Source organism: Bacillus sp. CGMCC 1.16541, assembly GCF_003184905.1.
Lineage (GTDB): Bacteria > Bacillota > Bacilli > Bacillales > Bacillaceae_H > Priestia.
Window position 1 is genome coordinate 1 of sequence record NZ_KZ821210.1, and the last position, 48,826, is coordinate 48,826.

Below are 48,826 nucleotides of genomic sequence, written 5' to 3' on the forward strand. Positions count from 1 at the left end.
AGGATAAAACGGTTTAAGCATAGGAAGTTGGAAATGTTAATCATTTATATATAGTTCATCTAGTTTACGGCAATACCACTGGGTGAAATGGTTAACTCTATCAGCACCATAAAATGTAATCCATTCGTAAAACAGATGAGTAGAATCAGGGTTGATTTCTTTGATTAAACGTTGACCAATCTCTAAATAGGTCCATGGACAAGGAAATAAAAAAGCAATAATATCTAAGGGTGTTCTAGTTAGTCAATAGAGAGCGATTAATATTTTAAATGAAGTTGTTTAAAAATCTTTATAGAACATCTTGATGTCAGTGTTTATAAGGTCTGAGCCGTTATTTTGATTGTAAATAAGTATTACGGATTTATTACGATTCGTGTCGAAATGTGCAAAAGTATGAAAAAGTGTGTATAATGTGAGATAGTTGAATTAGAAATATCCTATTCTAAAAAAACATTTTATAAGTTAAAATTTGAAAAATTCTATTTAGACAATTTGTTTTTATAGGTCATTCAAGCACAAAATATTGTCCTTAAATATGATTTTTCAATTTTTTCAATTTAATAGACCACTAAACCGATGAGGATACTATGAATTAGAACAAATTAGGAGGTTGATTAGATGAATTTGTCAGCATGGGATATGTTTATTGATGTAGGATTCATCGCGTTACTACTTTTAGTAGGAACGATTATTCGAGCAAAGGTCAGGTGGGTGCAAAATTTATTTTTACCAGCGAGTATTATAGCAGGGATTTTAGCTTTGGCACTTGGACCTAATGGGATAGGAATTATACCATTTACAGATCAAATAGGGACGTACCCGGGGATTTTAATTGCCGTTATTTTTGGTGCGTTACCGATTGCGACGCAAAATGTTAAATGGAAAGAGATTGCAGGGCGAGTAGGAAGCATGTGGTCTTATTCTCAAATGATTATGTTAGCCATGTGGGGAATCGGATTATTATTCGGACTGCTAATTTTAAATAACGTTTGGGGAGACTTAAACTTAGGCTTCGGCTTGTTACTAGCGGCAGGCTTTGTAGGTGGTCACGGTACTGCAGCGGCAGTTGGTGATGCGTTTGCGAAGCAAGGTTGGGATGATGCATTATCATTAGCAATGACATCAGCAACAGTTGGAGTTATTTGCTCTATTGTGGTCGGTTTAGCGTTTATTAAGTATTATTCAAAAAAAGGTCAAACAAACTATATTACAAGATTTGAAGATTTACCATCAGAACTACGAACTGGATTAGTTCCAGAAGCTAAGCGTAAAAGCAGTAAACCTGATACCGTATCTTCAATTGCAATTGACCCGCTTGTGTTACACTTATCACTAGTTGTAGCTATCGCGTTAGGTGGTTACTATTTAAGCGAATTAGGACAATCATTTTTACCAGATGTAACAATTCCAGCATTCTCACTAGCATTTTTAGTAGGTTTAGCTGTGAAATCAATTATGGTTAAGACAAAAAGTGATCAATACATTGATAAAGATACAGTAAATCGTATTAGTGGTAGCTCAACGGATTTACTTGTTGCGTTTGGAATTGCATCTATTAGTTTATCTGCCGTAGCGAGTTATCTTGTACCATTACTTCTTTTATTAGTATTTGGTTTACTATTTGCTTGGTTTGTATTCCGTGTACTGTCAGGTAAGTTCTTCGGTAACATTTGGTTTGAGCGAGGAATCTTTACTTGGGGTTGGATCACCGGTACGATGGCGATGGGAATTGCGCTACTTCGTATTGCCGATCCTGAAGGGGAAAGTAAGACTCTTGATGATTATGCACTTGCCTACATTCCGGTTGCACCTGTTGAAATTGCGATTGTTACATTTGCACCGGTGATGATTGCTACAGGACAACATTGGTTGTTCGTTGTTATCACATTAGGTATTAGCATTGGACTGTATCTACTTGCTGTAGCAAAAGGATGGGTTCAACCTAAAAGTGGTAAAGTAGGAAGTTCATCTACAGAAGAAATAGGTTCCAAATAGAAGGAAGGCTCACTGTCATTAGACAGTGGGCTTTTTTGTGTACATTCCTCCTACTTTGTCCCTTAATTTTGTAAAACTTGCATAACAAATTCACATACGAGGTATGTATAAACGAAAAGCTAAAAATCTAAAGTTGTGAAAGGAGAGAACATCCGTGAGCCGTTTTCGTATCTTTACGATCTTAAACATCATTGGTCTAGTAATTGTGTTAACGGTCAATTATTTAGCAAATGCATTGCCTATAGGTGGTCAAACAACAGGAGAAGTGTCTGATAAAGTGTCCACGTTATTTACTCCAGCAGGTTATGCGTTTGCAATTTGGGGATTCATTTATTTATTGCTAACAATCTGGGTAGCTCGTCAATTTTTCACACGTGATGATCAAAAAGAAGTTTATCGAAAGATTGGTGGTTGGTTCTTTTTAAATGCGTTATTAAATAGTATATGGGTCATTATTTTTCAGTATGAGTATTTTAATGCCTCTATTTTTGTTATGCTGGGTATTTTGCTTACACTTATCATCATCTATACAATTATTCAACGCTCCACTTATTCAACATGGTTTATGAGGTTTCCTATCTCTGTGTACATTGGGTGGATTTCAGTAGCAACGATTGTAAATGTATTTGTTATTTTTGAAGCGAATGGTATCGAGTCCTTGTTTGGGTTAAGCGAACAAATATGGGCAGTCATCATGCTCATCATTGGAGCCATTTTAGGTGTTGTTTTCACACTTAAGCAACAAGATAATGCTTACTCACTTGTGTTTGTATGGGCGTTTGTTGCCATTTTGACGAAACAAAGTGATAATCAACTAATTGTCACAACGAGTATCATCGCAATTGTTTTACTTGTACTTGGTGTGCTAGTTCAATTAGTCAGAAAGTTTCGGACAACATAATCGTCTAGTCTTGCTTAATAAAAGTAGATGTAAAACCAATTAAGCAAATGAGAATACCAATAGGAGCAATAACCGGGATAAACGACAGGATATTCATAGACAGCCTCCTCTCTTTTTTTATGAAGTCTTTTCTTATGTTTAGAGCAATCGAACAAAGGCTATAGACCTTTAAAGATCAAAAGTGGAGGTGGTAGCAGTGACATATGTAGTCGCATATACAGACCGAGATCATTTAGAGTATAAACAAGTTACATGTCCTAACTGTGAAACCGCAGAACGAGTGAAATTACAGATTGAAAAAGAAGGACATGACCACATTGAAATTTTATCAGAAAAAGAAGCACGTGGAGATGGTGAGTCTACATTTCTTTAAGGTATGAGGCTGAGTTAAAAGGACTAAGTTCACTTAGCTCAGTTTTTTACTTTTGTTTGAAATAGTCTTCTAATAAATGAATGGCGTCTGTCATTCGTTCAACGGTTACATCAGCACTCGTTTCGTTGCCGATATGAAAAGGGTCAATATAGATTGTGGAGCACCCTAATTCTTTTGCAGGAGCAATTTCGTTTACTAAATTATCTCCTATGCTTAATAGGTTTGGATAGCTCACATTGAATTCACGACAAATTTCTTTAAAGCGTTCTCCAGTCATCATTGGCTTCTTTCCCATAAAGATTTTTTTATGAAAAACATGCGCTAGCCCTAATTTAGATAAAATGACTTCACTATCACGTTCTGGACTGTTTGTTAATAGAACCAGTTTACACTTTGAGGAAATGGTTTCGAGCAATTCTTTTAATCCTTGTATTCGGTTTAATTGAAATTGTTCACTCATCATGTAGTCTCTCGTATTTAAAAAAGCTTCATATGATTCATCGTTTGATACACCGTAATGACGAGCAATAGAAGAGGGAACCCACCACAAATCTCCGATACTTAACATGTCATCTAAATTAATTATGATAGAAGTAGGATATAATTTCTGGAGGCTTTGTTGAGATAAACGACTGCCGTTCCAACGATACACACGGTCTACTTTCTTATTTTGAATAAAAAGAATAAGATCATTCTTTACATCATAAACACATCCGATGCGTAACGTGTGTTTGCTAGAAAGCACGTCTTCGTAATCTTTTCGATACATAAATCGATAGCGAGATGGCACTTTTTCTTCTAATTGAGCTGCATAGTAATCAAAGTGGTGTGTGTCTTCATACAGAGTACCATCTAAATCAAATACAATGACTTGAATATCATTCGTAAACATAGAATTCATCCTTTCTTGTAAGTGGATGTCCTATATATATGATTCGTTTACAAAAATAATAGCAAACCTCATAATTTCAGAAAAATGGAATGCTTTCGTAGTGGAAAGAGAAGGAATCCATGAAAATAGTGTGGAATTAAACCAAAAATCATATAAAAATAACAGAATACATGATTTTTTTGTCGAATTGTGGTACATTACTAAACATGTCGTGAAAGAGAAAGGGGACGTTATATGAATCATTCAAACCAATGGTCCTCGCGATTTGGTTTTATTTTAGCATCAGCCGGAGCTGCAATCGGTCTAGGTGCAATTTGGAAGTTTCCGTATGTAACAGGAACGAGTGGTGGTGGAGCATTCTTTTTCTTATTTATTTTGTTTACTTTATTCATTGGAATGCCACTTTTACTTGCTGAATTTGTAATTGGTCGAAGTACAGGAAAAGAAGCGATTAGTGCGTACAAAAGCATTGCTCCTAATTCGAATTGGGTATGGATTGGACGAATCGGGGTTGTAAGCTGTTTAGTACTCTTATCCTTTTATAGTGTTGTCGGTGGCTGGGTACTCGTTTACGCGTTGATGAGCTTAAGTGGTCAATTAATGGGTCAATCATATGGGCCACTCTTTGATACCGTGATTGGAAATCCTCTGATTGTGTTAAGTGCACAGGCTCTTTTTTTACTGATGACTGTATTGGTTGTCTCAAAAGGGATACAAAATGGAATTGAACGTGCTAATAAATATATGATGCCACTTTTATTTATTTCATTTTTAATTATTGTAGGCCGATCACTAACATTAGAAAATGCAACGGAAGGGTTGTTGTTTTTCTTAAAGCCGGACTTTTCAGAAGTGACAGCATCGTCTATCTTATATGCATTAGGTCAATCGTTCTTTGCATTATGTGTTGGACTTTCATGTATGGTCACATACAGCTCTTACTTAGGCAAAGAAGTTAGCTTAACAAAGTCTGCTAGTTCTATTGCATTTTTGAACTTATTTGTTTCGTTATTGGCAGGACTTGCGATTTTTCCAGCTGTGTTTTCGCTTGGATTAGAGCCAACAGAAGGACCTGGATTATTATTTGTTGTATTACCAGCGGTATTTGAGCAAATACCATTTGGAACGTTTTTTTTATCACTGTTTTTAGTCTTGTTTTTATTCGCAACTTTAACGTCTGCTTTTTCGCTTCTTGAAATTATTGTCGCGTCATTAGCGAAAGATCAACAACATAAGCGTGTTCGTTATTCATGGTTATCAGGTGTAATGGTCTTTATTGTTGGTATTCCATCTGCATTATCATTTGGTGTGTTAGGAGACGTTTCACTTGGAGGGCGAAATCTATTTGATGTGGCAGACTTTTTTGTAAGTAATGTGATGTTGCCACTTGGAAGTTTAGCGATTGCCATCTTTTTATCGTTTAAAATGAAAAGAGAAGTGCTTCACAACGAATTTATGGCAGGTGGAGCAATCTCAAATAAATGGTTTGAATTATGGTTACTTTTAGTGAAGTATGTTCTTCCTATTATTATTGTGATCGTCTTTATTAATTTGTTACGCTCTTATTAAAACACTTGGATTTTCACCCCAAGTGTTTTTTTTTAGAAAAGACTTGTTCTAAATGGACAAGTTTCTTTATACTAATTATACTAATTATAATCAGAATTTTCATTTATTTATTAAGGGAGAGAGTATATGGCTGCTACCTATATAAAAGAAGAGTATCATATCTTCAGGAAATCGTTACGCAAGTTTCTAGAAAAAGAAGCAGCGCCTTATTATGACGAGTGGGAAGAGAACCGAATGATTCCAAAAAGCTTTTGGTTGAAATTAGGAAAAGAAGGGTTTCTTTGCCCGTGGATAGATGAACGATACGGTGGTTTCAATGCCGATTTTGCTTATTCAGTTGTACTAAACGAAGAATTAGAAAGGGTAGGTTCGAGTTTAGTAGGGGTAGGGTTACATAATGACATTGTTGTTCCATATTTAGCTTCATACGGAACAGAAGAACAAAAACAAAAGTGGTTACCTAATTTTGTAAGCGGTAACATAATTACGGCGATTGCGATGACAGAACCAGGAACAGGATCAGATCTAGCCAATTTAAAAACGACAGCAGTTAAAGACGGCGACCATTATATTATAAACGGAGAAAATATGTAGATGTAAGTATGACAGATGCAACGTATACGTTTAACGTAGAAGTTTAAACAGAACAAGAGGGTGGCTAATTTGTCACTCTTTTAATAAAAAATAAGGGGATGACAAAATGAGAGAAGTTGTGATTGTTGAAGCAGTACGAACACCAATGGGGAGAAAAGGTGGAGCATTAAGTAGTGTTCGACCAGATGATTTAGCTGCAGAAGTATTACGTGAAGTCGTGAAGCGTGCCAGTATTGACCCTATCCATATTGATGACGTCATTATGGGGTGTGTCTCACAAGTAGGTGAGCAAGCTGGAGACATCGCGCGAGTGGCAGCTTTGCTAGCAGGCTATCCAATTGAAGTGCCAGGTACAACCATTGATCGTCAATGTGGATCGAGTCAACAAGCCGTTCATTTCGCAGCTCAAGCTATTTTAAGTGGAGATATGGATGTTGTTGTCGCAGCTGGTGTTGAGAGTATGTCTCGAGTTCCGATGTTTTCAAACTTAAAAGGAGCAACGTGGAATGAAAAGCTAACAAAACGCTTTGGTGTGTTTAATCAAGGGATATCAGCAGAAAAAATTGCTGAAAAATGGGGGTTTACGCGAGAAAAACTGGATGAGTATTCATTCATTAGCCATATGAGAGCGATACAAGCACAAGAAGAAGGTCGATTTGAGCGTGAGATTATGCCTTTAGAAATTACATTGCCGGATGGGTCAAAAACGGTATTGAAAGTAGATGAAGGTCCTCATAAACAGACATCAATCGAAAAATTAAACTCGTTACAACCAGTTTTTTTAGAAGACGGTAAAATTCACCCAGGGAATGCGAGTCAAATTAGTGATGGAGCCGCTGCTTTATTATTAATGTCAAAAGAAAAAGCAGAAGAGCTAGGAGTAAAGCCGCGCTTTAAAATTGTTACGCGAACGGTTGTAGGTTCGGATCCAGAACTTATGTTAACGGGACCTATTCCAGCGACTGAAAAAGCGTTAAAAAAAGCGGGCTTAACCATTGATGACATCGATTTATATGAAGTAAACGAAGCGTTTGCTCCTGTACCACTATCGTGGCTAGAAGAGTTAAAGGCCAATCCAGAGAAATTGAATGTCAACGGAGGTGCAATTGCACTTGGTCATCCGTTAGGAGCGAGTGGAGCACGCGTGATGGTTACTCTGCTTCATGAATTAGAACGAACAGGTGGAACGTATGGATTACAAGCGATTTGTGAAGGACATGGGATGGCAAATGCAACAATTATTCAACGACTAGATTAAAGGGGAAGAGAAAAATGGACATAAACAAATGTATAGCGATTGTTACAGGTGGTAGTTCAGGTTTAGGAGAAGGAACGATTAGGAAACTTGTAGGTAGCGGAGCCAAAGCAGCTATTTTCGACTTGTCGGAAGAACGAGGAAAAAAGCTTGTCGAGGAGTTAGGTAGTGATCACGTTCTGTTTGTGAAAGTCGACGTAACGAACGAAGAAGATGTAAAAAAAGGGTTAGAAAAAGTAAAAGAGCGGTTTGATTATGTTAATGTTTTGGTTAATTGCGCAGGTGTCGCTGTTGCAAAGAAAGTAGTAAATAAAGATGAGCCCCATGACTTATCTCTTTTTAATAAAGTGATTCAAGTTAATTTAGTTGGAACCTTTAATGTGATTCGTCTCGCTTCAGATATGATGAGTCACAATGAATTAAATGAATATGGTGAGCGGGGCGTTATCATCAATACAGCATCCGTTGCAGCATATGAAGGGCAAATTGGACAAGCTGCATATAGTGCTTCAAAAGGCGGAGTGGTTGGAATGACGTTACCAATTGCAAGAGAACTTGCCTGCTTTGGTATTCGCAATATGTCCATTGCGCCGGGACTATTTGAAACGCCGATGTTTGCCACATTATCAGAAAAAGCACGAGCAGCTCTTGGTGAAATGGTCCCATTTCCATCTCGTTTAGGTCAGCCTAATGAGTACGCAATGCTTGTTGAAAGCATTATTGAAAATCCGATGTTAAATGGAGAAGTTATCCGTCTTGATGGAGCAGTTCGTTTTCAACCGAAATAATAAGAAGAAGGCTACCTTTTCAGGCAGCCTTCTTCTTTGTTTAGCTTTTTATTTTGCAAATACGTGATCACCAATTGTGGTCGTTACTTCTTTTTGACGTAACCATTGATCGCCTGTTTTATTAGGATTAAAGAAGAATAATGAACCGTTACCTAATCCTTTAAATGCAAGTGCTTCATCGACAGCTTTCTTTGCTTCTTCACTTGCTGGTTTATTAATTTGACCATTTGCTACAGGTGTAAATTGAATACCACCATCTTGATGAATAACAGAATGAATGGAATTAGGGAATTGATCACTTTCGACACGATTTAAAACAACAGAAGCAACGGCTACTTTACCTGCGTATGATTCGCCTTCAGCTTCGGCTTGTACTAAGCGTGCTAATAAGTCTTTTTCATTATCACTAATTGTTGTTGGAATTGTTAATGTCTCATTGACTGAAACGGCATTTCCATCTTTATCGTTAGCCTCTTTTAACTCCGTTACAGATACGCCATATTCCATACCAATCTTGTAAAGAGACTCGCCTTCTTTTACAACGTGTGTAGTACCTTCTGCACTAGCTGTTTGTTGCATTCCAACCATTGGAACTACAAGTGCACCTACCATTAACATTTTCTTAAGCATCTAGAAAAACCTCCTATAGCTTTTAAGCTGTTTTGTTGAGCGCATGAATACAGGTTAACAGCTGTAAAGTAGGATGTCATTGCTTAAAATGTGGAACGATAGGATATGATTTCCTCACGCAAAACAGATGTAACTAGAGAATGGGAGATAACAACCTTGATATCGATTCTTTGAAACGAATCAGCAATCGACGCTGCTCATACGCTTCCTGTGTTAAAAGTGTTGAATTCTTCATGTCGTCTTCAAAAATAGTTGTAAGGTTTTTAGTCACAGTTGAGTCGTAAAGAAATGCATTGACTTCAAAATTCAAGCGAAAACTTCTCATATCAATGTTAGCTGTTCCGACAGATGCAATTTGGCCATCGACTACAATCGTTTTAGCATGCATAAATCCTTTTTCGTAAATATAAACTTTCGCCCCAACCTTTAGTAATTCTCCAATGTGTGAATAAGTTGCCCAATACACAAACGGATGATCAGGTTTGTTCGGAATCATAATTCGAACGTCAACACCAGAAAGTGCCGCAATCTTTAGGACATCTAATAAACTATCATCAGGAATGAAATAAGGAGTTTGAATGTATACATAGCTCTTAGCCGCTAAAATCATTTTCATGTATCCATTTTTAATTTGTTCTTCCTCAGAATCAGGACCGCTTGATACAATTTGCATGCCTACTTTGCCAATCGATGAAATGGTTGGATAATAGTCTTGATGGTATTCAATTAAGGAAGCAGAGGCGTGGTTCCAATCGAGTATAAAGCGCGATTGAATATAATGAACAGCCATTCCAGTCACTTTTAAATGCGTATCACGCCAATATCCAAACTTTGGGTTTAATCCTAAATATTCATCTCCAATGTTGAAGCCTCCGATATATCCGATTTTTCCATCGATAATAACGAGCTTACGATGGTTGCGGTAATTAATACGTAAATTAAAAAGCGGAAACTTAGAAGGAAAGAAAGGCGCTGCATCAACCCCAGCTTGCTTCAACTGTTTAATAAGTTTTCGCTTGAATTTTCTTGACCCCATGTCATCGTATAGTACTTTAACTTTAACACCTTCTTTTGCTTTTTGAACAAGCATATTTACAAGCCTTTTTCCTAATTCATCAGATCGAATAATATAATAGACAAGATGAATATGGTGAGTTGCTTGCTCAATATCTTGAAGGAGAGCGTTGAATTTGTCATGTCCATCTGTGAAAATCTCTAGCTCATTATTTTGAGTGAGAACGGCTTCATTGTGAATTAAATGCATAAATACTAAGTCTCTGTATCGTTCAGCACTTTTGTTAGTAAAGGAGAATTGTTGGTTCCTTAAAAGTTCTGTTTGGGTAGAAACAGATTCACGTAATGAAAGATAACTTCTTTGATCCCATGTAAAAATTTTCTGTTTGCTTAAATTTTGACCGAAAATTAAATAAAGGATGAATCCTAAAACAGGAATAAAATAAAGAACCATAAGCCATGCCCATGTCGTACTAATACTGCGCCTTTCTAAAAAAATGAGTGTAATAGCGAGTATCATATTAAGAATAAATAAGAAAAGTAATAAAATGGTTACAACATTCACAAAATAAACTCCTTTGACGAAAAACTGAACTGCTTCTTTATTATAATGCAGGTTTATTTCATAAGCCAAAATTTGGACCGATTTCACGATGAATATAAAAAATATCGAGAACGCTTACATTTTTTGTTGACCAATGAATCATAATTATATATAATCAACTTGTATTAAGTTAACCGTTTAACCGGAGGAGACATGAATCAAAAAATAACAATCCGTGATGTAGCAAAATACGCTGGTGTGTCACCTGCGACCGTTTCATACGTCTTAAATGGCGTAAAAAAAGTATCAGATGAAACCAAATCTCGAGTTTTGGAAGCGGTTAAAGAACTGAATTATCAGCCGAATTTTACAGCGATTAGTTTATCAAAGCGAAAATCAAATATGATTGGTGTTATGCTTCCGTTAGTAGACGATTCACTTGCTACAATTTTTAAGGAAAATCACTATTATAGTGAAGTGATTAGTGGAATTGAATACATATCTCGTAAAAATGGATATGATATTTTAATTTCAGGCGCAGGAAATCCAGAAGACTGTAAAAACTGGATCACAAAACGTAACTTAGACGGACTGCTATTTTTAGGAACGTTTTCGGAGAATTTATATAAGGAAATGAAAGCGTTACCTACACCGATCGTATTAATTGACACGTATGAAGAGTACGCAAAACATTATCACAACATTCATGTTGATGATGAATTAGGCGGCTACTTAGCGACAAAGCATTTGCTTCAATTAGGACATGAATCAATTGCATTCGTTGCTCATCGCTTAACAAATAGTCCTGTTGATGCAAAACGCTTTACAGGCTACAAAAAAGCATTGGCAGAAGCAAATAAGTCAATAAACAAGGAATTAATATTTGAAGGGCATGACAGCTCGTTTGAAAATGGCTATAAGATGGGGGAAAAGGTGTTAGCACTTAAGGATACGTTAACAGCTGTGTTTGCTACATCTGACATTTTAGCCCTCGGAATCATCAAGGCGTTAAACGAGCACGGAAAACAAGTGCCGCATGATTATTCAATTGTGGGATTCGATGATTTAACAATCAGTAGTTACTCAACGCCAAGTTTAACAACGGTAAGACAAGATGTTTTTAAAAAAGGTGTTGTATCAGCTGAAACATTAATTCAAGCTATCGAAGGAAAAATGCAAACGTTAGCACGAATCAACTTACCAGTTGAAATCGTAAAAAGGGACTCAACATCCAATCGTGGATGACTCTCTTTTACGAGAGGTTAACCGGTTCACTCAAATAATTATTAAGACTAGATTGTGATTTTAATAACGACTCCTTTCGATAGAGTTATTGTTTGTAAGTTTAATCTGCTCTCACACAGCAAATCGATGAAAAGCGGTCTTTACAATAAAAAAGGATAGGTGACAACCATGGTAAAAGTAACAGTATGGAATGAAAATCGACATGAGCAAAAGAATCCAGTTGTAAGAGAGATTTATCCTGAAGGTATTCACGGTGCGATTGCACAGTTTTTAACAGAAGAAGGTTTTGACGCAAAAACAGCTACGTTAGATGAACCAGAACATGGTTTAACAGACGATGTACTAGCAGAGACAGATGTTCTTGTATGGTGGGGACATCTAGCGCACGATGAAGTGCAAGATGAAATCGTTCAAAAAGTACAACAACGTGTTCTTGATGGGATGGGTTTAATTGTTCTTCACTCAGGTCACTTTTCAAAAATCTTCAAAACATTAATGGGAACAAGTTGTGATTTAAAATGGCGCGAAGCAGATGAAAAAGAGCGCATTTGGGTCGTTGATCCAAGTCATCCAATTGCAGAAGGCATTGGAGAATATATCGAGTTAGAAAAAGAAGAGATGTATGGAGAGCACTTCGATATCCCTGCTCCAGATGAGCTTGTTTTTACAAGTTGGTTTGAAGGTGGAGAAATCTTCCGCAGTGGTTGCACATATAAACGTGGGAACGGAAAAGTATTCTATTTCCGTCCAGGTCATGAGACGTATCCAACGTACCACAATAAAGAAGTACAACGTGTCATTATTAACAGTGTAAAGTGGGCACAGCCAGTTAATCGTAAACGCCCAGTATACGGAAATGCACAACCATTAGAAAAAATTGCAGTAAAAAACTAATGCAGTGAATGAGTGTAAGAAGCCGAGCTTGCACTCATTTCTACCACATGTTGAACAAAAGAAAAGGGAGAGGTTTTTATGACAAGATTAAAAGTTGGAGTAATTGGTTGCGGAAGTATTGCCCAATATCGTCATTTACCAGAATACAAAGCAAATAAAAACGTAGAGATTGTAGCGGTTTGTGACCTTAACGAAGCACGTGTGAATGAAATTGCTGAACAATATGAAGCGAAAGCGTATACAAGCTATGAGGAATTATTAGCAAGTGGTGAAGTGGACGTCGTGAGTGTATGTACACCGAACTATTTACACGCACCAATCTCAATTGCCGCGTTAGAAGCAGGAATCCACGTATTATGTGAAAAGCCAATGGCGACATCTCAAGAAGAAGCTGATGCCATGATTGAAGCAGCAAAGAAAAGTGGTAAAAAGCTAATGATTGCACATAACCAACGTTTTGTTTCTTCACACCAAAAAGCTCGTCAATTAATTGAAAGTGGAGAAATCGGAAAGTTATACAGCTTCCGTACAGCATTCGGTCATCCTGGACCAGAAGGCTGGAGTGTGGATGGAAAAGACAGCTGGTTCTTTCGTAAAGAGCAAGCATTTATTGGAGCAATGGGTGACTTAGGTGTTCATAAAACAGACTTACTTCGTTATTTATTAGGAGAAGAAATTACTGAAGTAGGTGCATTCGTTGAAACAAGTGCAAAAGATTTTGCAGACGTTGATGACAATGCGGTATGCGTTTTAAAAACGGAAAGCGGAATTGTCGGAACATTAGCTGCAAGCTGGGCATACACGGCAAAAGAGGACAATTCAACGATTATCTATGGAGAAAAAGCCATTCTTCGTCTTGAAGATCATCCGACGTATTCATTAGTTGTTCAATATGCAACTGGTGAAGTTGTAAACTATGAGCTTGGAAAGATTCAATCGAATGATGAAGGGGGGCAAAGTAGTTCTCAAGTTGTTAATCACTTTGTCGAATCTGTTTTAACAGGTAAAGAACCGTTAATTACAGGTGAAGAAGGTATGAAATCACTGGCTGTTATTTTAGCAGCATTAAAATCAAGCGACACAAAACAAATTACACGTGTATAAGTAATGGAGGTGACTTCATGAGTAAACTTCGTATTGGGATCATTGGGGTTGGTGGCATTGCGACAGGCCGCCATATTCCAGCGTTTCAACGTTTAGATGCGTTTTGCGCAATTACAGCTGTTAGTGATGTAGATGTTGAGCGAGCAAAAGAAGTAGCAGCAGCTAATCAAATTGAACATGTTTTTCAAGACTACCATGATTTATTTAAAGAAGTAGACGCTGTTTGTATTTGTACACCAAATAAATTTCATGCAGAAATCACGATTGCAGCATTTGAAGCAGGTGTTCATGTTCTTTGTGAAAAGCCAATGGCATTGTCAACGGATGAATGTGAAGCGATGATTACTGCTTCAAAGAAAGCGAATAAAGTGTTAGCTATTGCGTATCACTATCGTTTTATGAAAGAAGCGCAAGCAGCGAAAAAGATGATAGAAGACATCGGAGCACCATTAGTAACACGTGTCCAAGCGCTGCGTCGTCGTAAAGTACCAGGGTGGGGGGTATTTACAAACAAATCTCTTCAAGGTGGCGGTAGCCTAATCGATTATGGCTGTCATTTGCTAGATTTAGCGATTTGGTTAATGGGGAATCCAAAACACGTTGAAGTAAGTGGCAGTACGTATAACGTGTTAAGTAAAACACCAAATCAAGTGAATCAATGGGGAGAGTTTGATCATGCAACGTTTGATGTTGATGATCATGTAACCGCTTATATTAAGTTTGAAGGTGGCGCATCACTGCTACTAGAAACATCGTGGGCAGCAAATATAAAAGATGACGCCGAGCATGTCAGCATTTCTGGTACAGAAGGCGGAATTAGTGTTTTTCCATTCGAGTTATACACAACGAAAAACGGCATGCTTTTAAATAGTGAAGCAGCGTGGATTCAAGGGGAAGATGATCCAGGATTACCACAGGCGAAAAACTTTATCGATGCATGCTTAGGTAGAGAAGAGCTTGTTGTCAAACCAGAAGAAGCGCTTCAAGTATCTAACATCATTGATCAGATCTATGAAAAAAGTGAAACAGTAGAAACCATCGCGTTAAACTGAAGGGAGAGGCCGAGATGAAGTTAGGAGTATTCACAGTTTTATTTGCAGATAAGTCGTTTGAAGAAATGCTAGATAAAGTAAAAGCGGCAGGGTTACACGCAGTCGAAATTGGAACAGGTTGTTACCCAGGGAATAATCACTGTGATTTAGATTTATTATTAGAAGATGAAACGGCACGTCAACAGTATGTTCAAAAAGTAAAAGAGCGTGACTTAATTATTAGTGCGTTTAGTTGTCACGGAAATCCTATTTCACCAGAAAAAGAATTCGCCAAGCAATCTCATGAAACATTATTAAAAACCATTAAACTAGCATCACTACTAGATGTACCAGTTGTTAACTGCTTTTCAGGAACAGCTGGCGATCATGAAGACGCAAAATATCCAAACTGGCCGGTTACACCTTGGCCAAACGAATACGGCGATGTGCTAAAGTGGCAATGGGAAGAAAAGCTCATTCCTTATTGGAAAGAAGTAGGAGCTTATGCGAAAGAACATAATGTAAAAATCGGTCTTGAGCTTCACGGAGGATTCCTTGTTCATACGCCATATACGTTATTAAAGCTACGTGAAGAAACGTGTGACGCAATTGGTGCAAACTTAGATCCAAGTCACTTATGGTGGCAAGGAATTGATCCTGTAGCGGCAATTAAGATTTTAGCAAAAGAAAATGCAATTCACCATTTCCATGCAAAAGATACGTATCTTGATCAAGAAAACATTAACATGTATGGGTTAACAGACATGCAACCATATGGCAGTGTTCAAACTAGAGCGTGGACGTTCCGCTCAGTTGGATGTGGTCATAGCTTAACGGAATGGTCCGATATGATGAGTGCACTGCGTACATATGGATATGATTATGTAGTGAGCATTGAACATGAAGATCCAATTATGTCGATTGAAGAAGGATTTAAGCGTGCTGTAACAAATCTTCAATCTGTTTTAATTGAAGAATCACCTTCACAAATGTGGTGGGTATAAAAAGAAGTTCAGGGTTTGCTCCCTGAACTTTTTTGCATTGTGACAAAAATATGTCGCCAAATTACTGAAATAGAAAGGAATTTTGTTAGGAAATAGCGAAAATTGACTATACGTTTTTCTGAATAGTTGTTCTATCTCGATACAAATGCATTATTTGTAATCCAAAAGCGCCAAGGATAATCCTTTGCTTCCTCTGTATTTGGAATGCCGATGCGAGGACCTATAGAGATTGATTCAGGTGTCACACCACTAGCAATAAATAGAGGAGGTGTGAAAAATGTTTTTCCGTAATCATCCATGCTAATACCCATTGCTTTTGTTAATTTACCAGGGCCACTTGTTAAGTTGCGTTCAACAGTCGTTTGTCGTCTTTTCATCATTAAATCTTTTCCACAAAAAGGTTGAACAGCTCGTACTAAAACTGCTTCAGGTTGATTGATATCTCCGCTTACAACATTTAATAAGCAATGTGTATGCATCACATATGTATATACGTAACCTGGTTCATGAAACATAATTTCAGTGCGCTTTGTACGACGATTATTATAGCTATGAGCAGCGCGATCCGTAGGTCCCATATATGCTTCTGTTTCAACGATGAATCCGCTCGTTATCCCTTCTGTTGTTTCTTTTACAAGAAGACAACCGAGTAATGATTGAGCTAATTCAATCGTTGGTTGATTGTAAAATTCTTGGCTAAGAGGTGTCGGAGCTTTCAGTTGTGTAATCATTTCTTTATCGATAGGTAAGTAACTTTTTTTCACCTAATCATCACTCTCCAATCTTATTGTTAACTTTAAAGCTTTTTCATGACGAAATTCAAATATAATGTCAATTTTTCTTTAAGATAACCGATATGAATAATATCGAATGTCTATCTTGCATGTTTGAAAAAAGAAAAATTTAAAAAGGAAGGTATTAACATGGCTAAGAAATCACTTCTATATGGCGTATGCTGTTCGGCAATGCTTAGTTCTCTCATCATCAATGCAATGCCTTCTTCTGCGGCTGTCACACAAGCAACAGTTAAGGTTGATACGCTAAATTTTCGCTCTGTACCTAGCACAAACGGGGCAATTATTGGGAAACTACATAAAAATACTCAAATTGAAATTAAAAGTGAAAAAGATGGTTGGTCAAATGTGCTTTATGAAGGTAAAACGGGCTGGGTTTCTTCTAGTTACATAAAGAAACAAGAGGTCGACCAAGTAAAGGAAAAGCCCACCCAATCTTCTGTTACATCAGCTGTTGTTAACGCAAGTATGTTAAACGTGCGCTCTACAGCAAATACAAGCGGAGCTATCGTAACAAAATTGCCAAAAAATACGACTGTCACTGTTCTTTCAGTGAAAGGAAACTGGTCACAAGTTCGCACTAACAGTAATCAATCTGGATGGGTAGCTAATCAATACTTAACAGCAGCTACGAATCAACCAGCCAAACCTGTACCTTCTTCCCCAGCGACTCCTGGCTCAACGATCAATGAAGAGATGAAAACTGTAAAAGCAAGCTCTCTTAATGTTCGTTCTATACCAAGCACAACAGGAAATATCTTAATGTCCTTGAGTAAGAATACAGATGTGTATGTTTTGAAAGTCGAAGGAGACTGGACTCGAATTAAAACGAGTGATAACCGAATTGGATGGGTAGCGAGTCAATATTTAGGCGATCAGAAACAAACAAGTCCTACACCAACTCAACCTTCTGAATCATTGAAGGTAGCATTTGTTAACGCAAGTGTTTTAAATGTTCGCTCTGTACCGAGTATTAATGGTCAAGTGTTAACATCTTTATCGAATCAAACAGAAGTTAAAGTGGTGAAAACAAGTGGAAGTTGGACACAAATACAACTGAAACCTAACCAAGTAGGGTGGGTGGCGAGTCAATATTTGACCACAAGTCGTCCTGTTACTCCAACACCAAATCCTTCTTTACCTGTTTCTTCTGAAGTATTAAAAGGTGAAACTATTGTGTTAGATGCTGGTCATGGTGGAAAGGACCCTGGTGCAGTAGCAAACGGTATTTCTGAAAAAGATGTGACGATGGACGTCATTTATCATGTAGAAAAGAAATTGCGAGCAGCTGGAGCAACTGTAATTATGACTCGTTCAAATGATACGTACCCAACACTTGGTGATCGAGTAGATATAGCCAATAAAAATAAAGCAGATTTGTTTATTAGTGTTCACGTGAACGCGGCATCTCCAGATGCACAAGGAGCAGAGACATATTATGATTCTTCTCGCAATCCAAGAAGTCAGGAAGGGAAAAAGTTAGCAGAAGAAATTCAACGACAACTCGTATCCCTTGTTGGAATGAAAGATCGAAAAGTAAAGAGTGCAGGCTTTCAAGTAATTAAGTACACAAATATGCCAAGTGTTCTTGTTGAACTCGGGTTTGTAACGAATAAAGAAGACGCAAAAAAACTTGCTTCACAACGTGAATTGTATGCACAAGCTATTGTGAATGGCATTTTAGCTTATTACGAAAAGCAGTAAATGATGAATTTTAGATGATGTATGAAAGACTCGAACACGTTACATACATAAAACTTGAAATCTCTTTTTTAAAAGAGTAGACTTTTAATCAATAACAATTGTATAAATCGGGAGCTAATGGAATTTGGCTGAGAGTACGACTAATCTGTCGTAGACCGTTTGAACCTGTTGGATAATGCCAGCGTAGGAAGTAGGAAATGTCATTAGGTGAACGATGATGATTTTTAGCACTTTGCGCTTGCAAAGTGCTTTTTTATTTTAAAAGGGGGATGATGAAATGACGAATTATCAAGTTATTCAAGCGTTAGAACATGTGAGAGAGGAGAATCCACTCATACATAACATCACAAATGTTGTCGTGACAAATTTTACCGCGAACGGTTTATTAGCTTTAGGAGCATCACCAGTTATGGCTTATGCCAAAGAAGAAGTTGCAGAAATGGCGAAAATAGCTGGAGCACTCGTATTAAATATTGGAACACTAAGTGAGCAAGAAGTAGAGTCGATGCTTCTTGCAGGAAAGTCCGCAAATGCACATAACGTACCTATTGTGTTCGATCCTGTTGGAGCAGGTGCTACATCTTATCGAACAGAAACCGCTAGGCGCATTGTGAACGATCTGGACATTACCGTTTTGAGAGGAAATGCAGCTGAAGTGGCCAACGTCATTGGAGAGGCCTGGAGCATTAAAGGAGTCGATGCTGGAGAGGGAAAGAGGAATATTGTTTCACTTGCTCAAAAAGCAGCCAATCAATTGAATATGATTGTTGTAATTACAGGAAAAGAAGATGTAATTACAAATGGCAAGACCACTTATATTGTGCATAATGGTCATTCTTTATCAACAAAAGTAACGGGGGCAGGATGTTTACTAAGTTCAGTGGTTGGAGCTTTTGTGGCTGTAGAAGAAGATCCATTAATAGCTTCTGTAGCAGCTGTTTCTTCATATGGAATTGCAGCACAACTAGCTGCAATGAAAAAAGGAGAAGAAGGTCCAGGTAGTTTTCAAATTGAATTTTTAAATCAATTGTTTCATCTCTCTGCACAACAGGTTGAACAATATGCAGCAATTGAAAAGAAAGAGAGAGAACAGATATGATTACATACAAAGCACTAACAATTGCAGGATCTGACAGTGGTGGTGGAGCTGGTATTCAGGCAGATTTAAAAACATTTCAAGAGTTGGGGGCTTATGGGATGTCAGCTTTAACAGCCGTTACGGCGCAAAATACATTAGGCGTTCAAGACGTATATCCGATGAGTGTAGCAGCAGTTGAAGCGCAAATTGATTCTATCGGTGTAGATCTTGGAACAGATGCATTAAAAACAGGGATGTTATTTAGCGGTGAAATTATTGAAGCAGTAGCTAATAAAATTAAGCAATATAAGTGGGACAAAGTGGTTGTGGACCCTGTAATGATTGCAAAAGGCGGTGCATCGTTGTTACAGCAACAGGCGATACAGTCACTAAAAGAACATTTGTTGCCACTTGCACTAGTTGTGACCCCAAATATTCCTGAGGCGGAAGTGTTAACGGATATGTCTATTACTAGTTTAGATGATCGGATGGAAGCAGCAAAAAGGTTGTACCACATGGGGGCAAAAAATGTTGTCATTAAAGGGGGACATGGAGAAGGAGAAAATTTAGTAGACCTGCTTTATGATGGAGAAGAGTTTTTATATTTAACGAGCAAACGCATTGACACAAAAAATACACATGGAACAGGCTGTACGTTTGCAGCAACTTTAACAGCGCAACTTGCAAAAGGAAGTTCGGTTCGTCAAGCGGTAGTGGTAGCGAAAGATTTCATTCAAGCAGCCATTGCAGACGATTTAAAGCTTGGAAATGGACACGGTCCGACGAACCATTGGGCATATAATCGTAAATACAAAGAAAAAGGATGAGAGGAAACTTATACAATGGGAAAGGTATGTAAAAAAGAAATGAGCCAGTTATTGCGCGTGTATTTTATTATGGGAAGTAATAACTGTCATCAAGACCCTATAGAAGTAGTAAAGCAAGCGATTAGCGGTGGTATTACTCTTTTTCAATTTCGTGAAAAAGGAATGGATTCATTAATAGGAGAAGAGAAAATTCTGTTTGCAAAAGAATTACAGAAGTTATGCAAACAGTATCACGTTCCATTTATCGTAAATGATGATGTCGAGTTAGCGATTAAACTTGATGCAGATGGAGTGCATATTGGCCAAGACGATGAACAAGCAGATGTTGTGAGAGAGCGTATAGGAACAGATAAAATAGTAGGAGTGTCGACTCATACAGTAGAAGAAGTGAAAAAAGCGCTTGCTGACGGTGCTGACTATGTTGGCATTGGGCCAGTATTTCCAACTTCAACAAAAGAAGATGCGAAAGGAGTACAAGGAACAACTCTAATTGAAGAGATAAGAAAACACGATATAGACGTTCCAATTGTCGGAATTGGTGGCATTACAGAGTACAACGCACCGGAAGTAATGCGTGCCGGGGCAGATGGGGTATCGGTGATTACAGCTATTAGTCATGCGGCGAATCCATTTGAATGTACAAAACGTTTAGTAGAGGCTACTTCATTATGACGTTTTAAAAAATAATAAAAAATTTTAAAAATTAATAGACAATTCTAATTTATTTGTTATAATGAGCTATATTGAAATAACAATTCGTTGATGAGATCGAGTACGCTGCGAGAACTGTTCGACAGAGAACTGATGAAAAGCTGAGAATCAGTGTTCAGTACGCAGCCGAATATCCTCTCTGAGAAGGTATGCTGAAGGATGTAAGTAAGTGTATCCGGCTTCCACCGTTAACAGGAGCACGTATGAATACGTACGTGGCAGAGTGCTATGTCTCCATGAAATGACATAGAACTAGGGTGGTAACGCGAGAATACATAGTAATCTCGTCCCTTTTTAGGGGCGGGGTTTTTTTATTTTATAGGTGGTGACAAACATGGAAAGTGACATTGATATTTTGAGTGTAAAGCGAACGGACAAAATAATTAGGAGGAATTATCATGAAAACTTTATCCAAAAAAGACACGCTATTTACTAGTTTAATGCTATTCTCATTGTTTTTCGGAGCAGGAAATTTAATTTTTCCGCCGTTTTTAGGTCAATCTGCAGGAACCGCTTTTTGGCCTGCGATGATTGGTTTTCTACTTTCTGCAGTCGGACTTCCAATCCTAGGAGTCATTGCAGTAGCAAAATCAGATGGTTTGCATGTACTAGCAAGTCGTGTTCATCCGGTGTTTGCGATGGTGTTTACAATCGTTATCTATTTAGCGATTGGACCACTTTTAGGAATTCCACGAGCAAGTAGTTTAGCGTTTGAAATGGGAGTGCAGCCATTTTTACCAAACGATATGAATGGAGCAGGAACATTATTTTTATATACATTTATTTACTTTTGTATCGCGTATTGGTTAGCGTTAAAACCAGGAAAACTTGTTGATCGTTTCGGCAAATTATTAACACCGTTACTGCTGACGTTACTTGTTGTGATTGTGGTTCGCGCGTTGTTCTATTCATTTGGAGAAGTCTCAGTACCTGTAGGCTCTTATGCAAAAAATCCATTTGCTACCGGCTTCCTAGAAGGATACTATACGATGGATACCATTGCGGCATTGAACTTTGGAATTGTAATTGCATTAACCCTAAAACAAATGGGAATGACAGATAAGGAGCAAATTGTATCTTCATCTGTTCGCGCTGGTGTCATAGCTGGAGTGGTACTTGCGTTCATTTACGTTATGCTGGCTTATTTAGGGTCATTACACGCCGGAGAAACTGAAAATGGGGCTCAAACATTGACGCAAGTTGTGTTTACGCTATTTGGTCCTAGTGGAGCTATTTTATTAGGGTTAGTATTTACTTTAGCTTGTTTAACAACATCAGTTGGACTCGTCACGTCTTGTAGTCAATATTTTGCTAAAGTTGTTCCTGCATTATCGTACCGTATGTGGGTGACCGTGTTTGCAGGGTTTAGTTTAGTAGTGGCAAACTTAGGATTAACAAAAATTTTACAAGTATCTGTACCAGCTCTTACAGCCATTTATCCAGTTGCGACTTTATTAATCTTATTATCATTTGTAGATCATTGGTTTGGCAGTCATCGTGCTGTGTATGGATTTGCAACGTTATTTGTTTCTGTTATCAGTACGACTGATGCTTTTCTTCAAGCAGGATTAGGTATGGGTGTACTTGGGGAGTTTGTAAAAGTTCTACCGTTTTACGATGCCGGATTTAGTTGGCTTACTCCAGCTGTCCTTGGATTAATTCTTGGATTAGCATACAAACAACTAGTACCACAATACGGAAAACAAACACAGGTGGAAGAAACACCAGCTAAGTAGAAGAAAGAAAGAGGCTGGGACATAAGTGTTTCAGTCGATAAAAGAGGCTGACTCAAAAGGTTGAATAAATTCGATCTGAGAGTCGCCTCTTTTACTTTTCATCCAGTTTCTGGGTTTTGGTTTGATGGATTTATAAGGGAAAGAGGGATATCCCTTCCCTTCATTACCCTAATTTTTGTTCGCTTTCTTTGTTGGCTGCCCACTTCAGTAAATTGTGTGCAGCGCAAATAAGACCCCAATCCGTGGTATTTTTGGATAGGCCTCATAACCCAAATCTCTTAAACGCTCAATTGTGCTTAATCTGTCCAAACACAGGCTCTACATCTATTTTTCACTGCCTGTATCTTTTGCTTCCTTCTTCCGTGGCCAAGCGTTCACGAACTTCTTTTCGTTGTTGGTGGTTTCTCACTGAGACCTGTACGATTTTTGTATCTTTGTCTTTGGCACAGGTTGTTTGGAACGGAAATCAACGGACTAATTTTAGAAGCTAACCTAAAAAGAGGGTGCCCAAAAGTTTATACCTTTTGGGACACCCTCTTTTTTTGATTAAAAAACAAGTTTAAAAGAATAGTGGAGCGAAATGGAACGAACTTGTTGTTGTAACATAACGATGACAGAAACGTTCTTGTTCGTTTTTGAGAAGGAATCATTTCGTTATGTCCCACTCTCTTGTTTATTTTTGCGCTTTTTAAATATCACTACTTAATGCGTAGTAAAAGCGCTAAAGTATAGGAACATTAAAATCCATGAATTTGTTGAACAGCTGCTTGTGTTTCTTGTAAGTGACGTAGCTGTTCGGTTGCATGTAGAATTTGTGTTTGTTGTTCTGAAGTTAAAGGTAGTGTCCGTGCTTTATGAATTAATTGGTTAGCTAGCTGTAGATGTTGCTGAGCATACTGAAATCGTTGTGAATCTGCTTGTGCTTGTGCTTCAATAACCCAATGTTCAGCGTTATGCAAAGCCTCAATCGCTTTTGTAAACTCCAGTTCATTTGACATCATAAAACCTCCAACGTCCAATTTGCGTTCGCTTAGTTACTATCATTTCTATTCTTTCTTTTCATTATGTATCGACTTTTGAAGTTTTAGTTGTAACAAAGAAAGACTGTGAATAGATTGTACAAATGAGAACTTGTACATCAAGAGAAGGAGGTATGTATGTTCATATTATTGAACTACATCTTTTTAGGGTTGTCGTTAGCCGCACCGATTGGACCTGTTAACGCTGCTCAATTAGATAGAGGGCTTCGCAATGGGTTTGTGCACGCATGGCTTGTTGGATTAGGAGCAACGACAGCCGATGCTATATATATGTTAGTCGTGTACCTTGGATTCGTTAACTTTATCAATGTGCCATTTGTGAAAGCGTTTTTATTTTTGTTTGGTTGTTTTGTACTCATTTACACAGGAATTGAAAGTTTAATGGCAGCAAAAAGAATTGCGCTTGAACAAAGAGGAGAGAGCGATACATATTTTAAATGCTTTTTATCTGGTTTTCTCCTCTCATTGTCAAACCCGTTGACAATTCTATTTTGGCTTGGTATTTATGGGTCCGTCCTTGCAAAGGCTTCTGCTACATACGATAAAGTAGAGTTAATTGTTTATAGTGGAGCTATTTTTGTTGGAATTCTACTTTGGGATTTAACGATGGCTATTATCGCGAGTACGTTTCGACGTTATTTTGCACATCTTCTTTTAACTATAACATCCATTATATCTGGAATTTCTCTAATTGGATTTGGGAGCTACTTTGGATATGAAGCTGTTCAATTATTTACTCGTTAATAAAGAGGCTAGGGCATGAGTCTTTTCATCATGTCTCAGCCTTTTCTTTTTTCCAAACAGATTTCATTTTAATTAGTACTAACCCAATGAGTCCGACAAATACAAGGCTAATAAAAAAACTAGGACGGCTTGACTTTTCAATAATTGTCCCGCTAATGGCTAAAGCAATAAAGCCCATACTTAGGAATTGCTTTACTTTATCGCTGGTTGTAAGTTCCAGTAGCTTGCGTGAAGAAAGCAAAATGAAAAACCAGTTGTATAAAAGCATCAGTCCAGCGGCCGTTGTAATATATTCATATACTTTACCTGGCATTAAAAAAGCGACAAGAATAGAAGATGCAAGTCCTAATGTGGTAAGTCCTAAAGAAGGCAGGGCTACTTTTAACTTCCCTTTCCCTTTTTTAGCAAATAAAGCAGGAGCGTCTTGATCTTCTGCAAGAGTTACAAGTAAGTTCGTCACCGCAAACATAGAAGCAATCATGGTCGAAAAGCCAGCGATAATAAGAGCAGCATTGAATACGTGCGGAAAGAAATCAAGATTATACGTAGACAATGCTGTGACAAACGGGCTTTCCTTCTGATTAAAAGCACTTCGAGATGTGAGAAGAATAGCTAGTCCGACGGAAAGAATATAAATAGAAGTTAAAACAATGAGCATGACCGTTCCTGATTTTGCTGCCTCTTTCTTTTCTTTTAAATTAATCGCCATCAGTCCCATAATTTCGATGCCGCCAAACGCATAAAATGCATAGATGAGCGCACCCCATAATCCAAGGAATCCAGTGCCGAGGAAATCTTGAACGGTATTAGGTGTGTTTAGTGAAGGATTGCTTTTGAGCACACCAAACACAGCTAAGAGCGCAATAATAATAAACATAACGATTGCACCAATCTTCATCAGTGCAAACACATTTTCTAATCGTTCAAATCCTTTTGTTCCAGCCAACAAAACAGCAAGTCCTAAAATGGCATACCCAGATGCAAATAACCAAAGTGGTATGTTTGGAAACCAAAACTTTGAAAAAATAGATAGGGCGGTTAACTGACTTCCCATGATTAAAATTTCTGAAAACCAATAAACCCAACCACAACTAAACCCTGCCCAGTGACCGTAAGCATTTTTAGCATATGCGCAAAACGAACCTTTTTGAGGATCATTCGCAGTCATTTTAGCGAGTGTATTAAACACAATATATGTAGAAAATGCCGCAATAAGAAAAGCAAGAAGTGTAGATAATCCCGCTTTTTTAATGGCAATTCCCGATGCTAGAAAAAAGCCTGTCCCAATAATGCAGCCAACCCCGATTAATGAGAGTTGCCACCACTTTAAATCACCGCTCTCTTGTTTCGGTGCACTACATCCCGAATGTTCCATCTTGTTGGTCTCCTTTTTAGAGGTAGTCATATAACTACTAGCGTTTCTTGAAACGATGAATTTATGCAAAAAAGCTAGATCTCGTTTTGAATGAGATCTAGCTTTTTTAATTCGATGTAATTTCTTTCACTCGCCCTACTTGTCCGTCTTCTAAGCGAACTTTAATACCATGGGGATGAAAACTAGCATTGGTTAAAATGTCTTTTACAACTCCACTTGTGCGTTTTCCAGAGCGTTGGTCTTGCTTCAATACAATGTTTACTTCTATGCCAGGCTTAATATTTGCACGTGATTGTCCGCTCATTTATACACCCATTCGTTTGCGTTGGTTATTTGTTTTTTTTGTTTGTTGACTTTTAAGCTGTTGAGTTGATTTTACAATTCCATGTTGATTTGCTGATTGGTTTTGCTTTTTACTCGCTAATTTTTGTTTCATCGCTTCTTGTAAACTGATTTTTTTCTTTTCGTTAGACATATGTGTGACTCTCCTTCTTTATCGATGTCTCCATTATAAGCGAAGAAAGGAAAGATGCATACATATTCTAAAAGAAAAAGTTGAGTTGTATGATGCTTAAAAAGAAGAAAAGGTCGTTTCTTCTGTCCGTAGTCTTTTAAAGATACAAATTCATAAAAATATCATCTAAAAGGGTGGATATGAGTGGAGTCGTTCGGAATACCTAATATCTTATTATCCGAAGTAAATATCCTTTAAAAGTGGATTGTGTAGTTCATTGTGCTCTTATAACTGTGTGATAAGTCCTGATTTACCACTAGATATTTCGAGTGAATTCGACAAAAAGTAGTGACAAAGTTATATTTGTGAATATTGAATTATTTATAGATTACGGATAAGGGGAAATGAGTTATGAAGTTTGTGATTGGTAGAAAGCTATTTATTAGTTTCTTTATAATCGCTATTTTGTTAATAAGTATTAGTGATTTGTCGTACTACTACATAAAAGAAATAAATCGTTCGTATTCAGAAATTGTCGATCGACGGGTTGAAATCTTAAAGAAAGCACAAGAGATGCAATACTATGCAGCAAGACAAAATGGTGCATTAAGAAGCGTATTATTAAGTGAAGAACATAGTACAGAGTTACTAACTCAAGCAATTATGGGAGAGGAAACAAAAACGTTCTCAGACGTAAAGTGGTATGCAGATGAAATTCATTTCCTTGCAGAAAAGGAATTGTAAAAGGATATGAAGACGGTTCATTTTTGCTATGTGTATTCATACTAGTAAGCTATAAAAATACAAGTAATGGGGAATTAGTATGAACTTTTATGATATGCGCGAAATGACTAACGGTACTTTCGTCAACCAAAAATAAAAGTAACCGTTTAAAAAAATGAGCATAATTTAATAGAAGAAAGGAGACAAGCAAAGATGAAAAGAATTTATCTTGATGCAGGTCACGGAGGTTCAGACTCAGGGGCAGTGGGAAATGAGTTGGCAGAGAAGAATATAGTATTGAAAATTCAACAATATATGATTAATTATTTAAACGAAACGTACACAGGCTTTATCATTAATACAACACGTACAACTGATATATTCCTATCACTAAGTGAGCGAGCTAATCGTGCAAATAGTTGGAATGCCGACATATTCTTTTCGATTCATGTGAATGCTGGTGGTGGTACAGGCTACGAAGACTATATTTATACAAGTCCAGGATCTACAACCATTAACCTCCAAAATGTGGTGCATAATCAAGTGATCTCTGTATTACCAAAGTATACTCATGCTAATCGAGGAAAGAAGCGAGCAAATTTTGCTGTCCTTCGCCAAACAACTATGCCAGCAATTTTAACAGAAATTGCATTCATTGATACACTTAAAGATGCAAATCTATTAAAAAACGAAACATTTTTAAGAGAAATGTCAGAAGCTTATGTTCGAGGTGTAGCTCAATTTACAGGATTACCTACGAAGACACAGCCCACTCCACAACCAACCCCAATTGAAGACACTCGCCTTTATCGCTTAACAACTGGTACATTTCAAAATGCTCAACAATTCGCAGCTGCGCTCACTCGATTACGTAATGATTATCCGTGGATTACCTATGAAAAAGCCGATACAACAGAATTGAATCCCACTTATCGAATTATTACCGGTACATTTACGGGAAAAGCAACAGCTGAAAGGTTCGCAGCTGAACTTCGTCAAAGATATGGCTGGACTGTTTATGTAAACGAAGCATAGATGATAAAAACCCCTTGAAGTAGCCCTCTGTTGTAAAAACAGTGGACACAAAAGCAAGGGGTTGATTTCGTTTAGTTTGTTAAAAATTTTAAGCAAACTGGATATGGAACGGAAACATCTCTTTGAACGAGTTGCAATGTACCTGTTGTTTCGTCTCGCTTATAAAGAACAAGGTTGTGTGACTCTTGATTTGAAGCAATAAGAAAAGCTTCTGTGGGATCTAATACGAAATCACGTGGCCAGTTTCCTTCTGTATGTGTTCGGTCAACAAATGTAAGTTCACCATTGTCTTGATTGACGCTAAAAATTGCAATACTATCGTGTCCGCGGTTTCCTGCGTAAACAAACTGTCCATCAGAAGAAATATGAATAGCACTACCTTGATTGTTTTCATTAAAGTCATTTGGAATTGTCAAAATGGATTGCAATTGTGTGAAACTGCCATCTTCAGAATTATAGGATAACACAAGTACTTCCGAACTAAGTTCTGTCATCACATACGCAAATTTTCCGTTTGGATGGAAGACTAGGTGTCTAGGTCCACTTCCAGCAGTTGTGGACAGTGTACTTGCTTCTGTTAATGTCCCATCTTCATTTACTCTATATGTAATCACTTTGTCAATTCCGAGGTCAACTACAATTACATAGTTCTCATCAGGTGTAAAGCCCGCATAGTGAACGTGAGGCTTTTCTTGGCGTTCTTGATTAGGACCACTACCTGTATGTTCAATAACCGAAGCAGCAGGGTTTAGTGACCCGTCTTTATTTACAACATAAGATTCTACGGTACCTTTATGATAATTGGATGTTACAACGAGACTTTGCTGACGATTTATACTTACGTGACAAGGGTTCGCACCTTCTGTTAGTTGCTTATTAAGTTCTGTTAATTCACTTGTCTCACGATTAATCGAATAAGCAGAAACGCCACCTAATTCATCATCTTTGGCAACTGCATAAAGCATAGTGTTATCTTCGCTAACTGTTACATATGTAGGATTTCCAACAGTCGCCACTACTTTTACATCAGTAATTCTGCCGACTTGAGTGTCTAACGTAAAGCTATAAATTCCTTTGCTGTCACCTTTTGTATAGGTTCCAACGTAACCGGTAAATGATTGATTTGTTGTCATAACTTTAAGCTCCTTTCATGAATGTATTATAGCATATCTCAATCGAAAGTCAGATTTTAGCTTGTTTCAACCTAGAAGTAGACAATGTTAATTTTGTGTAAAAACGTAAAGAAATTGTAAAGGATATGTGATAAAATACGAATGTCTTATTTTAGAATGTGCCAAAAAAGTCTTATTAACACCCTACCCTAAAGATGTAAACGTTAATCTTGTTTCTAAAGTGAAGGGGAAGTATTGATACAAAAGAAGTGGAAAGTAGAGGGGGGGACATCTTAAGTTTATGAAACAGCGTATAGTTAACTTATTTTTTATGCTTTTCCTTACAGCGTTGTATGCTTTCATCATTATGACGTCAACGGAATGGTTATATAGTGGAAGTGCACAGCGAGTCATTGAAAGGGTGAAATTAGATGCTGGCCCATTTTTATATGGCTGGTTGTTTTTGTTCTTATTGCTAGGAGGATTTCGTGTTTTTAAGAGAAAAGTATATATACCGCTCATAAGTATTATTTGTGTATTTGCTCTATCTTTAGGTTACGGAAGTAGAATGAAGCAAAATCTGCGTGGAGAGCCAATGATTCCTTCAGATTTAGCTATGTTCTCCGAGGCCAAATCCATGCTTGACATTCTTTCGGCAAATATAATGACAGTTATGATTGTGAGTGTGGTCATATACATTTTGATTCTTGCTTTTTTGATTTACAAAGTGCCAAATGAAAACATACATTGGATACCTCAAGTAATGCTTGCTCTTCTCTTTAGTATCGCTTTTAGTTTTTTATTTTTAGGAGAAGCAAAACAAGGAAAAACGTCTATCGCTACTCAGTTTAATTCTCACTATATTCGATTTAATCAAGTTAAAAACTATGAAACAAATGGTGTACTTGTTAGTTTTACACGTAACTTGAAGTGGTTGGCAGTTGAAGAGCCGCCTTTGTATTCAGAAAAATATATAAAAGCATTGAAAGAGAAGTACGAAGATAAAGAGTTTGCCAGAAAAAGTGATCAAACGCCAAATATTATTATGATTCAAAGTGAAGCGTATTGGGATCCAACGGTATTAAACGGTGTAACATTTAATCAAGATCCACTTCCATTTTATCGATCCATAAAAGATAAACATACGTCCGGCTCTCTACTCGCACCTGTGTTTGGAGGGTCAACAGCTAATACAGAGTTTGAAGTGTTGACAGGACTATCTATGCAATTCTTACCGAGCGGGACAGTCCCATTTTTGCATAGTTTAAAGAAACCTATTCCTGCATTGCCTAATATCTTAACAAAGAGTGGTTATGAGACAACAGCTATTCACTCTTATGCAAATTGGTTCTATCAACGCAACAATGTGTATCATTTATTAGGATTCGACCGATTTATCAGTGGTGAGTATTTAAAAAATCCAACAATTGATTACACCTATTATAAAGATGACGTGATTACGGATACGATTTTAGAACAATTAGATAAGAGTGAGAAGCCGGATTTCATCTTTGCTGTCACCATGCAAAATCATATGCCTTATGCGCCTGGTGTTAAGAAATCATATGCAACGATTGAAGTTTCAAGTGAAAAGCTAACAGAGGATTCAAAAGGGATGCTAGAATTTTACGGAGACACGTTGGTGCAGGTTGATTATGAACTCGAGCGATTAATCACAACACTAAACGAGCGTAACGAACCAACCATCATTGTTTATTATGGAGATCACTTACCGACGTTAGGGAATGACTACAAAGTCTATAGAGAAGCTGGTTATTATAAAGAGGATGGTACGTATGATGAGTACAAAAAAATGTATGAAACGCCATTACTGATTTGGGATAATTTCTCCAATAATCGTGAAAAGTTGCATCTGAGCTCATCGTTTTTAGGAGCTTATGTGTTAGATAAAGCAGGTGTAAAAGGAAACGTTTGGACGGATTTCTTGCAACACCAATTACAAAACCAAATAACAAAGATTCCACGCGCAGACTACTTTAAAGATGAAGGACTTACAAAGAGAGCGTTAAACGAATATGAGCTTCTTCAGTATGACATTTATTACGGAAAGCAATATGTAATAGATGATGCCGAAATGATTCAACCTAACGATACGTATCGTTTAGGGTATGTGGATCCTGTTATTAAAAATGTGACAGTTAGTTACGAAGCAAGTCCGGCGTTCGCTCAGATAAAAGGAGAGTACTTTACAAAAAGTACACAAGCATTTATCAATGGTGAAAGAGTTGAAACGATTTTCGAAAGTCCTGAGGCATTAAAAGTCGAAGTGGATGCACATAAAAAGATGACGATTCAAGTGAAAGTATTAGATGACCTTGAACGTGTCTTGTCAACGAGTAATCAGTATGATTTAAATGGAAAGTAAGTTATGTAAAAAGAGCGCATTCAGTTGTCTAGTACCGAATGCGCTCTGTTACTTAGCTGCGCTTTTTCAACGCTTCTGTCAATGAAGGAACCACTTGTTTCTTACGTGATACAACACCTTTTAATAAAGCTGTTTTGTTTTCAAGTTGGACGTTAAACGCATCTTCTACTGCACTTGCTTCCTTACCGATTGAAAGGACAACAGAGTCATTTTCTAGAATATCTGTTACAACCAGTACGAATAAGTCCAAACCTTTTGTTTCTACAATGCTAGCAATCGTATCTTCAAGTTCTGCTTGGCGCGAAAGAACGTCGTTTGTATCAACTGTGTTTACTTGTGCGATTTCAACTTTGAAACTTCCCATGTCAAATTCTTTTGCATCCAATGAAATAAGTTGCTCAATGGTTTTATCGCTTAAGTCAGCACCAGCTTTTAACATATCTAATCCGTATTGCTCTGCATCCACACCTGCAATTTCAGCTAACTCGCGAGCAGCTGCTACGTCTTCTTCCGTGCAAGTAGGAGATTTGAATAATAAAGAGTCAGAAATAATCGCTGATAACATTAACCCTGCAATCTCTTTTTTAATCGTTACGCCATTTTCTTTGTACATTTTGTTTAAAATTGTCGCTGTACACCCTACCGGCTCAGCACGATAATATAATGGATCACTTGTTTCAAAGTTTGCAATACGGTGATGATCAATTACTTCTAGAACACGAACTTGATCAATATCGTTTGCACTTTGTTGACGTTCGTTGTGATCAACTAAAATAACACTTTTCACTTCACTTGCTACTTCTGTTACTAGTCGAGGTGCTTCAGCATTGAAGTAGTTTAATGCAAATTGTGTTTCACCGTTTACTTCACCTAAGCGAATTGGCTCAACGTCCATACCTAAAGCTGTTTTTAAGTCAGCGTAAGCAATTGCTGAGCAAATTGTATCTGTGTCTGGGTTTTTGTGTCCAAAAATAAATACTTTTTCCATTCTTCTACTCCTTTAACAATGTATATTAGATGTTGTTATCCCGCTTAAACGGGCAGAAGTGATCTTACGTTATGTAAGTATGAGTCAATAAGGTCTCAATACTTTTGTATTGTATCAAATTTCTTTTTAATTTGACAGATTTTCTGTGAGGATTAAACAGATTTATGTAAGTATCGTAAAAAATCCATCTATAGGTGCTGTACTTTGGAAAGAAATCATTCTATTATATGTTCAGTACGAGACAAATAAACAAGATAGAGGTACATGTGGTATGTGGGAGATTATTGTCGCATTTATTTTAGGGATTGTAGAAGGATTGACAGAGTTTGCGCCTGTGTCATCAACGGGACATATGATCATTGTAGATGACTTATTGTTAAAATCGCATAAGTTGTTTTCGCAAGAAGTCGCCAATACATTTAAAATTGTCATTCAATTAGGTTCCATCTTAGCTGTTGTTGTATTATTCAAAAGCCGTTTTGTTGATTTACTCGATTTGAAAAAAGAAAAGGCAACAGGTGAACGATTAAAACTTAGTCACATTATTGTTGGATTATTGCCTGCTGGAGTACTTGGATTGTTGTTTGAAGATTATATTGATGAACACTTATTCTCGATTAAGACAGTACTTGTTGGGTTAGTTATGGGTGCAGTATTAATGATTGTCGCTGATTGGCTTCAGCCAAAAACGCCAAAAACAGAAACAGTGGATCAAATTAGTTATAAACAAGCATTGGCAGTTGGGTTATTTCAGTGTATTGCACTTTGGCCGGGATTTTCACGTTCTGGTTCTACGATTTCTGGTGGTGTTTTACTAGGAATGAGTCATCGTGCAGCAGCTGACTTTACGTTTATTATGGCTGTTCCGATCATGTTAGGGGCTAGTGGCTTATCGCTTCTTAAGAATTGGAGCTATTTTACAATCGATGTGTTACCATTCTTTGTCACAGGGTTTGTTAGTGCATTTATTTTTGCATTTGTGTCGATTCGCTTTTTCTTAAAACTCATTAATCGAATCAAGCTTGTGCCGTTTGCTCTTTATCGCATTGCACTTGCAGTTGTTATTTATTTCGTCTTTTTCTAAATGAAAGAGTCGATTAAATGGATAAATAGTCATTAATTTTAAAAAGTCGACGGTGAAAAAAGGAGTTTTTTAGAGAGATGTCTAATCTTATGAAGTGACAAACGGATAGAAGATGTGATATGTTGACATCTCTACATAAAAAATAAACAAAAAGGAGTTTTGAACATGAACAAAACAGAATTAGTAAATGCAGTTGCTGAAAAATCTGAATTAAGTAAAAAGGATGCAGCAAAAGCAGTTGATGCTTTATTAGAAACGATCTCAAATACATTAGCAGAAGAAGAAAAAATCCAACTTGTTGGTTTCGGTACATTCGAAGTACGTGAGCGTGCAGCTCGTACAGGTCGTAACCCACAAACAGGTGAAGAAATGCAAATTGCTGCATCTAAAGTTCCAGCTTTCAAAGCAGGTAAAGAATTAAAAGAAGCAGTTAAGTAATGAGAAAGAAATGCTTGTCGCGTTTGTAGCGACAGGCATTTTTTATGAAATGGTTAGGTGTTTACATAAATTCCAATACTAATAAACAAAAGCTGAAAGCGAAGTGAATAATATGGGAATTTATGTATTGTGTCCAACATGTGATGGAAAAAAGCAACGTAAAAAGGGCTGGGGACTGTTTACCATGAAAACAAAATGTGAACAGTGCCAAGGAACAGGGAAAATTGAATACATGGGGCGTATATAAAGCTCAGATAAAGAGGCTTAGCCCGTCATCTTCATTGTTATAAAAAACTAGTAAAATAAAAAAGGAAGACGGCTAGGCATCTCCTTTATTTATTTTACTACCTTATGTCCTAACCTTTATACGTTTAACGTTTGTGGTTTCTCTCCTTTTTTATATATAAAATAGATTGAGACGTTAAACATAGAGGATCTTTCTTATCATTTGGATAGAGTAGATGTCAATGAACTTAGCGGAACGATGAACATAGGTCATGTATGGTCTTCTGATCAAGCAATTTCTGCGGAAAATAATACTAAAAGGTCAACCTCAACAAAGAACAAGCCGTCCCAACAAACTCGTGAAAGAAGTAAAAAAAACACCGTAATCGAAAAGAAAATGATCCAGATATTACAGTGAATATTAATGGAAGACCAATTCCTTATAAAATAGATAGTAAGCAAGAAGAACCTCAATCATATGTGCAAAAAAACAATCGAGTCATTCGTAGTCAAACAAGAGAGGTCACTTCAACTTTTACAATAGGTGACATTCATATTGGTGCAATTGAAGATGCTTCCGTTGTTAACTTTGGTAATAACTTTCCAACTAATTTCAGAAGTAATAAAAAGCATAATCAAGGGTTTGGTAACATTTTTGGGAGTCAAAATGACATTCACGATATTATGTCTAGAATGCAAGAACAGGATGTTACAGAGGTATTTAATGAAAATGAAAGCAAACAGCATCCAGAGTGGTTAAATATGCTAATAGAAGAACAATTGAAAGAAAAAGATAACAAAAAAGATAACATGTAAACGAGTTATCTTTTTTTTGTTATCAATAATTTTATTATGTAAACAAAAGGTGACATAAAAACTCCATTTATAAAAGAGGAGTTAGTAATATAGACATCCCGCTCTGTCGTAACCCGAAGTGTCTTAAATACCCAGATCAACTAGGTGGGTGTTCGCACAGCCATTTTTAACGTCCTTCTAAGGAGAAGGCATGTTATCCGCAGCTTGATGTTGAACTCCCGTTTAACACTCAAAGGTTTAAGACAACATGAGTATACGGGCATCGCAGGTATGTCGTATATGTATACATTCCCTCACAAATGAGAGAATGATGAGTAGTTTGTTGAAAGGATTATGTTCCGTTTGGCAAGAGAGAATATTTTCTCTAAAAGCGAAGGAAAGAATGTTCCTGTGCTTTCTGTATTTACACTATACATGATATGTGTAGGGAAAATCAATGGTATATTATAACTAGTGCTTTAAATATTTAAATCAAAAAGACTATAGCTTGAATATATTTGTTATGTCTAATTTCCTGTGTACAAATAAGTGAACAATCTTTATAATCTTCCTGTTAAAGAAATTTTTGTCTATTTTAGTCGAAGGAGAAAAGAGACGTGCCAAAAGAAAGATTAGAAGAAAAGCAACTTATTCACCCACATGAAGGTCGTTATTATGCATTTGTACTTGTTATCAGTATTTTAACCTATATAGCCTTTATCGTATCAGTCGTTGGAATCTTTATCATTGGAGCCATCATTTTATTATCGCTTTTTGCTCATGCGTTAATGATTGGTTACATTCGAATGAATGCAGTTCAGTTAAATGAAAAGCAGTTTCCAATTATCTATGAGAAAACGAAGCAATTGTGTAGCGAGATGGAATTAAACCGAGTACCTGATGTGTATGTGATGCAGTCAGGTGGAACGTTAAATGCATTTGCAACGAGGTTTTTTGGTCGTAACATGGTTGTGATATACTCGGAGATTTTTGAATTAATTGAACAAGGTAATGAGGATGAGCTGTCGTTTGTCATTGCACATGAACTAGCTCATATTAAGCGAAATCATATTTCAAAATCAATGTTTATTTTGCCTGCAATGTGGATGCCTGGTATTGGTGAGCTGTATTTACGAGCTTGCGAATATACGTGTGATCGCTATGCGGCCTATTACACAAATAATCCAGAAGCTGCGAAAAATAGTTTGACCATTCTTAGTGTTGGAAAAGTGCTTTATAAGCAAGTGAGTCGCGATGAGTTTTTAAGACAAGCACAGCGTGAAAAAGGTTTTTTTGTTTGGTTAAGTGAATTTTTATCGACACACCCTCCATTACCAAAGCGAATCTATGAAGTTGGAGCATTCATGGGTGAGCCTGAGGAAGTAATCTTTGAAACAAAACGTTCGAAAAAAGTTTGGTTGTTTGTTCCAGTCACTCTTCTTTTATTTAGTGGTTTTATAGGCGGAATGGTCTTTTCGATGAACCATTTTTTTGACGAAACAGTAACAGATTTCGATGAGAGTGCTTATGGAGAGCCATCACCGGTAACGCAAGCGATTATTACGGATGACATGGACGAGTTACAAAAGTTAATCGAAGAAGGTTACGCAGTCGATGAGTTAGACGATCAAGGTTATACACCATTGCATTGGGCTGCGAAGTCTGACAATGTAGACGCAGCTACGTTACTATTAAATGAAGGTGTAGATGTTAATATAGAGGACGGCGACCTATTTTTAACACCTCTGATGAGTGCAGCTGAGTTAGGAAACACGAAAGTTCTTTCATTCTTACTTGATGAAGGTGCAGATGTAACTTATGAAGACAGTGAGGGTGATACAGCCTTAACTTATGCTGTTTATAGTGATAATGTGGGGGCTGTTCGCGTATTAATAGAAGCAGGAGCAGACCCAAATGCGCCAGATTACTATGGTAGTACACCGCTTATGAAGGCCATTGAAAATGGAAATGCAGAAATAGTGAATGAATTAAAACAAGCAGCAAAGAAAGGAAAGGGATAAATATGAATGAAGTGATACAGCCAGCAGGTTTTTGGATTCGTTTAGGTGCAAACGTTTTAGATGGAATTATTATTGGAGTGCCGTTAGCTCTTATTGGTTTTTTAATTTCAGGCACATTTGAGGAGGGTCATTGGTCTACGGATGTTCTTAGTGCTATTTATTATATATTTGTACCGGTATTATGGTTCGGTTATACAGTTGGAAAGCGTATTTGTGGTATTCGTATTGTGAAAGTGGATGGAAGAAATGTTGGAGTTGGCGCTATGCTATTACGGTCGTTAGTAGCAGGCCTTGTGTATTTAATTACATTTGGAATAGGTCTTGTCATTAGTCTTTTTATGGTAGCGCTTCGTGAAGATAAACGCTCAATTCACGATATGATTGCTGGAACATATGTTACGTTTACAAAGCCGGGGGAAGAAAAATCAGTTGACCTATAAAAGGAGAGAGGGAGTTTAGCTACCCTCTCTTTTTACGTTGATTTATTCTTAGTAAGAGTAAATAAAGAAGTCCGATTAGAGGCAAAAACACAAGAGGACTTTTCGGTTCATGATAGTCATTCTTCATTACATAATAAGAAAGCCAAATAAGGATGAAAAAGTCCATAGTCATAATGCTGACAAATTGAGAAGAAAGAAATGCTTGTTGATAAGCTGAAAAAGAACCTGTAAATAAACCAATTCCGTACAGGAAAATGACAAGTATAAGCAGAACAATAATAAAGATACGAGAGTTTAAGGCAGTTAATAGCGTTGTTGACGTTCTAGATTTCACTTTACTTACTCGTCCGCGAAAGGAAAAGTAAGGTAGTAAAGCAAATGCTCCTAGGAAAAAAGAAAGAAAAACAAAAGGCCAAGCCGTTAATTTACGATTGTCTTGTGGTAAGATAAGAAAGGCAAAAAGAAGTGGGTATAATCCTAAAAACGAAAAAATCATAACAATAAGCGGATCTACTTGTTCAAATTGACCGCCAATTAAAAGTGACAAGAGCGCGTCATTGTCAAAACATTCCCCAGGTGCAAGGAAAATAGCATAAACGAGTAGGGTAATCCAAATGAAAAACATGTCACCAACTCCTTGTTTTCGTCAATCGTATCATATGTGATGATGAATGTGCTTGCAATCGCACACGATAAATTTGTAATCAATGAAAAAGAAATAGGAATGAAAGGGGCAAAACATTGAGGTTAAATGTGAAAACACTTATTGTGACAAGCTTAGTTAGTGCATGTGTAACGATGACAGCTTGTTCAACAAATAACGTGTCAGAGCCTGAGCCAGATGAGAAGCCAAAGCCAATTAACCAAGTCGAAAAGGAAGCAGTTGAAGTAGAAAAACAAGTGGCTCCTCCTTTTAGTAAAGCAACATTACCCACTACATTAAAAGAACTAGTAAGCTTTCCACCAGGAGTATATGAATCTCTTCAAAAAGATCAAGTGGAAGAAATTGAGAAAGCTGTAGCGGACTTACCTCCCATTACAGAAGCACAAGCAAAAGATGAAGACTTTGTAAAAGCTTATGCAAGTGAAATAACAGTGCGGTTTCAAAAGCACTATCCAGGCCCAGAAGTTGTAGTTCAAAAGTGGAAAGAGTTGGCGTTTGGTACACAGAACGTAGAGGATGAACGTTATCAATTCAAAGAAAATATTAACGTTTATCTATTAATCCACACTAAAAAAGATGTAACAGAAGAGAATGTACGTGAAGAATTACTAAAAGATATAGAGCCACTAGTAGCGTTACTACCAAAAAGTGTGAATGTAGGTCTGCGTATTTATAGTAGAATTAACGACATGCCAGAGACTTCTTGTGAACGACAAGAAGTGGTATATGACGTGCAGCCTTATAATAAAGAGTTATTCGAGGGAACTTTACATAATCCAACTATTACAGAACAGTTTTCAATGAAAGCTAGCATACAAGCTGTTTATACGGACTTGCAACAGTTTGATGAAGCCACTCATACTAATATGTTGTATGTATTAAATGATGATGTGCATACGTGTTCAACAGAAAATGAATTAACTAATGAAGATATCCAATCCTTAGCAATAAAACCGATTGTGCATGTAGTTGAGATGGCCGAAGGAAAAGAATTGAAACCGTTGGCTAATCAATTACATGGATCTTATGTAGTAAAGGATCATCAACACCTTACTAAGGAATTTAATCGAACGCACGATATCATTCAAAAGTGGCAAGAATGGCAAGTTGGTAACGAACAAATTGTAAACAACGAATATTCAGAGCGTAGCAATTATATTTTAGATTGGCGCCTTGAATGGCATGATATGTTACAAGAGCAACTTCTAGTAACAAGAAAAGCATTTGAAGTATTAGAACAACAAAATAAGATATCTCTGTCCACTTATTTACAAATGGTGAACTTAAACCGAGATTACATCTCCAATCTTTATCAGTTGCGGGATCATGCAATTAATGAGTTGTTTAATTTGAAAGATGAACCTTATGAGAAGGTAGAAGAGGTTATTCAAGAAACGTATCATTCTGAAAGATAATCGAGATGAGTGAAAGAAGAGAACGTGTATATAGAGATAGAAAAGGAGAATGGTGATGGAACCTAGTCGAGAAAGAGCAACTTTAGACATACAATCTCCTCATCCATTTATAAAAGGAGTCACGGCTGCAACACCGATTATGATCGGTTATTTGCCAATTGGTATTACATTTGGTTTATTGGCAAAACAAGCCGAATTATCATTGTATGAGTTAACAGCGATGAGTGTATTTGTTTTTGCTGGCGCAAGTCAATTTATGGCAGCAAATATGATAGCAGGTGGCATTGGTGTGGTTGAAATTATTGTCGCAACGTTCATTTTAAATTTCCGGCATTTTATTATGAGCTTATCAGTAATGAATGCTTTAAAAGTCATTCCGCTGCGATTTAAAGTTTTGATGTCTGCTGGATTAACGGATGAAACGTTTGCGTTGTCATCTATGAACATTGATAAAGTGAAAGAAGAAAAAAGTCATTATTTCTATCTTGGTTTAATTAGTGCTTCTTATTTTACATGGGTATTTGGTTCATTTTTAGGTGGCCTTGTTGGAGGATTTATCCCTCATGCTCTTAGTCAAAGTATGACAATCGCTTTATATGTGATGTTTATTGCACTACTTGTTCCTTCTGTGAAAAAAGAGTGGCGCCTTGGGGTTATCGCACTCATTAGTATGATTTTTAATTATGGATTTAGTCAATTCATGAGTAGTGGATGGGCCATCGTTTTTGCTACCCTTCTAGGTGGTTTTAGTGGGATTTTCTTAATGAGAGGTGAAGAGAAATGATGTGGGTATTAATTGTTGGAATGAGTATTGCCACGTTGCTCCCGCGTATCATACCTGTACTCATTGTCGATAAGTTAACGATGCCACCTTGGCTAGATAAATGGTTGTCAGCAATCCCATATGCAGCACTTGGCGCTCTTATTTTTCCAGGAGTACTAACAGTTTATCCTGATCGTCCTCATATTGGTTTTCTTGGTGCAATTGTTGCTATCGTTTTATCTTCGTTGCGCTTAAACATCTTTCTCGTTTTACTTGGGTCAATTGGAGTTGTATTTGGACTTTCATTTTTATGAAAAATATGCCGTTATCTTCTATGAGGATAACGGTTTTTTGTGTATAATAGTGTCTATTAAAAATATGTTCTAAATAAAAAGGTACATAATTGGAAGTGGCTTTTAAGGGAAATTGCTTTGTGATGAGCCATCATAGGTGCTAATTATGTAAGTGATACTTGTAAAAGTTGAGCGTATCACTTGTTTAAAAGCACCAAACTTTGGGACAATAAAGACAACAATAATTTGCAGGGGGTTTAAATAAATGGAAAACGAAACGAATAAGCCAGTCACAGGAAAAGAAGCGCCTAACGCAACAAAAGTAAAAGAAGGTGACACGATTCAATTAAAAACAGGTGAATTAAAAGGGAAAAAAGGAACCGTTATTATTGTTCGTGAAAACTCTGTGATTGTTGATGTTGGAAAGAGCGAAGAAACGGGAGAGCCGAGAAAAACAGTGATTAACCACCGTAATTATAAAATCGTGAAATAAACGTTGAAAAGCAACACAATCAACATCACGTAAGAGTGCCGAACGTTAAGTGTGCGGCACTTTTGTTATTTGTTTTTGTGAATAATTATACTTTCTTGTACAATAAAGCAAGTAGTAAAAGTAGAAAGGGTTTTGTTTATGTCATTTGATCTTCAATCATTGTCGTTACCAAAAGAAATTCAAACATTGCTTACAAATAGAAAAGAATCTTTTTCAAAAGAGGATGCGTACTTAATTGGTCAGAGTGGCTATACGCCATCTGAAGAAGCCATTTTAGTAGATGCAATCATTGCCTTATCATTAGGGAAAAATGTCTTACTAAAAGGGCCTACTGGATCTGGGAAAACAAAGCTTGCTGAAACACTCTCAAGTATTTTCTCTCAGCCAATGCACAGTGTAAACTGCTCAGTGGATTTAGACGCAGAAGCACTATTAGGCTTTAAAACCATTTCAGAGCGTGAAGGAAAAACGAGCATCGAATTTATAGAAGGTCCTGTCGTTCAAGCAATGAAAAAAGGTCATCTTCTTTACATTGATGAAATTAATATGGCCAAACCTGAAACATTACCGATTTTAAATGGCGTACTTGATTATCGTAAAATGATTACAAATCCATTTACAGGTGAAGTAATCAAAGGAAAAGAAACGTTTGGTGTTATAGCCGCGATTAACGAAGGATATGTTGGAACGGTACCATTAAATGAAGCATTAAAAAATCGCTTTGTTGTTATTGATGTTCCTTACATCCAAGGTAGTAGTTTGAAACAAGTGTTAGTCTCACAGTCGGCATTGAAAGATGAAAAGTTATTAGATAAATTTGTGACATTATCATCAGATTTGATTACACAAGTCCGTAGTGGTCATGTTTCAGAGGAGGCAGCGTCCATTCGTGCGCTCATCGATACGTGTGATTTAGCCCTTTACTTACCACCTATCCGTGCCATTCAGCGTGGCATTATTGAAAAGTTAGAAGATGAAAGGGAAAAAGCAGCCATTCAAAACATTGCGGAAACGCTGTTTGAGTGAGGGGTTTTGAACCATGAGGTTTATTAAATTTAACGATAAAAACATTGATTCTTTTTTATATATGGAACTAGCGGACTTAACCACAACATTGACGAAAAATGATGATGTGAAAGTCGAGTATCGTGTATCTTCTTATTACGACCCGTTAAATCAAATTATTTATTTGAGTCACTTTTGGGATAATCGACCACGACAAGATATGATTCATGGCTTAAAAAGTGACTTATTTTTAAGAAGCATTGGAAGCTATAAACATTGTAACTTTAAAGATGTTGATCGTTACATTAAACAAATTCGAAAAACTTCTGTTTCTAGCTTAGCAAAGCAGTTATTTATGTTATTTGAAGATATTCGTTTAGAGGAACTGTGTAAAAGAGAACGTCCGGGTACAAAAAAAGTGTTTGCAACACGTCGTGATTTGTACCGTAAATACTTTTCTACACAATTAAATACAAATATGACAAAAAGTGTACAAACCGATGCGTTGTTTAACGGAATGTATTTGCTGTTAACATCAGAGAATCCGTTTGAGGAAATACCTTTCATCAATGAGTCTATTGACCTCGCAATGCCATTTGTACGTGACGAGCTCATGAAAGTATATGAAGCGAAAACAACGAAAGATATTTCAAAAATTTGTTTAGATCTTGTAGATGTATTTGAAGACATTTTAGAGCGCGATATGTTAAATACGTACTTCTTACTTCCTGAGTTAGATTATGAAGAATTAGACGATGGTTTAACTTTTGATGAGTTAAAGCGTAAGTCTAAATTAAGCAATGACGATATTTTAAAACACGAAAAAGATGGCGAAGAAGATTTTCACGAAGAAAAAATGGAAATGTGGCATCGCGAGACGAGTAAACCGACACAAAGTTTTTTGCAGTTTGACATGGAGCAAGGGTCCAAAACAGATTTGCTTGGTGAAGGAGTGCGTGAAGGAGATGACGGTGATCAGGCGCTAGGTATTGTACAAGGGTCAGCGCAAAAGACCTCTCGTAACGACTATTCGCAAATGGAAGCGATGGAAAACAAGCAAAACTTACATGAAGGTGGAGAAGAGAACGAGTACGGGAAAGAAAATAAGTTTGCTTATCCTATTTTTAAAGAAGCACGTATACCAACGGTCAATGAGCAACGAGCTTATGATGAAAATAAAAAACTAATTGCTTCTTATCAAAAGAAATTAAAGCAAATGATTCAAAAAACGCTAGAACATAAGAAAAACCTTCCGCGTAATGAACTTCACATGGGAAGATTGAGTAAAAAGCTTTTAAAGCTTTGGACAGATGACAATCCGCGGATGTTTTATAAAAAAGATCAAGAATCTCCTCAAATTGATGCGGTGTTTTCACTTCTTGTAGACTGTTCCGCTTCTATGTATGACAAAATGGATGAAACAAAGCTAGGAATTACGCTGTTTCACGAAGCGCTGAAATCAGTTATGGTGCCTCATCAAATTGTGGGCTTTTGGGAAGATACGAATGATGCGACAGAGACAAGTCAGCCTAACTATTTAAATACCGTGATCGATTTTCAATCTTCATTACGACGAAAAAGCGGTGCTGAAATTATGCAGCTAGAACCAGAAGAAGATAATCGTGATGGCTTTGCGATTCGCCATATGACTCGTCGATTGTTAAAGCGGAGTGAAAAACAGAAATTTTTACTTGTATTCTCAGACGGAGAACCTGCTGCAATGGGTTATGAGCAAAATGGAATTGTTGATACGCACGAAGCGGTGTTAGAAGCACGCAAGCATCATATTGAAGTCATCAATGTCTTTTTATCAAACGGTGAAATTGAAGAAGCACAGCAAAAAACGATTCAAAATATCTATGGTAAGTTCAGTATTCTTGTCCCAAACATTGAGGAACTTCCAGATGTATTGTTTCCGCTTCTTCGTAAATTGTTGCAAAAAAGTATTTAGGGAAGAAAAGGGAGTAGCAATGATGTTGCTCTCTTTTTATGTGTTAAATTTTCAGAAAAATTAGTATAATGAAAGAAAAGAGAAGAGTCAAAGGGGGACTTGTGGTGAAGATGTATAGTGAATTTCCAATTTTAGAAACGAAACGACTTCGAATGCGTAAATTAAGACTAGAAGATGCAAAAGATATTTTTTCATATGGATCAGATAGCTCTGTTGTACAATATGTCACATGGCATGAACATCAGACGATTGAAGAAAGTGAAAAATTTGTACAGTATGCGCTCGGCCAATATGAGAAAAAACAAATGGCACCGTGGGCGATTGAACTAAAAGAAGAAGGTAAGATGATTGGAACCATTGATTTTGTTTCATGGAATAAAACACACGGCGTCGCAGAGGTTGGCTATGCACTTTCGAAGCAGTATTGGGGTCGTGGGTTTGTACCAGAAGCACTGCAAGCGCTATTAGATCTCGGTTTTAATGAAATGGAACTCATTCGAATTTCAGCCCGTTGTTTCAAAGAAAATGAACAATCAAAACGTGTGTTAGAAAAAGTCGGAATGGCTTATGAAGGGCTCATTCGAAAAGGTATGTATATAAAGGGACAACATCGCGACTTATGCATGTACTCGATCTTAAAAGAAGAGTACATCCAAACGAAGCGAGGGTGTTTAACGATTCATTAATGCAAAAGAGAGTGGGACATAACGAGATGATTCCTTCTCAAAAACGAACAATGACGTTTCTATTATTGTTAGGTTATAAGAACAAGTTCGTTCCTCGCTCCAGCTACTCGTTTTCCGCAGGAGTCGAGTGTCTTACGCTCCGTTCCACTATTCTTTTAAACCTGTTTTTCTAAACTAAAAAATACCCGAACTATAAAGAGTTTATAACTCAAAATAGTTCGGGTATCTTACCCTCTAAAACACTTATGTTCCAGTCTCTTCCTTACTTTAATTACATGTTTTGCATGAAAAAGTAACAAGTTCTGAACAACGAAATGAATCGTCCACCCAGTCACAATTGCATGAATCCCATCGATAGCCGTAAGCAACATTATTTCGAATACAAACGAGAAAGAAAAGGAAGGTACGACCATTTTTTAGTACAATACAAGTTTGCTTTCCAAGGCATTTATACAAGTGACCACAACAAGAAGAATGACAGGTGCAATGGTGATGACAAGAACAGTGATTAAAACATGATGGTGCAGAGTAGTGACAATGAGAGGATGAAAAGCAAGGTGGGATAATAGGGTTGTATGAATAAGGTGAGGAAGATTCATCTATTCTCGACTTATTAAAACGAGGAATACTCATATCGTTCACTCCAACTATTTTTCCTTGCACAGATAAACTGACAAGGTCTACTATTAATATATGTACGACTTTGTAAAGTGGAACAAGCCATCATAAGAAACTGAGTTAATCGAAGTAAACAGAGTACATCGTTTAACTCAGCTTTACCTATTCTTTATCTGTAAACCAAGTGGCACAGATCTTAGAGTGATAGTCTAATTTTTAGTGGATCTTTGCAAATAATGACCAAATGTAAGCAATGGGAAAATCTCATTGTAACTGTGATAGTTAATATAAAATTGACCAGGCAATCCAATTCCTGTTGGATAGTGACGTTGGTGATGAGGGAGCTCATTTGCCTCTAATAAAAATTGCATCCCTTTTGTAATGGCTTTATCGTTTATTGAACAAACTGAAATGAGTGCATCTAAAGCCCATGCTGTTTGAGAAGGTGTGCTAAACGAAAGTGGCTTATAAGTTTTCAACACGGCACTCTCACATGACTCTCCCCAACCACCATCTTCATGTTGAATACTTTTTAACCATTGAATGGCTTTGGCTATTTGAGAATGAGAACGTTCGACACCAACTGCTCGCAGGCCAGTGACAGCAGCCCACGTTCCGTAAATATAGCAAACTCCCCACCTTCCGTACCAACTTCCATCTCGATGTTGTTGAGATAACAGCCAATTCATTGCAGATTGAATCGATGGATGGTGTTGATTCATCCCAGCATACGTACCAAGGTATTCAAGTACTCTTCCTGTTAAATCTGGTGTAGAAGGGTCTGTGGCCGCGTCCTCTGCATTTTCGAGTGGAATATATGTGAAAAGTGGATGATTTGTATTCTTTTCGAATGCCGCAAAGCCACCGTCTTTATTTTGCATCGATAACAACCATGATGTTCCACGTTGCCAAGCCATTCGCACTGTTTCATCACGTATCGCCTTTCTTGAAAGAGCACGTAATGCAGCAGATGTATCATCTAAGTCAGGATTGATTGTATTAATATGAGAAAAGCCCCATCCACCGGGCAAAGCGCCTGGATTATGAATCACCCAATCTCCTTGTTTAGTATGTTGTTTTGAAAGCAAATAATGTAGAGAGCGTTCAATCATTTTATCAGTACTTGAAACACCTGCCTCTTGTAGCGCATAGCTTAAAAGTGCTGTATCCCACACTGTTGATGTTGAATTTTCAAGGTGATCAAAGCCATTTGCGTTTGTCACCAAATTCGTAAGACCGAATAGCGCAGACTGAATTAGTGGACTATCTTTCTTATACTTTAATGCAAGCAGTGCATAAATCATAAAAAATGTTGCACTTGCATAGCTGTTCAATGTTCCATCTTTCTCAATACGGTCTAGCATATAGCGCTCTGCAGCTTGGTAGCCGAGACGTTGGATATATGACGGTAGCGAGGCTAATCGTTTTAATTCAGTTGTAAAAAAAGAAGAAACAGAACGATATTCGTCATACCACGTATCATGAAGGTCGCGGTTTGTAGATCGGATTAAATAGCGAATATCAGGTGTCCATGTGGATTGAACATTTAATTTTTTATTTGCAGCAATCATCATCGGAGCGAAATGAATACGAGCATAGGCGCTTAATTCGTAAAAATTAAGCGGTGAATAAGTCGGTAATAATAAAAGAGAGAGTGGGACATAGAAGCAACGAGGCCACGGATATAATCCATGAACGGCAAGCATCCATTTTGTCATAAAGTGTGTTTTTTCCAATCCTCCATGATGAAGGATAAATCGTTCAGCTTTGCGTAATAGTCGATCTTCTCTTTTGAAATGGCCAGAAAATAAAAGTGCTGTATAAGCTTGAACGGTGGTTGATAAGTTTCCTCGCTTTTCATCTTCGTGCAACTTCCATACCCCATCTGACGTTTGTAAGTGTAAAAGGCGGTTCACAAGTCGTTGAATGAGCTGTTCGTTTTTTACTTCTAATGTACGTAAGGTCATAATCATAAAAGCATCGGTCATAACACTTCCTTCAAACATATATCGCCACGAGCCATCTTGATGTTGGTGAGCTCGCAACGTCTCTACTCGTTTATTAATTTCAGCTTGTATTTTATGATTCATTTTTATCACCTCGCAATGTTACTACTTTATTCAAAGTGAAAAGAGGGTATGTTTAAAGTTGCAAAAGTAAAAACGCTTCGTGCACACTATAGAAAAACGTAACGGAGTGAAAAGTGTGCAGCAAATTGAAGTGCAAGTTATTCAAGGAGTGGGAACATATCGGGAACTAGGAAATTTACAAGGGCGTCTTCATCTACATTCAAAGTTAGAGGCAAATCATAAAAAACGCCGCAAGCGTTCAAGTCGAAATTACCATGTGAATGTGCAAGAAGCAAAAGCGTATTATGAACACTTTGCCCCTTTTTTATCATTTCAGTCGAGAAGACCCCCACCTCAAGGAATGAGAAAGGCCAAGCCCAATGAGTAGGTGGGGGATGAATCGCCTTCGGACAAGGGATGGCTTACTTGCCATCTCGATTGTCCAACTGTTCGAGTGCGAGTTGCAGTAAATGAAAAATAGCTTGTGTACGAGTACCAAAACCCTTTCGCTCGTTGTATATGTCGACTCTATCTAAAAAAGTCTTGGGAAATCTTAAGACAACGGATTGTGTTTCCATATCTTCACCTCTAAATGAAATGGAATATCTATCTAATATGGTATAATATGTATATCTCAACGCACGAGGAGGTGAAAGTCATGTTAGTCAATAAAGCCTATAAGTTTCGGATTTATCCTAATAAGGAACAAGAAATCTTAATCGCTAAAACAATCGGTTGTTCTCGCTTTGTTTTCAATCACTTTTTGGCGAAATGGAACGATGCTTACAAAGAAACGGGGAAAGGGTTAACTTATAACGCTTGTTCGTCTCAATTAACACAACTAAAGAAAGAATTCGTTTGGTTAAAAGAAGTAGACAGCATTGCGATCCAATCCTCACTAAAAAACCTTGCCGANTACGATTCTTTAAAAAGCAGAACAAAGCACCACGTTTCAAGTGTAAAAAGAATCACGTGCAATCCTACACAACCAAGCATACGAATGGCAATATTGCCATTGTAGACAACAAAATCAAGTTACCTAAACTGGGACTCGTTAAGTTTGCGAAAAGTCGTGAAGTAGAAGGGCGTATTCTTAGTGCGACAATCAGACGACATCCAAGTGGGAAGTATTTTGTATCCATTCTTGTTGAAACAGAAGTTCAAGAACTTCCTAAAACAGGCTCGTCTGTTGGTGTGGATGTTGGTCTAAAAGATGTTGCGATTCTTTCAACAGGTGAAGTATTTAGTAATCCTAAATGGTTTCGCAAACTGGAAGAAACATTAGCGAAAGCACAGCGTGTTCTCTCCAGACGACAGGAATTAGCA

General features: G+C 37.2%; 46 protein-coding genes, 1 other RNA gene, 4 pseudogenes and 1 other annotated feature. Of the genes and pseudogenes, 36 read left to right on the forward strand and 15 right to left on the reverse strand.

Annotated features, from left to right (window positions below):
• Positions 1–36: 36 nt before the first annotated feature.
• Entirely contained in the window at positions 37–222 is a 186-nt protein-coding gene (locus tag DIS06_RS03825) for a thiaminase II/PqqC family protein (RefSeq protein WP_110111995.1), read from the reverse strand.
• Between the two features lie 396 nt (positions 223–618).
• Between DIS06_RS03825 and DIS06_RS03830 the strand changes: the two genes are divergently transcribed.
• The 3 genes from DIS06_RS03830 (at position 619) to DIS06_RS20315 (ending at position 3,269) form a co-directional block, all read left to right on the forward strand.
• Entirely contained in the window at positions 619–1,995 is a 1,377-nt protein-coding gene (locus tag DIS06_RS03830; protein ID WP_110111951.1) for a sodium/glutamate symporter, read from the forward strand.
• Positions 1,996–2,149: 154 nt separating this feature from the next.
• Positions 2,150–2,896, forward strand: a complete 747-nt coding sequence (locus tag DIS06_RS03835; protein WP_110111952.1) for a tryptophan-rich sensory protein — start codon at positions 2,150–2,152, stop codon at positions 2,894–2,896.
• 196 nt (positions 2,897–3,092) lie between these two features.
• On the forward strand, positions 3,093–3,269 hold the full coding sequence (locus tag DIS06_RS20315) for a hypothetical protein (protein WP_204166745.1): 177 nt from the start codon (positions 3,093–3,095) through the stop codon (positions 3,267–3,269).
• 46 nt (positions 3,270–3,315) lie between these two features.
• Here DIS06_RS20315 and DIS06_RS03840 read toward each other — a convergent pair whose 3' ends face one another.
• Entirely contained in the window at positions 3,316–4,161 is an 846-nt protein-coding gene (locus tag DIS06_RS03840; protein WP_162595867.1) for an HAD family hydrolase, read from the reverse strand.
• Positions 4,162–4,395: 234 nt separating this feature from the next.
• Here DIS06_RS03840 and DIS06_RS03850 point away from each other — a divergent pair, with 234 nt between their 5' ends.
• From DIS06_RS03850 to DIS06_RS03865, 4 genes and pseudogenes are all read left to right on the forward strand, one after another.
• A complete protein-coding gene (locus DIS06_RS03850) occupies positions 4,396–5,730 on the forward strand; it encodes a sodium-dependent transporter (protein WP_110111955.1) in 1,335 nt (444 codons plus the stop codon).
• A gap of 126 nt (positions 5,731–5,856) precedes the next feature.
• Positions 5,857–6,315: pseudogene (locus DIS06_RS03855) on the forward strand (acyl-CoA dehydrogenase family protein); the annotation flags it as partial.
• A 115-nt stretch (positions 6,316–6,430) separates the two neighbouring features.
• Entirely contained in the window at positions 6,431–7,582 is a 1,152-nt protein-coding gene (locus tag DIS06_RS03860) for a thiolase family protein (protein WP_110111957.1), read from the forward strand.
• Positions 7,583–7,596: 14 nt separating this feature from the next.
• The gene (locus DIS06_RS03865) at positions 7,597–8,367 is read left to right on the forward strand and encodes a 3-hydroxyacyl-CoA dehydrogenase (protein WP_110111958.1); all 771 of its coding nucleotides are present in this window, start codon (positions 7,597–7,599) and stop codon (positions 8,365–8,367) included.
• Between the two features lie 48 nt (positions 8,368–8,415).
• On the opposite strand, the gene DIS06_RS03870 is transcribed toward DIS06_RS03865, so the two are convergent.
• Together DIS06_RS03870 and cls are read right to left on the reverse strand one after the other, a co-directional pair.
• The gene (locus DIS06_RS03870) at positions 8,416–8,997 is read right to left on the reverse strand and encodes a cell wall hydrolase (RefSeq protein WP_110111959.1); all 582 of its coding nucleotides are present in this window, start codon (positions 8,995–8,997) and stop codon (positions 8,416–8,418) included.
• 133 nt (positions 8,998–9,130) lie between these two features.
• The gene (cls, locus tag DIS06_RS03875; protein WP_110111960.1) at positions 9,131–10,576 is read right to left on the reverse strand and encodes a cardiolipin synthase; all 1,446 of its coding nucleotides are present in this window, start codon (positions 10,574–10,576) and stop codon (positions 9,131–9,133) included.
• A gap of 192 nt (positions 10,577–10,768) precedes the next feature.
• On the opposite strand from cls, the gene DIS06_RS03880 reads away from it, so the two are divergent.
• The 5 genes from DIS06_RS03880 (at position 10,769) to DIS06_RS03900 (ending at position 15,833) form a co-directional block, all read left to right on the forward strand.
• The gene (locus DIS06_RS03880) at positions 10,769–11,800 is read left to right on the forward strand and encodes a LacI family DNA-binding transcriptional regulator (protein WP_110111961.1); all 1,032 of its coding nucleotides are present in this window, start codon (positions 10,769–10,771) and stop codon (positions 11,798–11,800) included.
• Between the two features lie 168 nt (positions 11,801–11,968).
• Entirely contained in the window at positions 11,969–12,694 is a 726-nt protein-coding gene (locus tag DIS06_RS03885) for a ThuA domain-containing protein (protein WP_110111962.1), read from the forward strand.
• Positions 12,695–12,772: 78 nt separating this feature from the next.
• Positions 12,773–13,798, forward strand: coding sequence for a Gfo/Idh/MocA family protein (locus tag DIS06_RS03890; protein ID WP_110111963.1), 1,026 nt, complete (start codon positions 12,773–12,775; stop codon positions 13,796–13,798).
• Positions 13,799–13,815: 17 nt separating this feature from the next.
• Positions 13,816–14,850, forward strand: coding sequence for a Gfo/Idh/MocA family protein (locus tag DIS06_RS03895; RefSeq protein WP_110111964.1), 1,035 nt, complete (start codon positions 13,816–13,818; stop codon positions 14,848–14,850).
• 14 nt (positions 14,851–14,864) lie between these two features.
• On the forward strand, positions 14,865–15,833 hold the full coding sequence (locus tag DIS06_RS03900; protein WP_110111965.1) for a sugar phosphate isomerase/epimerase family protein: 969 nt from the start codon (positions 14,865–14,867) through the stop codon (positions 15,831–15,833).
• A gap of 131 nt (positions 15,834–15,964) precedes the next feature.
• Here the strand turns inward: DIS06_RS03900 and DIS06_RS03905 are convergent, their stop codons facing one another.
• Complete coding sequence (locus tag DIS06_RS03905; protein WP_110111996.1) at positions 15,965–16,564, reverse strand: DNA-3-methyladenine glycosylase; 600 nt, start codon at positions 16,562–16,564, stop codon at positions 15,965–15,967.
• Positions 16,565–16,756: 192 nt separating this feature from the next.
• Between DIS06_RS03905 and DIS06_RS03910 the strand changes: the two genes are divergently transcribed.
• The 5 genes from DIS06_RS03910 (at position 16,757) to brnQ (ending at position 22,683) form a co-directional block, all read left to right on the forward strand.
• Positions 16,757–18,331: an N-acetylmuramoyl-L-alanine amidase family protein gene (locus tag DIS06_RS03910; RefSeq protein ID WP_110111966.1), complete on the forward strand. Its 1,575-nt coding sequence runs from the start codon at positions 16,757–16,759 to the stop codon at positions 18,329–18,331.
• A gap of 277 nt (positions 18,332–18,608) precedes the next feature.
• Positions 18,609–19,430 (forward strand): hydroxyethylthiazole kinase, encoded by an 822-nt coding sequence (thiM, locus tag DIS06_RS03915; RefSeq protein ID WP_110111967.1) that lies wholly within the window; start codon positions 18,609–18,611, stop codon positions 19,428–19,430.
• On the forward strand, positions 19,427–20,236 hold the full coding sequence (gene thiD, locus DIS06_RS03920) for a bifunctional hydroxymethylpyrimidine kinase/phosphomethylpyrimidine kinase (RefSeq protein ID WP_204166746.1): 810 nt from the start codon (positions 19,427–19,429) through the stop codon (positions 20,234–20,236). Before thiM ends, thiD begins: the two co-directional genes overlap by 4 nt.
• 15 nt (positions 20,237–20,251) lie before the next feature.
• Positions 20,252–20,908 (forward strand): thiamine phosphate synthase, encoded by a 657-nt coding sequence (gene thiE / locus DIS06_RS03925; RefSeq protein ID WP_110111968.1) that lies wholly within the window; start codon positions 20,252–20,254, stop codon positions 20,906–20,908.
• Positions 20,909–20,986: 78 nt separating this feature from the next.
• Positions 20,987–21,242: a binding site (T-box leader), on the forward strand.
• A gap of 103 nt (positions 21,243–21,345) precedes the next feature.
• A complete protein-coding gene (gene brnQ / locus DIS06_RS03930; RefSeq protein WP_110111969.1) occupies positions 21,346–22,683 on the forward strand; it encodes a branched-chain amino acid transport system II carrier protein in 1,338 nt (445 codons plus the stop codon).
• A gap of 163 nt (positions 22,684–22,846) precedes the next feature.
• Here the strand turns inward: brnQ and DIS06_RS20505 are convergent.
• Both DIS06_RS20505 and DIS06_RS03935 read right to left on the reverse strand, forming a co-directional pair.
• Positions 22,847–23,146, reverse strand: a pseudogene (locus DIS06_RS20505) (transposase); the annotation flags it as partial.
• A 274-nt stretch (positions 23,147–23,420) separates the two neighbouring features.
• The gene (locus DIS06_RS03935) at positions 23,421–23,681 is read right to left on the reverse strand and encodes a hypothetical protein (protein ID WP_110111970.1); all 261 of its coding nucleotides are present in this window, start codon (positions 23,679–23,681) and stop codon (positions 23,421–23,423) included.
• A gap of 159 nt (positions 23,682–23,840) precedes the next feature.
• Between DIS06_RS03935 and DIS06_RS03940 the strand changes: the two genes are divergently transcribed.
• Positions 23,841–24,467, forward strand: a complete 627-nt coding sequence (locus tag DIS06_RS03940) for a LysE family transporter (protein ID WP_110111971.1) — start codon at positions 23,841–23,843, stop codon at positions 24,465–24,467.
• 28 nt (positions 24,468–24,495) lie between these two features.
• On the opposite strand, the gene DIS06_RS03945 is transcribed toward DIS06_RS03940, so the two are convergent.
• The 3 genes from DIS06_RS03945 to DIS06_RS20320 form a co-directional block, all read right to left on the reverse strand.
• The gene (locus DIS06_RS03945) at positions 24,496–25,842 is read right to left on the reverse strand and encodes an amino acid permease (RefSeq protein WP_110111972.1); all 1,347 of its coding nucleotides are present in this window, start codon (positions 25,840–25,842) and stop codon (positions 24,496–24,498) included.
• Positions 25,843–25,948: 106 nt separating this feature from the next.
• A complete protein-coding gene (locus DIS06_RS03950; RefSeq protein ID WP_110111973.1) occupies positions 25,949–26,146 on the reverse strand; it encodes a YwbE family protein in 198 nt (65 codons plus the stop codon).
• Positions 26,147–26,317, reverse strand: coding sequence for a hypothetical protein (locus tag DIS06_RS20320; protein ID WP_204166747.1), 171 nt, complete (start codon positions 26,315–26,317; stop codon positions 26,147–26,149).
• Between the two features lie 390 nt (positions 26,318–26,707).
• On the opposite strand from DIS06_RS20320, the gene DIS06_RS03955 reads away from it, so the two are divergent.
• Both DIS06_RS03955 and DIS06_RS03960 read left to right on the forward strand, forming a co-directional pair.
• Positions 26,708–27,040 carry an MCP four helix bundle domain-containing protein gene (locus tag DIS06_RS03955; protein WP_110111974.1) on the forward strand — a complete coding sequence of 111 codons (333 nt, stop codon included), beginning with the start codon at positions 26,708–26,710 and terminating at the stop codon, positions 27,038–27,040.
• A 192-nt stretch (positions 27,041–27,232) separates the two neighbouring features.
• Positions 27,233–28,054 carry an N-acetylmuramoyl-L-alanine amidase gene (locus DIS06_RS03960; RefSeq protein ID WP_110111975.1) on the forward strand — a complete coding sequence of 274 codons (822 nt, stop codon included), beginning with the start codon at positions 27,233–27,235 and terminating at the stop codon, positions 28,052–28,054.
• Positions 28,055–28,125: 71 nt separating this feature from the next.
• Here DIS06_RS03960 and DIS06_RS03965 read toward each other — a convergent pair whose 3' ends face one another.
• Positions 28,126–29,187: a lactonase family protein gene (locus tag DIS06_RS03965; RefSeq protein WP_110111976.1), complete on the reverse strand. Its 1,062-nt coding sequence runs from the start codon at positions 29,185–29,187 to the stop codon at positions 28,126–28,128.
• A 280-nt stretch (positions 29,188–29,467) separates the two neighbouring features.
• Here DIS06_RS03965 and DIS06_RS03970 point away from each other — a divergent pair, with 280 nt between their 5' ends.
• Entirely contained in the window at positions 29,468–31,552 is a 2,085-nt protein-coding gene (locus DIS06_RS03970; RefSeq protein WP_110111977.1) for an LTA synthase family protein, read from the forward strand.
• Between the two features lie 52 nt (positions 31,553–31,604).
• Here DIS06_RS03970 and DIS06_RS03975 read toward each other — a convergent pair whose 3' ends face one another.
• The gene (locus DIS06_RS03975; RefSeq protein ID WP_110111978.1) at positions 31,605–32,540 is read right to left on the reverse strand and encodes a manganese-dependent inorganic pyrophosphatase; all 936 of its coding nucleotides are present in this window, start codon (positions 32,538–32,540) and stop codon (positions 31,605–31,607) included.
• Between the two features lie 271 nt (positions 32,541–32,811).
• On the opposite strand from DIS06_RS03975, the gene DIS06_RS03980 reads away from it, so the two are divergent.
• From DIS06_RS03980 to DIS06_RS03995, 3 genes are all read left to right on the forward strand, one after another.
• Entirely contained in the window at positions 32,812–33,624 is an 813-nt protein-coding gene (locus DIS06_RS03980) for an undecaprenyl-diphosphate phosphatase (protein WP_110111979.1), read from the forward strand.
• Between the two features lie 165 nt (positions 33,625–33,789).
• Entirely contained in the window at positions 33,790–34,062 is a 273-nt protein-coding gene (locus tag DIS06_RS03985; RefSeq protein ID WP_110111980.1) for an HU family DNA-binding protein, read from the forward strand.
• Between the two features lie 639 nt (positions 34,063–34,701).
• Complete coding sequence (locus DIS06_RS03995) at positions 34,702–35,103, forward strand: hypothetical protein (protein WP_110111982.1); 402 nt, start codon at positions 34,702–34,704, stop codon at positions 35,101–35,103.
• A 92-nt stretch (positions 35,104–35,195) separates the two neighbouring features.
• Here the strand turns inward: DIS06_RS03995 and ssrS are convergent.
• Positions 35,196–35,377: non-coding RNA, 6S RNA (gene ssrS, locus DIS06_RS04000), on the reverse strand.
• Between the two features lie 322 nt (positions 35,378–35,699).
• On the opposite strand from ssrS, the gene DIS06_RS04005 reads away from it, so the two are divergent.
• Positions 35,700–37,103 (forward strand): M48 family metallopeptidase, encoded by a 1,404-nt coding sequence (locus tag DIS06_RS04005; protein WP_110111983.1) that lies wholly within the window; start codon positions 35,700–35,702, stop codon positions 37,101–37,103.
• 2 nt (positions 37,104–37,105) lie between these two features.
• Positions 37,106–37,543, forward strand: coding sequence for an RDD family protein (locus DIS06_RS04010; protein ID WP_110111984.1), 438 nt, complete (start codon positions 37,106–37,108; stop codon positions 37,541–37,543).
• A 19-nt stretch (positions 37,544–37,562) separates the two neighbouring features.
• Here the strand turns inward: DIS06_RS04010 and DIS06_RS04015 are convergent, their stop codons facing one another.
• Positions 37,563–38,168 carry a hypothetical protein gene (locus DIS06_RS04015; protein ID WP_110111985.1) on the reverse strand — a complete coding sequence of 202 codons (606 nt, stop codon included), beginning with the start codon at positions 38,166–38,168 and terminating at the stop codon, positions 37,563–37,565.
• A 116-nt stretch (positions 38,169–38,284) separates the two neighbouring features.
• Here DIS06_RS04015 and DIS06_RS04020 point away from each other — a divergent pair, with 116 nt between their 5' ends.
• The 7 genes from DIS06_RS04020 (at position 38,285) to DIS06_RS04050 (ending at position 44,813) form a co-directional block, all read left to right on the forward strand.
• Positions 38,285–39,622 (forward strand): hypothetical protein, encoded by a 1,338-nt coding sequence (locus DIS06_RS04020; RefSeq protein ID WP_110111986.1) that lies wholly within the window; start codon positions 38,285–38,287, stop codon positions 39,620–39,622.
• Between the two features lie 55 nt (positions 39,623–39,677).
• Positions 39,678–40,406 (forward strand): AzlC family ABC transporter permease, encoded by a 729-nt coding sequence (locus tag DIS06_RS04025; RefSeq protein WP_110111987.1) that lies wholly within the window; start codon positions 39,678–39,680, stop codon positions 40,404–40,406.
• Complete coding sequence (locus DIS06_RS04030) at positions 40,403–40,699, forward strand: AzlD domain-containing protein (protein ID WP_110111988.1); 297 nt, start codon at positions 40,403–40,405, stop codon at positions 40,697–40,699. Before DIS06_RS04025 ends, DIS06_RS04030 begins: the two co-directional genes overlap by 4 nt.
• Positions 40,700–40,943: 244 nt before the next feature.
• Positions 40,944–41,171 (forward strand): DUF2187 family protein, encoded by a 228-nt coding sequence (locus tag DIS06_RS04035; RefSeq protein WP_110111989.1) that lies wholly within the window; start codon positions 40,944–40,946, stop codon positions 41,169–41,171.
• 138 nt (positions 41,172–41,309) lie between these two features.
• Positions 41,310–42,197 carry an ATP-binding protein gene (locus tag DIS06_RS04040; protein WP_110111990.1) on the forward strand — a complete coding sequence of 296 codons (888 nt, stop codon included), beginning with the start codon at positions 41,310–41,312 and terminating at the stop codon, positions 42,195–42,197.
• 13 nt (positions 42,198–42,210) lie between these two features.
• On the forward strand, positions 42,211–44,127 hold the full coding sequence (locus tag DIS06_RS04045) for a vWA domain-containing protein (RefSeq protein WP_110111991.1): 1,917 nt from the start codon (positions 42,211–42,213) through the stop codon (positions 44,125–44,127).
• 110 nt (positions 44,128–44,237) lie between these two features.
• Positions 44,238–44,813 carry a GNAT family N-acetyltransferase gene (locus tag DIS06_RS04050; protein ID WP_239421865.1) on the forward strand — a complete coding sequence of 192 codons (576 nt, stop codon included), beginning with the start codon at positions 44,238–44,240 and terminating at the stop codon, positions 44,811–44,813.
• Between the two features lie 827 nt (positions 44,814–45,640).
• Here DIS06_RS04050 and shc read toward each other — a convergent pair.
• Positions 45,641–47,530: a squalene--hopene cyclase gene (gene shc, locus DIS06_RS04055; protein WP_110111993.1), complete on the reverse strand. Its 1,890-nt coding sequence runs from the start codon at positions 47,528–47,530 to the stop codon at positions 45,641–45,643.
• A gap of 106 nt (positions 47,531–47,636) precedes the next feature.
• Here shc and DIS06_RS04060 point away from each other — a divergent pair, with 106 nt between their 5' ends.
• From DIS06_RS04060 to DIS06_RS20515, 3 genes and pseudogenes are all read left to right on the forward strand, one after another.
• A complete protein-coding gene (locus DIS06_RS04060; RefSeq protein ID WP_110111994.1) occupies positions 47,637–47,888 on the forward strand; it encodes a hypothetical protein in 252 nt (83 codons plus the stop codon).
• A 270-nt stretch (positions 47,889–48,158) separates the two neighbouring features.
• Positions 48,159–48,415, forward strand: a pseudogene (locus DIS06_RS20510) (helix-turn-helix domain-containing protein); the annotation flags it as partial.
• A 1-nt stretch (position 48,416) separates the two neighbouring features.
• A pseudogene (locus tag DIS06_RS20515) lies at positions 48,417–48,826 on the forward strand (RNA-guided endonuclease TnpB family protein); the annotation flags it as partial.

Coding starts and splice junctions, on each gene's coding strand:
- DIS06_RS03830 (WP_110111951.1), top strand. CDS start 619: ATGAATTTGTCAGCATGGGATATGTTTATTGATGTAGGATTCATCGCG.
- DIS06_RS03840 (WP_162595867.1), bottom strand. CDS start 4,161: ATGTTTACGAATGATATTCAAGTCATTGTATTTGATTTAGATGGTACT.
- DIS06_RS03850 (WP_110111955.1), top strand. CDS start 4,396: ATGAATCATTCAAACCAATGGTCCTCGCGATTTGGTTTTATTTTAGCA.
- DIS06_RS03860 (WP_110111957.1), top strand. CDS start 6,431: ATGAGAGAAGTTGTGATTGTTGAAGCAGTACGAACACCAATGGGGAGA.
- DIS06_RS03865 (WP_110111958.1), top strand. CDS start 7,597: ATGGACATAAACAAATGTATAGCGATTGTTACAGGTGGTAGTTCAGGT.
- DIS06_RS03870 (WP_110111959.1), bottom strand. CDS start 8,997: ATGCTTAAGAAAATGTTAATGGTAGGTGCACTTGTAGTTCCAATGGTT.
- DIS06_RS03880 (WP_110111961.1), top strand. CDS start 10,769: ATGAATCAAAAAATAACAATCCGTGATGTAGCAAAATACGCTGGTGTG.
- DIS06_RS03885 (WP_110111962.1), top strand. CDS start 11,969: ATGGTAAAAGTAACAGTATGGAATGAAAATCGACATGAGCAAAAGAAT.
- DIS06_RS03890 (WP_110111963.1), top strand. CDS start 12,773: ATGACAAGATTAAAAGTTGGAGTAATTGGTTGCGGAAGTATTGCCCAA.
- DIS06_RS03895 (WP_110111964.1), top strand. CDS start 13,816: ATGAGTAAACTTCGTATTGGGATCATTGGGGTTGGTGGCATTGCGACA.
- DIS06_RS03900 (WP_110111965.1), top strand. CDS start 14,865: ATGAAGTTAGGAGTATTCACAGTTTTATTTGCAGATAAGTCGTTTGAA.
- DIS06_RS03905 (WP_110111996.1), bottom strand. CDS start 16,564: ATGATTACACAACTGAAAGCTCCGACACCTCTTAGCCAAGAATTTTAC.
- DIS06_RS03910 (WP_110111966.1), top strand. CDS start 16,757: ATGGCTAAGAAATCACTTCTATATGGCGTATGCTGTTCGGCAATGCTT.
- thiM (WP_110111967.1), top strand. CDS start 18,609: ATGACGAATTATCAAGTTATTCAAGCGTTAGAACATGTGAGAGAGGAG.
- thiD (WP_204166746.1), top strand. CDS start 19,427: ATGATTACATACAAAGCACTAACAATTGCAGGATCTGACAGTGGTGGT.
- thiE (WP_110111968.1), top strand. CDS start 20,252: ATGGGAAAGGTATGTAAAAAAGAAATGAGCCAGTTATTGCGCGTGTAT.
- brnQ (WP_110111969.1), top strand. CDS start 21,346: ATGAAAACTTTATCCAAAAAAGACACGCTATTTACTAGTTTAATGCTA.
- DIS06_RS03935 (WP_110111970.1), bottom strand. CDS start 23,681: ATGTCAAATGAACTGGAGTTTACAAAAGCGATTGAGGCTTTGCATAAC.
- DIS06_RS03940 (WP_110111971.1), top strand. CDS start 23,841: ATGTTCATATTATTGAACTACATCTTTTTAGGGTTGTCGTTAGCCGCA.
- DIS06_RS03945 (WP_110111972.1), bottom strand. CDS start 25,842: ATGGAACATTCGGGATGTAGTGCACCGAAACAAGAGAGCGGTGATTTA.
- DIS06_RS03950 (WP_110111973.1), bottom strand. CDS start 26,146: ATGAGCGGACAATCACGTGCAAATATTAAGCCTGGCATAGAAGTAAAC.
- DIS06_RS20320 (WP_204166747.1), bottom strand. CDS start 26,317: ATGTCTAACGAAAAGAAAAAAATCAGTTTACAAGAAGCGATGAAACAA.
- DIS06_RS03955 (WP_110111974.1), top strand. CDS start 26,708: ATGAAGTTTGTGATTGGTAGAAAGCTATTTATTAGTTTCTTTATAATC.
- DIS06_RS03960 (WP_110111975.1), top strand. CDS start 27,233: ATGAAAAGAATTTATCTTGATGCAGGTCACGGAGGTTCAGACTCAGGG.
- DIS06_RS03965 (WP_110111976.1), bottom strand. CDS start 29,187: ATGACAACAAATCAATCATTTACCGGTTACGTTGGAACCTATACAAAA.
- DIS06_RS03970 (WP_110111977.1), top strand. CDS start 29,468: ATGAAACAGCGTATAGTTAACTTATTTTTTATGCTTTTCCTTACAGCG.
- DIS06_RS03975 (WP_110111978.1), bottom strand. CDS start 32,540: ATGGAAAAAGTATTTATTTTTGGACACAAAAACCCAGACACAGATACA.
- DIS06_RS03980 (WP_110111979.1), top strand. CDS start 32,812: ATGTGGGAGATTATTGTCGCATTTATTTTAGGGATTGTAGAAGGATTG.
- DIS06_RS03985 (WP_110111980.1), top strand. CDS start 33,790: ATGAACAAAACAGAATTAGTAAATGCAGTTGCTGAAAAATCTGAATTA.
- DIS06_RS04010 (WP_110111984.1), top strand. CDS start 37,106: ATGAATGAAGTGATACAGCCAGCAGGTTTTTGGATTCGTTTAGGTGCA.
- DIS06_RS04015 (WP_110111985.1), bottom strand. CDS start 38,168: ATGTTTTTCATTTGGATTACCCTACTCGTTTATGCTATTTTCCTTGCA.
- DIS06_RS04025 (WP_110111987.1), top strand. CDS start 39,678: ATGGAACCTAGTCGAGAAAGAGCAACTTTAGACATACAATCTCCTCAT.
- DIS06_RS04030 (WP_110111988.1), top strand. CDS start 40,403: ATGATGTGGGTATTAATTGTTGGAATGAGTATTGCCACGTTGCTCCCG.
- DIS06_RS04035 (WP_110111989.1), top strand. CDS start 40,944: ATGGAAAACGAAACGAATAAGCCAGTCACAGGAAAAGAAGCGCCTAAC.
- DIS06_RS04040 (WP_110111990.1), top strand. CDS start 41,310: ATGTCATTTGATCTTCAATCATTGTCGTTACCAAAAGAAATTCAAACA.
- DIS06_RS04045 (WP_110111991.1), top strand. CDS start 42,211: ATGAGGTTTATTAAATTTAACGATAAAAACATTGATTCTTTTTTATAT.
- DIS06_RS04050 (WP_239421865.1), top strand. CDS start 44,238: ATGTATAGTGAATTTCCAATTTTAGAAACGAAACGACTTCGAATGCGT.